Raw genomic sequence first — 57,671 nt, 5'->3', positions numbered from 1 at the left:
GTTCTGACCGATAGAACCATTCGAACGGTGTGCCAAAGAGTTACCATGTGTCATATCTTGAGTACGGAAGTTCCAACGCTTAACGCCGCCTTGGAAACCTTTACCTTTTGATTGACCAGTAACATCTACTTTCACTGTCTCAGCGAAAATATCAACATTAATTTCAGCACCAACTTCAATGCCTTCGCCTTCACCATCTGCTAAACGCATTTCCCACAAACCACGACCAGCTTCTACGCCGCCCTTGGCAAAGTGACCTGCTTCTGCTTTAGTGATGCGATTGGCTTTTTTGGTACCAGTAGTCACTTGAAGTGCACGATAACCGTCTGTTTCTAAAGTTTTCACTTGAGTAACGCGGTTGCCTGCAATCTCGATTACTGTTACAGGGATTGACGTACCATCTTCAGTGAAGATGCGAGTCATACCCACTTTACGACCAATAAGACCGATAGCCATCTCTCAAACCTCTTCTAAGGATCTCAATTAACCTAAGCTAATCTGAACGTCGACACCAGCCGCAAGATCTAAACGCATTAATGCGTCTACAGTCTTTTCTGTTGGCTCTACGATGTCAACTAAACGCTTGTGGGTACGAATTTCGTACTGATCACGAGCATCTTTATTAACGTGCGGAGAGATCAAAACGGTATAACGCTCTTTGCGAGTAGGTAGTGGAATTGGACCACGAACCTGCGCGCCTGTACGCTTAGCAGTTTCAACGATTTCCGCTGTAGACTGATCAATTAAACGATGATCAAAGCCTTTCAAGCGGATACGGATTCTTTGGTTCTGCATTGACCAGAGCTCCTAAAATGGACATATAAAAAATCACCCTCTAGCTTCTTCCTAATGGAAAAGCAGAGCGAGATGATTTAACCGTTCGACTCCCAATCGGAGTCGCTGTGAAAATGAGTAACCTACTTGGTTAAACATTATAATTTACGCTGCACTAGTCAGCGAGTGGGCAATTATACAGATCTTCTTTCTAAGATCAAGCCCATTGTGTAAATAGTCTTCTAAAAGTCTTCTTACAATCAACTGCCGCGCATTTTACACATTTTATGTGTTAATGCTACTAATGATTGTTACTTTTTGGAAATAAAAAAGGAAGCCTAAGCTTCCTTTTTTAGTGTTCACTAAACTCGCTATTACGCGATAATTTTAGCTACAACACCTGCACCAACTGTACGGCCACCTTCACGGATAGCGAAACGTAAACCGTCGTCCATCGCGATTGGGTAAATCAGAGTAACGACCATCTTGATGTTATCACCAGGCATAACCATTTCTACGCCTTCTGGTAACTCAATTGTGCCTGTTACGTCTGTTGTACGGAAGAAGAACTGTGGACGGTAGCCTTTGAAGAATGGAGTATGACGTCCGCCTTCTTCTTTTGACAACACGTAAACTTCTGATTCGAAAGTTGTGTGTGGGTTAATTGAACCAGGCTTAGCTAGTACTTGACCACGTTCTACGTCATCACGCTTAGTACCACGTAATAACACACCACAGTTTTCGCCAGCACGACCTTCGTCAAGTAGCTTGCGGAACATTTCTACACCAGTACACGTTGTTTTAGTTGTTGGACGAACACCAACAATTTCAACTTCGTCTGATACGCGAACGATACCACGTTCAACACGACCTGTTACCACTGTACCACGACCTGAAATCGAGAATACATCTTCGATTGGTAGTAGGAATGGCTTATCGATGTCACGAGCTGGTTCTGGAATATAAGTATCTAGTGCTTCTGCAAGCTCAAGAATTTTTGCTTCCCACTCTGGCTGGCCTTCTAGTGCCTTAAGAGCTGAACCTTGAATTACTGGTAAATCATCACCTGGGAAGTCGTATTCTGAAAGAAGCTCACGCACTTCCATTTCTACTAATTCTAGTAATTCTTCGTCATCTACCATGTCACATTTGTTCATGAATACGATGATGAAAGGTACGCCTACTTGACGTGAAAGCAAGATGTGCTCACGTGTCTGTGGCATTGGGCCGTCTGTAGCAGCAACTACTAAGATTGCGCCGTCCATCTGTGCAGCACCGGTAATCATGTTTTTAACATAATCCGCGTGACCTGGACAATCTACGTGTGCGTAGTGACGAATTGGTGTGTCATATTCGATGTGAGAAGTATTAATTGTAATACCGCGCTCACGCTCTTCTGGAGCGTTATCGATTTGAGCGAAGTTTTTAACTTCACCACCATAAGTTTTAGACAAAACGGCAGAGATTGCTGCTGTTAAAGTTGTTTTACCATGGTCAACGTGACCAATGGTGCCCACGTTTACGTGAGGCTTAATACGTTCAAATTTAGCTTTTGCCACGATATATTCCTTTCTTTTCAGAAGTGCTCGATTAATTCGAGCAATATAACATTGATGCCGTAACCAATATTAGTTACGAGATTCTATAATCGCTTTTGCAATGTTTTGCGGTGCATCTGCGTACTTCAAAAACTCCATAGAGTATGAGGCACGACCCTGAGATGCAGAGCGCAAATCAGTCGCATAACCAAACATTTCAGATAGAGGCACTACTGCATGGACAAGTTTAACACCTGCGATGCCATCGTCCATACCTTCAATTATGCCACGACGGCGGTTTAAATCACCCACAACATCGCCCATATAATCTTCAGGTGTAGTTACTTCTACTTTCATACAAGGTTCGAGCAACACAGGGGTCGCTTCTAGCGCACCCTTTTTGAAGCCCATAGAACCTGCAATTTTGAACGCCATTTCGTTCGAGTCCACATCATGATATGAACCATCAAACAAACTGACTCTCACATCAAGTACAGGATAGCCGGCTAATACGCCATTCTTCATCTGTTCTTGAATACCTTTGTCAACGGCAGGAATGAATTCACGAGGAACTACACCACCTACAATCTCGTTAACAAATTCGTAGCCCGCACCCTCTTCGAGTGGTTCAATTCTTAACCAAACATGACCAAATTGGCCACGTCCGCCAGATTGACGTACGAATTTACCTTCCACTTCTACTTTAGAACGAATTGTTTCACGGTAAGCAACCTGAGGTTTACCTACGTTACACTCTACACCAAATTCGCGACGCATACGGTCAACGATAATGTCTAGATGCAATTCGCCCATACCAGATATTAGTGTTTGTGCCGACTCTTCATCAGTCTCAACTTTGAATGATGGATCTTCTGCTGCTAATTTTTGCAGCGCAATTCCCATTTTATCTTGGTCTGCTTTTGAACGTGGCTCAACGGCTATGGTAATTACGGGTTCAGGGAAATCCATGCGCTCAAGAATCACTCTGTGATTATTATCGCAAAGAGTATCACCGGTTGTTACATCTTTAAGACCGATAGCAGCTGCAATATCGCCAGCACGTACTTCTTTCAGTTCTGTTCGGTCATTTGCGTGCATTTGCACAATTCGACCTACTCGTTCACGTTTCTGTTTAACAGAATTATAAACACCAGCACCTGATTCAAGTACACCTGAATACACGCGGATAAAGGTCAGTGTACCAACAAATGGATCAGTCGCAATTTTAAATGCTAAAGCCGCAAAAGGGGCATTGTCATCTGGTGGGCGTTTTACTTCATTTTCGCTTTCATCGATACCTGTAATTGCAGGAACATCAATAGGCGCGGGTAAGAAGTCAACTACCGCATCGAGTACCGCTTGCACACCTTTGTTCTTAAATGCAGAACCGCAAGTGGCTAACACGATCTCATTGTTAATTGTGCGCTGACGCAACGCTGTTTTGATCTCGACTTCTGACAACTCACCTTCTTCAAGGTATTTGTTCATCAGTTCATCTGAGGCTTCAGCTGCTGCTTCCACGAGATACTCATGCATTTCTGCAGCTTTTGCCGCTAGATTTGCAGGAATGTCTTCATAAGTGAAGGTCATACCCTGATCTGTTTCAGACCAGTTAATGGCTTTCATCTTAATTAAATCAATAACACCCTTGAAGTTTTCTTCTGTACCAATGTTCAATTGAATCGGCACACAAGTCGCGCCAAGGCGGTTACGAATTTGATTTATTACACGGTCAAAATCTGCACCTGCACGGTCCATCTTATTAACAAACACCAAACGCGGAACGTGGTATTTGTCAGCTTGACGCCATACTGTTTCAGATTGTGGTTCAACGCCTGACGAGCCGCAAAATACTACTACAGCGCCATCGAGTACGCGTAATGAACGCTCGACTTCAATAGTGAAGTCTACGTGACCTGGGGTATCGATGATATTAATTCGGTGTTCAGCGAATTGAGCCTCCATTCCGCGCCAAAATGTGGTTACAGCAGCTGAGGTGATAGTAATACCACGCTCTTGCTCTTGTACCATCCAATCTGTCGTGGCGGCGCCGTCATGCACCTCACCGATTTTATGAGACATACCGGTATAGAACAGAACACGTTCTGTTGTGGTAGTTTTACCTGCATCCACATGAGCTACAATACCGATATTACGATAACGCTCAATTGGGGTTGTACGAGCCACTATTTATACCCTCTCAGCTAAAGCTTTTGGCTTTAGCAATATCAACAATATGGAGCGGACCGAAGTCCGCTCCATCATATTACCAACGGTAATGGGCAAAGGCTTTGTTAGCTTCAGCCATGCGATGCACGTCTTCACGCTTCTTAACCGCAGTACCTTTGTTTTCAGACGCATCTAGCATTTCACCTGCTAGACGTAGAGCCATAGATTTTTCACCACGCTTGCGAGCAGCTTCAACTAACCAGCGCATCGCTAGTGCGTTACGACGCACTGGACGAACTTCACATGGTACTTGATAAGTAGAACCACCAACACGACGAGATTTAACTTCGACTGATGGGCGAACGTTATCAAGGGCTGCTTCAAGGATACTTAAATGATTTTCGCTTTTCTTTTCAGCGACAACATCTAGTGCCTTGTAGATAATTTTTTCTGCAGTCGACTTTTTGCCGTCCTGCATAATGACGTTGATGAACTTAGCCAACAACTCACTGTGAAACTTTGGATCTGGTAGGATTTTACGTTGTCCTACAACGCGACGTCTTGGCATATTAATTCTCCGTATGCTTCAGGTATTTCCAAAACTGGAATGTCAAATAAATACTAGCTTGGCCTTACTTAAACGGGATACGTTAAGACTTAGGACGCTTAGCACCGTACTTAGAACGGCCTTGGCGACGTGAAGTCACGCCAGCACAGTCTAATGCGCCACGAACAGTGTGGTAACGCACACCAGGTAAGTCTTTAACACGACCACCACGGATTAGGATTACACTGTGCTCTTGCAAGTTATGGCCTTCACCACCGATATACGAAGTTACTTCGAAACCGTTAGTTAGACGCACACGAGCTACTTTACGTAGTGCAGAGTTAGGTTTTTTAGGTGTTGTAGTGTACACACGAGTACAAACACCACGTTTTTGTGGACACGCATTCAACGCAGGCACATTAGTCTTTTCGACTTTTGGCGAGCGTGGCTTACGTACCAACTGGTTAACAGTTGCCATGTATAGCTCCGAAAGTTGATTTAAGCTCAACAATTAGGTGTGAAAAATCTATATCCCACAATGGTGGGACGCGGAATTTTAGAAAGGTAATGGCTGCCTGTCAAGAAATAGACAACTTTTCGTGCAAATTCCAATAAAAAAGGCGCCATTGGCGCCTTTTTTTAACAAAATACTAACTTAATCTTGGCTACCGGCCAGATTTAGTAGATCTGCTAGGTTCTTTTCAGCTTCGCTTGCGGTTACTGTAGTAGTTTCCACTTTGCCACGAGAGCTTAATACTTTAGCACGTTCTTCGTTACGGGTTTTGTGATAAGCATAACCTGTACCTGCTGGGATCAAACGACCTACGATTACGTTTTCTTTCAAACCACGTAGTGGATCGCTCTTACCGCCAACGGCCGCTTCAGTTAACACACGAGTGGTTTCCTGGAACGATGCAGCAGAGATGAATGATTCAGTTGCCAAAGAAGCTTTGGTAATACCGAGTAATTCACGTTCAAACGTTGCAGGTGTTTTACCTTGAGCGATTAGCTCACGGTTAGCAATCTTCACGCGTGATACTTCTGCTTGCTCACCTTCTAAGAACTCAGTGTCGCCTGTTGAAGTGATTAGACACTTACGTAACATTTGACGAATGATAACTTCGATGTGCTTATCGTTGATCTTAACGCCCTGTAGACGGTAAACGTCCTGTACTTCGTTCACAATGTAGTTTGCTACGTTGTGGATACCACGAAGACGCAAGATGTCATGAGCCGCTTCTGGACCGTCTGCAATAACTTCACCACGTTCGACTTTTTCACCTTCGAACACGTTCAAGTTACGCCACTTAGGGATCATCTCTTCATAATGTTCACTACCATCTGCAGGAGTGATCACTAGACGACGTTTACCCTTAGTTTCCTTACCGAACGAGATAGTACCAGAGATTTCTGCAAGAATTGCAGGCTCTTTTGGTTTACGCGCTTCGAATAAGTCAGCAACACGTGGTAGACCACCGGTGATGTCGCGAGTTTTAGACGATTCTTGTGGAATACGTGCTAATGGGTCACCAACGTTGATTTTTGCGTTATCATCTTTCGATACAATCGCGTTACCCGGTAAGAAGTATTGAGCTGGTACTTCAGTACCAGGGATCATTAAGTCATTACCATCGGCATCAACTAAGCGAATTGCTGGACGCAATTCTTTACCGGCTGAAGTACGCGCACCAACATCGAGCACAACGACAGAAGATAGACCCGTTAACTCATCTGTTTGACGCGTCATAGTGACACCATCAATCATGTCAACGAACTTCACACTACCTGCAACTTCAGAAATAATTGGGTGAGTATGTGGATCCCAGTTAGCGATGATTTCGCCAGCTGCAACTTCACTCTCTTCCAACTTCTCTAAAACTGTACCGTAAGGCACTTTATAACGCTCTTTCTCACGACCTAGCTCATCGATGATGGCTAACTCAGAAGAACGCGATACGATAACGAGCTTACCGTCGATGTTAGAGACATGCTTAGCATTGTGTAACTTCAGAGAACCGGCGTTCTTAACTTGAACGTTGTTTTCTGCAGAAGCTCGAGATGCCGCACCACCAATGTGGAAGGTACGCATGGTTAACTGTGTACCAGGCTCACCGATAGACTGTGCTGCAACAACACCAATAGCTTCACCGTGGTTAATAATATGACCACGCGCCAAGTCACGACCATAACACGCTGCACACACACCGAAGTCTGTGTCACAGGTAATTACAGAACGTACAATCACTTCATCAATACTGTGTTCTTCTAACGTATTACACCATGCTTCATCAAGAAGTGTGTTGCGTGGAGCAAGCACTTCATCAGTACCAGGCTTCATTACGTCAAGAGCAACCACACGACCTAGAACACGTTCACGTAATGGCTCAACAACATCACCACCTTCAATAAGCGGTTTCATTGTAAGACCATGCTCAACACCACAGTCATCTTCGATAACCACTAAGTCTTGTGCAACGTCTACTAAACGACGAGTTAGATAACCCGAGTTAGCTGTCTTCAATGCTGTATCGGCAAGACCTTTACGCGCACCGTGAGTAGAAATAAAGTACTGAAGTACGTTTAGACCTTCACGGAAGTTAGCCGTAATTGGGGTTTCGATGATTGAGCCATCTGGCTTAGCCATCAAACCACGCATACCCGCTAACTGACGGATCTGTGCAGCACTACCACGAGCGCCCGAGTCAGCCATCATATAGATGCTGTTAAACGAAGCTTGTTGCTCAGGTACGCCATCACGGTTAATCACTGTCTCAGTTGACAGGTTTTCCATCATCGCTTTTGAAACTTTTTCGTTCGCGCTTGCCCAGATATCGATAACTTTGTTGTAACGCTCACCGGCAGTAACAAGACCTGACTGGAACTGCTCTTGAATTTCAAGTACTTCAGCTTCAGCGTCTGCTACTAAGGTGTATTTCTCGTCTGGAATAACCATGTCATCGATACCAACAGAGGCACCAGAAATGGTTGCAAAACGGAAACCTGTATACATCAATTGGTCAGCAAAGATAACGGTATCTTTAAGACCTAGTTGACGATAACAAGTGTTCAACAGCTTAGAAATCTGTTTCTTACCCATGTTTTGGTTAACCAAATCATACGATAAGCCTTCAGGCAAAATTAATGATAAAAGAGCACGACCCACAGTCGTATCAATGATACGAGTTGCTTTCGTTCTTTCGCCATCTTCTGCGATGTTCGTTTCAGTAATACGCACTTTAACGCGAGCATGTAGTTCAGCAACACCAGTAGCGTAAGCTTTTTCTACTTCTGACACATCAGCGAATGCCATACCTTCACCGCGACCGTTAATACATTCACGGCTGGTGTAGTACAAGCCTAATACAACGTCCTGAGACGGAGTAATTACTGGCTCACCGTTAGCTGGTGACAAAATGTTGTTGGTAGACATCATTAGCGCACGAGCTTCTAACTGAGCTTCAAGCGTTAATGGTACGTGAACCGCCATTTGGTCACCGTCGAAGTCGGCGTTGTATGCCGCACAAACTAACGGATGCAATTGAATTGCTTTACCTTCAATCAGTACAGGTTCAAATGCTTGAATACCCAGTCTGTGAAGTGTTGGTGCACGGTTAAGCATGACTGGATGTTCACGAATTACTTCGTCTAACACATCCCATACTTCAGCCTGTTCGCGTTCAACCATTTTCTTAGCAGCTTTAATAGTAGTCGCTAAACCACGCGCTTCTAATTTGCCGTAAATGAATGGTTTGAATAGCTCAAGCGCCATCTTCTTAGGAAGACCACACTGATGCAGACGTAAAGTAGGACCTACGGTAATTACCGAACGGCCTGAATAGTCAACACGCTTACCAAGTAAGTTCTGACGGAAACGACCTTGCTTACCCTTGATCATATCAGCAAGAGATTTAAGCGGACGCTTGTTAGAACCGGTAATAGCACGACCGCGACGACCGTTGTCTAATAGCGCATCAACTGACTCTTGTAACATACGTTTTTCGTTACGTACGATAATGTCAGGCGCAGCTAAATCTAACAGACGCTTTAAGCGGTTGTTACGGTTAATCACACGACGATAAAGATCGTTAAGATCAGATGTCGCGAAACGACCACCATCTAACGGCACTAATGGACGTAGATCAGGTGGAAGAACCGGTAATACTTTTAAGATCATCCACTCTGGCTTGTTGCCAGATGTGAAGAATGCTTCCATCAGCTTAAGGCGCTTAGTGACCTTCTTGCGACGGGTTTCAGAGTTAATTGAAGGCAACTCTTCACGCATTTGCTCGATCTGTTCAGCTAAGTTGATAGCACGTAGCAATTCAAGAACGGCTTCAGCACCCATCTTAGCTTCAAACTCGTCACCGTATTCTTCTAACGCATCAAGATACGTTTCTTCGGTTAGCATTTGGCCGCGTTCAAGCGTGGTCATGCCAGGCTCGATCACAACAAATGATTCGAAATACAGTACGCGTTCAATATCACGTAACGTCATATCTAGCATTAAGCCGATACGTGACGGAAGTGATTTTAAGAACCAAATGTGGGCAACTGGGCTAGCCAGATCAATGTGACCCATGCGCTCACGACGCACTTTAGTCTGGGTAACTTCTACGCCACACTTTTCACAAATAACACCACGATGCTTCAAACGCTTGTATTTACCACACAAACATTCGTAATCTTTAACTGGACCAAAGATACGCGCACAGAACAAACCTTCACGTTCAGGCTTGAATGTACGGTAGTTAATGGTTTCTGGCTTCTTTACTTCACCAAAAGACCAAGAACGGATTAGGTCTGGCGAGGCCAAACCAATTTTTATACCGTTAAATTCTTCAGTCTTACTTTGCTGTTTAAGAAACTTTAATAAGTCTTTCACGTTTCTCTCCTGAAGGAGTTAAACCAGGTGCTTTGCTGCTGCAAAGCACCCTTGGTTACCAAACATTGCTTAAGTGCGATGCTTACTCTTGGTCCAACTCGATATTAATACCAAGTGAACGAATTTCCTTCAACAATACGTTGAAAGACTCAGGCATGCCTGGTTGCATCTGATGGTTACCGTCGACGATGTTTTTATACATCTGAGTACGACCGTTAACGTCATCTGACTTAACTGTTAGCATTTCTTGTAGAGTATAAGCAGCACCATATGCTTCAAGTGCCCACACTTCCATCTCACCGAAACGCTGACCACCGAATTGAGCTTTACCGCCCAATGGTTGTTGAGTCACTAAGCTGTATGAACCCGTAGAACGAGCATGCATCTTGTCATCAACTAAGTGGTTCAATTTAAGCATATACATGTAACCAACGGTTACTTTACGCTCAAATTCGTTACCGGTACGGCCGTCACATAATGTCAACTGACCAGACTCAGGTAAGCCTGCAAGAGCAAGCATTTGCTTGATCTCTTTCTCTTTAGCACCGTCGAATGCTGGTGTAGCAATTGGAATACCACCTTTAAGGTTGGTAGCCAAGCGCACAACTTCATCATCAGTAAACGAATCGATATCAACGCGCTGAAGCACGTCATCACCTAATTCGTACACTTGCTTGATGTAACCACGAAGTTCGGCAATTTCACGCTGCTCTTCAAGCATAGCAGTAATCTTATTACCGATACCCTTAGCTGCTGCGCCCATGTGGACTTCAAGTACCTGACCGATGTTCATACGCGATGGTACGCCCAATGGGTTAAGTACGATGTCTACAGGGTTACCTTCTTCATCGTATGGCATGTCTTCAACAGGACAAATCTTCGAGATAACACCTTTGTTACCATGACGACCTGCCATCTTGTCACCAGGCTGGATAGTACGTTTAACTGCAAGGTAAACCTTAACAATCTTCAATACACCAGGAGCCAAGTCATCACCTTGGGTGATCTTACGACGCTTGATTTCAAATGTCTTATCAAAGTCAGCTTTTAGCTCTTCGTGCTGTTCCGCTAACTGCTCTAATTCAGTTTGTTTGGTTTCATCGTCGATAACTTGAATCAATACGTCTTTACGTGGTATCTCAGCTAACTTAGCTTCAGAATAACCCACAGACAGTAACAAGTTACGTGCACGGCCCAATACGCCTTCTTCAAGGATCTTGAACTCTTCGCCTAAGTCTTTACGAGCTTGGCGAACATGCATGTCTTCAATTTCAAGCGCACGTTTGTCTTTCTCAACGCCGTCACGGGTAAATACCTGTACGTCGATGATGGTGCCTTTCACTGAGTTAGGAACACGTAATGAGCTGTCCTTAACGTCAGAAGCTTTTTCACCAAAAATAGCTCGGAGTAGTTTCTCTTCAGGGGTTAACTGTGTTTCACCCTTAGGTGTCACTTTACCCACTAGAATGTCGCCACCCTTCACTTCTGCACCAATGTAAACGATACCTGATTCATCTAGTTTAGATAAAGCAGACTCACCTACGTTTGGAATATCAGCAGTGATTTCTTCGCTACCCAATTTAGTATCACGAGCAATACAAGAAAGCTCTTGGATATGGATAGTAGTGAAACGGTCTTCTTGCGCTACGCGCTCAGAAATTAAGATCGAATCTTCGAAGTTATAACCGTTCCAAGGCATGAACGCGATACGCATGTTCTGACCAAGAGCCAAATCACCTAAATCGGTAGATGGACCATCTGCCAATACGTCACCACGAACCACAGGCTCACCAACAGAACAACAAGGACGTTGGTTAATACAAGTGTTTTGGTTTGAACGGGTATATTTAGTTAGGTTATAAATGTCGATACCGGCTTCACCTGCGTGTAGCTCATCTTCATTTACTTTAACTACGATACGGCTAGCATCAACATAATCAACCACACCGCCACGTTTAGCAGCTACAACCACACCAGAGTCAACAGCAAGAGTACGTTCAATACCCGTTCCGACTAACGGCTTATCAGCACGTAAAGTTGGTACTGCTTGACGTTGCATGTTTGCACCCATCAATGCGCGGTTAGCATCATCGTGTTCTAAGAACGGAATTAATGATGCTGCAACAGAAATAATCTGTTGTGGAGATACGTCCATATACTGAACATCAGCTGCACGCATAAAGGTAGATTCACCTTTGTGACGACAAGCAATTTGTTCTTCTGCCATACGGCCATCAGCATCAACTTCGATGTTAGCCTGAGCAATAACGTAACGACCTTCTTCGATTGCTGATAAATATTCAACATCATCAGTAATCACACCATCAACCACTTTGCGGTAAGGTGTTTCTAAGAAGCCGTAAGAGTTAGTACGCGCAAAACTTGCTAACGAGTTGATTAGACCAATGTTTGGACCTTCAGGGGTCTCAATTGGACATAAACGACCGTAGTGAGTTGGATGTACGTCACGAACTTCGAAACCAGCACGCTCACGAGTCAAACCACCAGGGCCAAGCGCAGAAATACGACGCTTATGCGTTACTTCTGATAGCGGGTTGTTTTGATCCATAAATTGTGACAACTGTGAAGAACCAAAGAATTCTTTCACTGCCGCAGAAATTGGCTTAGCGTTAATTAAGTCTTGTGGCATAAGCTCGTTTAAATCGCCTAAAGATAGACGTTCACGAACAGCACGCTCAACACGGACTAAACCAACACGGAACTGGTTTTCAGCCATTTCACCAACGCTACGAATACGACGGTTACCTAAGTGGTCAATATCGTCGACTTCATCATAACCGTTACGGATTTCGATGATTTTCTTCATAACAGATACGATGTCTTCTTTAGACAACACACCGTTACCTTCGTCTTCAGCAATCTCAAGACGACGGTTGAACTTCATACGACCTACTTTAGATAAGTCATAACGTTCTTCACTAAAGAATAGGTTTTGGAATAAACCTTCAGCTGCATCTTTGGTTGGTGGCTCACCAGGACGCATCATACGATAGATTTCAACTAGCGCTTCTAAGCGGTTAGTTGTTGAATCAATTCGTAATGTGTCAGCAATGTAAGCACCGTGATCAAGATCATTGATAAATAATGTATCAATATTCTTAATACCAGCAAGTGATAGCTTAGCTAAATCTTCTAAGGTAATCTCGCTGTTTGCAGTCACTAACACTTCACCGGTATCTTCATCGATGTAGTCTTGAGCAGCATACTTACCAACAATATAATCTACTGGCACTTCTAGTTCAGTAGTGTTGGTTTTCTCAAGTTGCTTAATGTGACGTGCAGTAATGCGACGACCAGCTTCAACCAATAAAGCGCCTTCAGCATCTTTAATGTCATAGCCAGCAGTTTCACCACGTAGGCGGTCAGGCACAAGTGCCATGACTAATGATTCTTTTTTAATCTTAAACTCAATACGCTCGAAGAATAAATCGAGGATATCTTGAGTAGAATATTCAAGCGCACGTAAAATGATCGTTGCCGGTAATTTACGACGACGGTCGATACGAACGAATAGAGCATCTTTAGGATCAAATTCAAAGTCAAGCCATGAACCACGGTAAGGAATAATACGTGCGTTATACAGCACCTTACCAGAAGAGTGGGTTTTACCACGGTCATGATCAAAGAACACACCTGGAGAACGGTGTAACTGAGACACGATTACACGCTCAGTACCGTTAATAACGAAAGTACCGTTATTCGTCATCATAGGAATATCACCCATGTAGACTTCTTGCTCTTTAATGTCTTTAACAGTGCCAGCAGCAGCTTCACGGTCAAACAACACCATGCGTAATTTAACGCGTAGTGGTGCCGAATAAGTTACACCGCGGATCTGACATTCTTTCACATCAAAAACTGGCTCACCTAGCTTGTAGCTGACATATTGCAGCTCAGAATAGCCAGAAAAGCTCTTGATAGGAAAAACGCTACGGAATGCGGCTTCTAAGCCACGCTCACCCGTAGGGTCATGATCGGTGAACTTCTTAAAAGAGTCTAACTGGATAGACAATAAATAAGGGATGTCCAAAACTTTTGGACGCTTACCAAAGTCTTTGCGAATACGCTTCTTTTCAGAATAGGAGTAAACCATGGGTTTCCTCTGCTTACGAGATGTGACCAAGACTGAAATTAATATTAATTAAATCAGCACGTTTGCCTATCACCCTTGTTGACAAGAACCTAACCAGTAATCTCTGCTAGGGACTGTTAAAACTGGCGACAAAAGGTGAAAAAAATCGCCTGCGCATAAAGCGCAAAAAAGGCCAACGGTTAAAAAACCGTCAGCCTTCACCCAATCACTTGGGTGATGCAAGCTAAATTATAGCTTACTTAACTTCAACAGAAGCACCAGCGGCTTCTAGATCAGCTTTAAGAGTTGCAGCTTCTTCTTTAGACACAGCTTCTTTAACTGCGATTGGAGAAGATTCAGCCATAGTCTTAGCTTCTTTCAGGCCTAAACCTGTAGCGCTACGAAGAGCTTTAATAACAGCTACTTTGTTTTCGCCGAATGAAGTAAGTACTACGTCAAATTCTGTTTGCTCTTCAGCAACAACAGCATCGCCGCCGCCTGAAACTACTGCAGCAGCAGCAGAAACGCCGAATTTCTCTTCCATAGCTTCGATTAGTTCAACTACTTCCATTACAGACATTGCTGCAAAAGCTTCTAACATTTGGTCTTTAGTGATAGACATTAGAAATATTTCCTATTGTTCTGAATTCAATTTTATTAAGCTGCCAGCCTAAAATTAAGCGGCGTCTTGTTTTTGATCGCGAAGGGCGGCCAATGTACGAACGAACTTGCCAGCAGATGCTTCTTTCATAGTCATCATCAACTGAGCTAGTGCTTCTTCGTATGTTGGTAGTTTCGCTAAACGATCAATATCAGCTGCAGGGATAAACATCCCTTCGAAAGCTGCACCTTTAACTTCAAATTTTGCTTGACCCTTAGCGAAGTCTTTTAAAAGACGCGCTGCAGCACCTGGATGCTCGTTAGAGAAAGCTATTAAAGTTGGGCCAGTGAACGTTTCTGCTAGGCACTCAAAAGCTGTACCTTGAACTGCACGACGAGCAAGGGTGTTACGTACTACACGTACAAACACACCATTTTCGCGAGCAGCTTTACGCAGACCGGTCATAGCACCTACAGTTACGCCACGTGAATCGGCAACAACTGCAGAAAGTGCACCTTTGGCAGCTTCGTTGACTTCAGCAACAATTGCCTGTTTGTCTTCGAGTCTTAATGCCATTGGCTTTACTCCTGGATTCTACCTAGGGAATTTTCCCTAGTATTTACCAAATTAAACACTTATGTGTTTAATTACTTACGGTGCAGATTTTCCAGTAAAAAAATTTAGCTGGGGCCTGACACCGTCTACGCTGGAAATTAAGTTAATCTTACGATTAACACCTGCGGTCTTGGACGGAAACCGACTCTAATATACAAAAATTTAAAACTAATGCATAAAAGCGGCTTCAACCCACAAAGTGCGCGCATTATAGACTAATACGCGCGCTTTGTATATTACTTCGCTTCTTCCAGAGAACTCTGGTCGATAGCAACACCTGCACCCATAGTGGTAGAGATGCTAATCTTTTTCACGTAAATGCCTTTAGCAACTGCAGGCTTAGCCTTTTTCAGTGCTGACACTAACGATTCTAAGTTTTCTCTCAACTGCTCAGTTGTAAAAGTTACTTTACCGATAGTTGTATGAATAATACCGTTTTTGTCGTTTCTGTAACGAACTTGACCCGCTTTGGCATTCTTAACTGCTTCAGCAACGTTTGGCGTTACTGTACCAGTTTTAGGGTTAGGCATTAAACCACGTGGGCCTAAGATTTGACCTAACATACCAACAACGCGCATTGCATCTGGAGATGCGATAACAACGTCAAAGTTCATTTCGCCAGCTTTAACTTTTTCAGCTAAATCTTCCATACCCACTAGTTCAGCGCCAGCAGCGATAGCAGCTTCAGCGTTTGCACCTTGTGTGAATACAGCAACACGAACATCACGACCAGTACCATGTGGAAGTACAGTAGCACCACGCACGTTTTGATCTGATTTACGAGGATCGATACCTAGATTAACAGCTACGTCAACACTCTCAACAAATTTAGCAGTCGCTAATTCTTGTAAAAGTACTACGGCTTCGTTGATGTCATACAATTTTGTTGCATCAACTTTTTCGCGGATAACGCGAGCACGCTTAGTTAGCTTTGCCATTATATTAATCCTCTACTACCAAACCCATTGAACGTGCAGTACCTTCAATTGAGCGAGTCATCGCTTCAATATCAGCACCAGTCATATCAGCAGCTTTAGTTTCAGCAATTTCCTGAACTGCGCTACGCTTGATAGTACCTACTTTTTGAGTATTAGGACGGCCAGAACCTGATTTCAGACCAACTGCTTTAAGCAGTAAGAAAGATGCAGGTGGAGTCTTAGTTTCAAAAGTGAAAGAACGGTCATTATATACAGTGATAACAACAGGAATTGGCATACCTTTTTCGAACTTTTCAGTACGAGCGTTGAATGCTTTACAGAATTCCATGATGTTCACACCTTTTTGACCTAAAGCAGGTCCAACTGGTGGAGACGGGTTTGCAGCGCCAGCTGCTACTTGTAGCTTAATATAAGCTTCAATTTTCTTTGCCATGTCGACATTTCCTCAATTTGGGTTCAAACGCATGTTGGCGACATGCCAATACGCTCCCCTGAAAACAACGGGTGCGAATTATATAAAAATACGCACCCGCAAACAATGTTTATTTTGTAGTTATTTTAATCAGCTTTTTTCAACTTGATTAAAATCTAATTCTACTGGTGTTGAACGACCGAAAATCATCACCGAAACTTTAATACGGTTCTTTTCATAATCGACTTCTTCAATAGTACCGTTAAAGTCAGCAAATGGACCGTCACAAACACGGACAACTTCACCTGGCTCGTACATAATACGATGAGTTGGTGATTCAACAGTGTCTTGAAGGCGTTGAAGAATAGCGTCAGCTTCCTTGTCAGAAATCGGTGCAGGGCGATCTGATGTACCACCAATAAAGCCCATTACACGTGGAATACTTTTGACTAAGTGCCAGCTATCGTCGTTCATTTCCATCTGGACTAATACATAACCAGGGAAAAACTTACGCTCACTCTTACGACGTTGACCTGCACGCATTTCAACAACTTCTTCGGTAGGAACTAAAATCTCACCGAAGTATTCTTCCATATTGTGCATTTTGATATGTTCAAGCAGTGTTTTAAGTACACGGCCTTCATAGCCCGAAAAGGCTTGGATCACATACCATCTTTTTTTCGCTTCTGTAACTTCAGTCATTTTCAGATGCCTATACGCCAGTAATTAAATTGACTACTCGTAACAATATAGCATCTAATCCCCAAAGGATTAATGCCATTACTGCAGTAGCTGCAAGTACTATAAAGGTAGTGTTTAGCGCCTCTTGGCGAGTTGGCCAAACGACTTTACGCACTTCAATATGGGCTTCTCTAGCAAAAGATTGTGCCTGCTTACCCTTGCTTGTCTGCAGTGCAATGATGCCTGCAATAGCGAAGGCAATAATTACCCCAGCAACACGAGCCACAACATTAGCGTCTGCATAAAATTGATTGCCTATAACAGCAGTAGCAATTAGCAATGCAGCTATGCCCCACTTAACGATATCCAAAGAAGTACTCTGGTTTTCAGTATTTGTTGTCATCGGTTAATTCCGTTACTCACTACGACCTGGGCTTAGCTTGGTAAACAACATATTTACCAAATCCGCATTTCCGAACTTTCCCAGAAAATGCATAAGCACAGGGTCAAAAATCGGCCATAGATTGTATTCTTATTCAGCTTTATTCGCAACAATACAGGCAAAGTAAGAGCAATAAATCAATCAAAAATCGATTTTTGTTACTAACCTCACCCTAAAAATAAAAAAGGAAGCCTAAGCTTCCTTTTTTAGTGTTCACTAAACTCGCTATTACGCGATAATTTTAGCTACAACACCTGCACCAACTGTACGGCCACCTTCACGGATAGCGAAACGTAAACCGTCGTCCATCGCGATTGGGTAAATCAGAGTAACGACCATCTTGATGTTATCACCAGGCATAACCATTTCTACGCCTTCTGGTAACTCAATTGTGCCTGTTACGTCTGTTGTACGGAAGAAGAATTGTGGACGGTAGCCTTTGAAGAATGGAGTATGACGTCCGCCTTCTTCTTTTGACAACACGTAAACTTCTGATTCGAAAGTTGTGTGTGGGTTAATTGAACCAGGCTTAGCTAGTACTTGACCACGTTCTACGTCATCACGCTTAGTACCACGTAATAACACACCACAGTTTTCGCCAGCACGACCTTCGTCAAGTAGCTTGCGGAACATTTCTACACCAGTACACGTTGTTTTAGTTGTTGGACGAACACCAACAATTTCAACTTCGTCTGATACGCGAACGATACCACGTTCAACACGACCTGTTACCACTGTACCACGACCTGAAATCGAGAATACGTCTTCGATTGGTAGTAGGAATGGCTTATCGATGTCACGAGCTGGTTCTGGAATATAAGTATCTAAAGCTTCTGCAAGCTCAAGAATTTTTGCTTCCCACTCTGGCTGGCCTTCTAGTGCCTTAAGAGCTGAACCTTGAATTACTGGTAAATCATCACCTGGGAAGTCGTATTCTGAAAGAAGCTCACGCACTTCCATTTCTACTAATTCTAGTAATTCTTCGTCATCTACCATGTCACATTTGTTCATGAATACGATGATGAAAGGTACGCCTACTTGACGAGAAAGCAGGATGTGCTCACGAGTCTGTGGCATTGGGCCGTCTGTAGCAGCAACTACTAAGATTGCGCCGTCCATCTGTGCAGCACCGGTAATCATGTTTTTAACATAATCCGCGTGACCTGGACAATCTACGTGTGCGTAGTGACGAATTGGTGTGTCATATTCGATGTGAGAAGTATTAATTGTAATACCGCGCTCACGCTCTTCTGGAGCGTTATCGATTTGAGCGAAGTTTTTAACTTCACCACCATAAGTTTTAGACAAAACGGCAGAGATTGCTGCTGTTAAAGTTGTTTTACCATGGTCAACGTGACCGATGGTGCCCACGTTTACATGGGGCTTTTTACGTTCAAATTTAGCTTTTGCCATGGTATTGCCTCAGTCCAATTATCTTGGTGATGAAAACACATATAGTAAAAATCCGATGCATAAAAATGACATCGAATCGATTATTTAGGGTTAGGAAGTTTATTCATGACATGGGATGTTGATAGGCAGATTCGTACTGCCGACCTCACCCTCATTAAGGGTGCGCTCTACCAACTGAGCCATATCAGCGAACAAATTTGGAGCGGATGGCGGGAATCGAACCCGCGTTATCAGCTTGGAAGGCTGGAGTAATACCATTATACGACATCCGCGCAACCTATTTTAGGCTACCTAACTACCTAGAAAGTGGTGGAGGGAGAAGGATTCGAACCTTCGAAGGCTGAGCCGTCAGATTTACAGTCTGATCCCTTTGGCCACTCGGGAACCCCTCCAGAAAAATGGTGCCGGCACCAAGAGTCGAACTCGGGACCTACTGATTACAAGTCAGTTGCTCTACCAACTGAGCTATGCCGGCGTGTCATTTCGGAGTCGGATATTAGGTAAATGTGCCTCGGAGTGCAATAGGAAAATGATAAAAAACCAAAAAAAAGTTTCAAATGACGTTTTTTTACACTCGTTTCACTTAGAAAGTGCGATTTATAGGCAAATGTAATGGGCGATGAAGACAAATGAGGAGCAAACTATTGTCGCCATTTATTCGATAGTGTAATGTGCCTGACCAACCTAGAGGAATGGTTATGAATCCAATTAACTCAATACAAGATGCACTCTACTTTGCTTTTCAGCGCGAGCATTGGGCTGAATTACGTAAATCAGTGCCGCTCACATTGAGTCAGGCTGAATTAGAAAACCTGCGTGGTATGAATGAAAAGCTGTCTTTAGACGAAGTCACTGACATTTACCTTCCTCTCAGCCGTTTACTGAATTTATTTGTCGGCTCAAAACAACAGCGTGGACTTGTTCTTGATAAGTTTCTGGAGCAAAAAGCTTCCCCTGGCCCTTATATCATTAGTATCGCAGGAAGTGTCGCCGTTGGTAAGAGTACCACAGCGCGTATATTACAAACGTTATTGCAACGTTGGCCCGAGCATCCTAAAGTTGATTTAGTCACCACAGATGGTTTTTTATATCCCTTGGCAGACCTAAAACGTAAAGGGTTACTCCAGCGCAAAGGTTTTCCTGAAAGTTACGACATGAAAATGTTGGTAGAATTCATTTCGGCAGTTAAAGCGGGACAGAAAGAGATTCTTGCACCGCTTTATTCACATGTTACATACGATAGATGTCACGACGAGCATCAAGCCATCCGTCAGCCTGATATTTTAATTTTAGAAGGGCTAAATGTGCTGCAAACGGGTTTAGATACCCCAATAGACACAAGAAGGCCATTTGTATCAGATTTTGTTGATTTTTCAATTTACGTCGATGCTGATGAGTCGTTGTTAAAAGATTGGTATAAGCAGCGGTTTTTGCAATTTAGAACTGGTGCATTTAGTGACCCAAACTCATTTTTTCATCACTATTCATCTTTAACCGATGATGAGGCGAATGTGATTGCTGCTAATATTTGGGATACCATTAATGGCCCAAATTTATCATTAAACATTCAACCAACACGAGAACGGGCCCACCTCATTCTGCAAAAAGGTCCCAACCATTTAATGGACCGAGTTTTACTTAGAAAATAATAACATATGAGCCTATTCCTAGGCTCATTTCTGGCATCTACATTACTGCTCTAAGGCTAATTTCACCGCCAAGATAACGTGTAAGCCCTTGCTCGTTTTCAAGCAATAAAGCCCCTTGCTCATCAATACCTCGACAAGTACCGTTAACTGAATTAGGTGCCATTAGCAGTGATACTTCACGGCCAATAAATAAATCAAATTCATTCCAACGTTCTAAGAATGCACCCAACCCTTTCAGCTCAAACAGCTGTAAATCACTCTTAAGGGTTTGATGTAATTTAATTAACAGCTCCGTTTTATCAGGTATATTCACCAAACTAGACAGATCGTTCCATGGCTGGTCTATTAGCTCCCCCTGCTCTACAGACATACTCATATTGATACCAAAACCAATGACTAATTCTGTTTTATTAGCGGATGAATTACAAACCTCAACTAAAATTCCAGCCAATTTTTTATGATCAAGGTAGATATCATTTGGCCATTTCAGCCCTAACCCCTCAACCCCAAAGTCAGCTAGAGATTTAACAATGGAACAACCAACAACTAAACTTAAACCACTGGCATGACTAATATCATTATTTAAACGCCAAAACATTGAAGCATAAATATGATGAGCATAAGGAGACAACCACTGACGCCCTCTTCGACCTCGACCAGCGGATTGATATTCAGCAATGCAAATATCTCCTGATTTTAATTCAGAGGCATGTCCAAGCATAAAAGCATTAGTACTGGTCGTTTCATCAAAATAAAAACAACGGCCATCAATTCCATTAACAAGATGAGACTCATTTACCAACGACACTGGATTTGCTAATTTGTAGCCTCTTCCTTTCACACTATAAATTTCGATACCATAATCTTTTAATGCATCTATATGCTGATTAATTGCCGCACGAGTAAGCGATAAAGATTGCGCAATTACCTCACCAGAAACAAAACGTTCATGATGTAAACACGCTAAAATTTGGCGTTTACGTGACCAATGCTCATTCATTTTATTTCAATCTCCCCAACAGAGCCAATAATCCTAGGCTCAGGTTGTAATTTAACCGCAAATTTATCAAAAACCATCTGAATAATGTGTTTCGCTAATTGGCATACTTCATTACCAGTTGCATAACCTAGGTTAACTAACACCAAAGCTTGATCTTGATGGACTGCTGCACCACCGATATTAACGCCCTTCAAGCCAGCATGTTCAATTAGCCAACCTGCAGCAAGTTTGTAATGGTTATCAACCTGTCGATAACCCACTAAGGATCCATAACGACTTTTAAGTGAGTCATAGTCATCTATTGATACAACTGGGTTCTTAAAGAAACTTCCTACATTACCCAATATTTTAGGATCAGGCAGCTTAGATTGACGAACCATACAAACACAATCAAATATTTGTTGCGCCGATACATCTATAGCGTCTAAGTGTTGAAGAGGTCCATAACTTATCACCGGCACCCACTTTTTAGCCAATTTTAGGGTCACCTCAGTAATAACGACTAAGTTCTTAAGTTGTTGTTTAAAAATGGATTCACGATAACCAAAGTGACATTGTTCGTTATTATAATGTACCAAGTTACCAGTATCGAGTTGTAAAAATTCAATCTTGTGACAATAACGATTAAACTCAACACCATAAGCACCGATATTTTGTATTGGCGCTGCGCCGACAGTTCCAGGGATCAGAGCCATATTTTCTAAACCATAAATATGTTTAGTTAAGCAATATTTAACTAATTGATGCCAATTTTCACCGGCTTGAACCGTGAGATAATAAAAATCATCATCTTCATTAATCGTAATGCCTTTGGTGCCAACTTTAACCACAGTGCCCTGAAAATTGTCAGTAAATACGACGTTACTGCCTCCTCCGAGAATAAGCATGTTCTTCTGTTGTTGATACAACTCAAAACTTATCTTTATTAACTCCTCTTTGCTAGTCACTTCAACTAAAGAGTCGCAATACTGATTAAGGCCAAATGTGTTTAATGAAGTAAGCAAAATAGGCATAGATAGAAAGGCATCGTATTCAGAAATATATTGTTATTGTAGCAGGGAATAGCTAACAAATTAGCATGATCACGCTAAAAACATCTCAATCTAAAAGCACTATGCATTAACTATAATGGATAACTTTAGTACTAATTGTAGCAGGGATGTAAGTTGAATATTAATTTTGGAAAAAAGCCCGCTAGATAATAATGTGCAGTTTCGCGACTCTCTCAAATCAATTAGGCGTCTGGAAATGACCTACTCTTTTATCCCCGAAGGGGACGCATAGGCATATTGGCCACACTGCTTAAGGCTTATTTCTGAGGACTTGTTTTGGCCAATAACAAACTCTACACTATAAATTGCAGACGTAAAAAAGCCCGTTACGTTAGTAACGGGCTTATCACTACTCTTTCGAGTCAATTAGGCGCCTGGAAATGACCTACTCTCGCATGGGGAGACCCCAAACTACCATCGGCGATACTGTGTTTCACTTCTGAGTTCGGAATGGGATCAGGTGGTGCCACAGCTCTATGGTTTCCAGACAAATTTTGTTTATCTAACGCACTATTCTTGATGCATTAAATAATAATTCGGAAAGCTGATTGCTTTTACTCTTATCAAGAGTCTTGAGTTCAACAAGTACACGGATGTACTTGATGTCATAAACGCATGGAGCATTTTATGACCACTGTTTAAGTGCCTCATTCTAATACTAAGTCGTATCAGTAAAACCCATCTGGGTTGTATGGTTAAGCCTCACGGGTCATTAGTACAAGTTAGCTCAACGCCTCACAACGCTTACACACCTTGCCTATCAACGTAGTAGTCTCCTACGGCCCTTTAGAGAGCTTAAAGCTCTAGGGATGACTCATCTTAGGGCTCGCTTCCCGCTTAGATGCTTTCAGCGGTTATCGATTCCGAACGTAGCTACCGGGCAATGCCATTGGCATGACAACCCGAACACCAGCGGTTCGTCCACTCCGGTCCTCTCGTACTAGGAGCAGCTCCCTTCAATCATCCAACGCCCACGGCAGATAGGGACCGAACTGTCTCACGACGTTCTGAACCCAGCTCGCGTACCACTTTAAATGGCGAACAGCCATACCCTTGGGACCGACTTCAGCCCCAGGATGTGATGAGCCGACATCGAGGTGCCAAACACCGCCGTCGATATGAACTCTTGGGCGGTATCAGCCTGTTATCCCCGGAGTACCTTTTATCCGTTGAGCGATGGCCCTTCCATTCAGAACCACCGGATCACTATGACCTACTTTCGTACCTGCTCGACGTGTATGTCTCGCAGTTAAGCTGGCTTATGCCATTGCACTAACCGTACGATGTCCGACCGTACTTAGCCAACCTTCGTGCTCCTCCGTTACTCTTTGGGAGGAGACCGCCCCAGTCAAACTACCCACCAGGCACTGTCCTCAACCCCGATAAGGGGCCAGAGTTAGAACATCAAAACTACAAGGGTGGTATTTCAAGATTGACTCCACTCAGACTAGCGTCCAAGCTTCAAAGTCTCCCACCTATCCTACACATGTAGGTTCAATGTTCAGTGCCAAGCTATAGTAAAGGTTCACGGGGTCTTTCCGTCTAGCCGCGGGTATACGGCATCTTCACCGCAATTTCAACTTCACTGAGTCTCGGCTGGAGACAGCGTGGCCATCATTACGCCATTCGTGCAGGTCGGAACTTACCCGACAAGGAATTTCGCTACCTTAGGACCGTTATAGTTACGGCCGCCGTTTACCGGGGCTTCGATCATGAGCTTCTCCGAAGATAACCCAATCAATTAACCTTCCGGCACCGGGCAGGCGTCACACCGTATACGTCATCTTGCGATTTTGCACAGTGCTGTGTTTTTGATAAACAGTTGCAGCCACCTGGTATCTGCGACTCCCGTCAGCTTAGAGAGCAAGTCTCATCACCAACAAGAGCGTACCTTCTCCCGAAGTTACGGTACCATTTTGCCTAGTTCCTTCAGCCGAGTTCTCTCAAGCGCCTTGGTATTCTCTACCCGACCACCTGTGTCGGTTTGGGGTACGATTCCCACTAACCTGAAGCTTAGAAGATTTTCCTGGAAGCATGGCATCAACTACTTCATCACCGTAGTGACTCGTCATCAGCTCTCAGCCTGTACATTAAAGTACGATTTCCCGGATTTGCCTAAGAAATCAACCTACCACCTTAAACGCGGACTACCAACGCCGCGCTAGCCTAGCCTTCTCCGTCTCTCCATCGCAGTTAGCGGAAGTACAGAAATATTAATCTGTTTCCCATCGATTACGCCTTTCGGCCTCACCTTAGGGGTCGACTCACCCTGCCCCGATTAACGTTGGACAGGAACCCTTGGTCTTCCGGCGAGGGAGTTTTTCACTCCCTTTATCGTTACTCATGTCAGCATTCGCACTTCTGATACGTCCAGTGTGGGTTACCCCTTCACCTTCAACCGCTTACAGAACGCTCCTCTACCGCGCATCTCTAATGAAATGCACCCGTAGCTTCGGTGGTATGTTTAGCCCCGTTAAATCTTCCGCGCAGGCCGACTCGACTAGTGAGCTATTACGCTTTCTTTAAATGATGGCTGCTTCTAAGCCAACATCCTAGCTGTCTAAGCCTTCCCACATCGTTTCCCACTTAACATACACTTTGGGACCTTAGCTGACGGTCTGGGTTGTTTCCCTTTTGACAACGGACGTTAGCACCCGCTGTCTGTCTCCCGAGTAGTACTCATTGGTATTCGGAGTTTGCAAAGGGTTGGTAAGTCGGGATGACCCCCTAGCCTTAACAGTGCTCTACCCCCAATGGTATTCGCTCGAGGCGCTACCTAAATAGCTTTCGAGGAGAACCAGATATCTCCGAGTTTGATTGGCCTTTCACCCCCAGCCACAAGTCATCCGCTCATTTTTCAACATAAGTCGGTTCGGTCCTCCAGTTGATGTTACTCAACCTTCAACCTGCCCATGGCTAGATCACTCGGTTTCGGGTCTACACCTTGCAACTAAACGCGCAGTTAACACTCGGTTTCCCTACGGCTCCGCTATTCGCTTAACCTCGCTACAAAATGTAAGTCGCTGACCCATTATACAAAAGGTACGCAGTCACGGTCTCTTGTCCCGAAGGACGGAACCGCTCCCACTGCTTGTACGTATACGGTTTCAGGTTCTATTTCACTCCCCTCACAGGGGTTCTTTTCGCCTTTCCCTCACGGTACTGGTTCACTATCGGTCAGTCAGGAGTATTTAGCCTTGGAGGATGGTCCCCCCATATTCAAACAGGATGTCACGTGTCCCGCCTTACTCGTTTTCATCTATGGTTAGTTTTCATGTACGGGGCTATCACCCTGTGCCGCTGTGCTTTCCAACACATTCCACTAACACCCCATAGACTTAAGGGCTAATCCCCGTTCGCTCGCCGCTACTAGGAGAATCTCGGTTGATTTCTTTTCCTCCGGGTACTTAGATGTTTCAGTTCCCCGGGTTTGCCTCACTACACTATGTATTCATGTAGTGATAACAGCTTATGCTGCTGGGTTTCCCCATTCGGATATCGTTAGCTCAAATGCTTATTACTAGCTCGCCAACGCTTTTCGCAAGTTATTACGTCCTTCATCGCCTCTGACTGCCAAGGCATCCACCGTATACGCTTGGTCACTTAACCATACAACCCAAATGAGTTTCACTTACGTGAACATCTGGGTCATATCATGACCAGCTGGTTTTTACTTGTCTCACCTCCGACCAGGAAGTGGACTCGCCTTAGTTTTTTAGAATATTCAAGACACTTAAACAGTGTTTTGAGAACTCAAGTGTTAATGCTTTCGCATTAACGTTTTTCGCACTAACATCATCACACCAATAACAACGAATCGTCATTCATGCGCCTTTAGTTAGTACTATCAGCTTTCCAAATTGTTAAAGAGCGGGCTTAAAAAAGCCAAAGATAAAATTTCGTTTATCTTTGGCATCTCTAACCTATGCATATGCTTATCGTCATGATAAGTGTAAATGGTGGAGCTATGCGGGATCGAACCGCAGACCTCCTGCGTGCAAGGCAGGCGCTCTCCCAGCTGAGCTATAGCCCCATTTACATGCAGTTGAGATTTTACGTTTACCTTCAATGAAGGTCTTACCAAAAAAATTGGCTTGCCAATCGTTTCTAATCAAGGCGGTTGATAGCGACGTTTAGTTGACTAAACGAGTTATCATCCAACGCAGAGTAGGAAAGATTGGTGGGTCAGAGTGGACTTGAACCACCGACCTCACCCTTATCAGGGGTGCGCTCTAACCAGCTGAGCTACAGACCCAACGTAATTTCTCTTTCTTCTATCAAGTAATCTGTGTGAACACTCACATGCATCGCTGCACTTTAGGTATTGAGTTAGTCGTATAGGTAAGGAGGTGATCCAGCCCCAGGTTCCCCTAGGGCTACCTTGTTACGACTTCACCCCAGTCATGAACCACAAAGTGGTGAGCGTTCTCCCGAAGGTTAAACTACCCACTTCTTTTGCAGCCCACTCCCATGGTGTGACGGGCGGTGTGTACAAGGCCCGGGAACGTATTCACCGTGGCATTCTGATCCACGATTACTAGCGATTCCGACTTCACGGAGTCGAGTTGCAGACTCCGATCCGGACTACGACGTACTTTGTGAGATTAGCTCCACCTCGCGGCTTTGCAACCCTCTGTATACGCCATTGTAGCACGTGTGTAGCCCTACTCGTAAGGGCCATGATGACTTGACGTCGTCCCCACCTTCCTCCGGTTTATCACCGGCAGTCTCCCTAGAGTTCCCACCATTACGTGCTGGCAAATAAGGATAGGGGTTGCGCTCGTTGCGGGACTTAACCCAACATTTCACAACACGAGCTGACGACAGCCATGCAGCACCTGTCTCACAGTTCCCGAAGGCACAAGTCCATCTCTGGTCTCTTCTGTGGATGTCAAGAGTAGGTAAGGTTCTTCGCGTTGCATCGAATTAAACCACATGCTCCACCGCTTGTGCGGGCCCCCGTCAATTCATTTGAGTTTTAACCTTGCGGCCGTACTCCCCAGGCGGTCTACTTAATGCGTTAGCTTGGGAGCCCAGTGACTAAGTCACCAAACTCCGAGTAGACATCGTTTACGGCGTGGACTACCAGGGTATCTAATCCTGTTTGCTCCCCACGCTTTCGTGCATGAGCGTCAGTCTTTGTCCAGGGGGCCGCCTTCGCCACCGGTATTCCTCCAGATATCTACGCATTTCACCGCTACACCTGGAATTCTACCCCCCTCTACAAGACTCTAGTTCGCCAGTTCCAAATGCAATTCCCAGGTTGAGCCCGGGGATTTCACATCTGGCTTAACAAACCGCCTGCGCACGCTTTACGCCCAGTAATTCCGATTAACGCTCGGACCCTCCGTATTACCGCGGCTGCTGGCACGGAGTTAGCCGGTCCTTCTTCTGTAGGTAACGTCACAGTAATAGTTTATTAAACTATTACCTTTCCTCCCTACTGAAAGTGCTTTACAACCCGAAGGCCTTCTTCACACACGCGGCATGGCTGCATCAGGGTTTCCCCCATTGTGCAATATTCCCCACTGCTGCCTCCCGTAGGAGTCTGGGCCGTGTCTCAGTCCCAGTGTGGCTGATCATCCTCTCAGAACAGCTAGGGATCGTCGCCTTGGTGAGCCATTACCTCACCAACTAGCTAATCCCACCTAGGTTCATCCAATCGCGGAAGGCCCGAAGGTCCCCTCCTTTCCCCCGTAGGGCGTATGCGGTATTAGCAGTCGTTTCCAACTGTTATCCCCCTCGACTGGGCAGATCCCTAGGCATTACTCACCCGTCCGCCGCTCGTCACCTCAGAAGCAAGCTCCCTTGTGTTACCGCTCGACTTGCATGTGTTAGGCCTGCCGCCAGCGTTCAATCTGAGCCATGATCAAACTCTTCAATTAAAGTTCTTTTGAAAACCTCATCCTTATAAATAAGAACAAAGCTTTCGGCTCAATGAATTCTGATTTCATTAATTAGACTCGGAAGAATCTAAATAATGTTTGTACATATTACTATGAACACTCATCGTTGCATTGAGTTGTAATTTTTTGATTGCCAACATTCCGAAGAACAGAAGACAATTTCGAATAACTCAATACCTGTGAATGTCCACACAGATTACTTGATAAATTGTTAAAGAGCTTGATGTCGATTTTTCAGACATCGCCGTCAGACGCTAGGTCGTTGGCTTGGGCTGCGTATTCTACGCATTCCCTTTATTGCGTCAAGTGTTTTTTCAAACTTCTTTTCGCCTGTTACTAACACCACTAAGTAGTTGTTAATAACGCTAACCGGTTTTCGCTTTCGCTGTATGCCGTGTCAGTGGATGCGCATTATAGGCAGCTTAAGATTTAGTGCAAGCGCTTTTATTCAAGATATGTTTCGAGCGTTGAACTTTTATGCAGATCGTTCTTTTTTTAGCTTTTTTGATTAAAGAACCACCTTTGGCTAATTAGTAAATTACTTGTTTTTGATATTTAAGTCGCTTTTGAGCTCAATTTTTCAACAGTGGTCTGGTTTATCTGGTAATTTTTAATTAGTATGTAATAGTATTTAACAGTTATTTATCATTTTTATATTCATTAGAGATTATTTTATGCAGAAATCATTCGTGATTGTTTTGATTGCGGCGCTTCTTGGCGCTTTTGTTTTTTCTCAGTTTGGCGGCACATCATCTTCGGTAGCGTTTATTGCTGGTGTAGTCGTTGCGACGTTAATTTTCACCTTTATACCAACAAGTGGTTCAAGCTCTTCTGACGAACCTTATGTTGGTCCTACAATGACACTATATGTTGGCAACTTGCCTTATCGTGTTCATGAGGGAGAAGTAAAGGCATTGTTTGGTGAGTACGGGCCTGTTAACTCAGTTCGTTTAGTACGAGACCGTAAAACTGGACGTCGCAAAGGATTTGGATTTGTTGAGATGTCTGAAGCGGGCGCACAAAAAGCAATGTCGAAATTAAACGACTATAGCTTTCAAGAGCGCACGTTAAAGGTAAGAGAAGCCAAATCACAAGAATCTGATTCGGAAAATAGCTAATCGTTATTGAACTAGGTTCTTAGCACTATAGTAAATTAATAGTGTTGTTAGTCGGTTATGGTTACCAGCGAAAAATCACTAAAACCATAATCGACTAATGTTGCTTTAAGCCCTTGGCTAATATCTTTGGTATAACATGCTTGTAATTGCTTATTGCCATTACTTTCTTTACTCAGTAAAAACCTTACCCGTTTTGCTACCGCCTCCCCTGAATCTAATAGTGTTACTCCTTCGCCAAGATAATGACTTATTTCTGTCGCTATCATTGGGAAATGAGTACAGCCCAGCACCAGTACATCAATATTAGTTGCCGCGATGGGTGCTAAGATATCGTTTAGCTTATCCATATCGATTGGCTGTTGAGCTACATACTGCTCCGCAAGTAACACTAAATCTGAAGTCCCAAATAATTCAACCTTACAGTTTCCGGCAAACTGATTGATTAATGCTTGAGTGTAATCTCGTTTCACTGTCCCAGGCGTAGCCAATAAACCAATGTGCTTTTTCTTCGATAACATGGCGGCAGGTTTAATAGCAGGAACAACTCCCACGATAGGATTGGTTAATTGCTGGCGTAATAGAGGCAATACCAAAGTACTGGCGGTATTACAGGCAACCACCACAATACTGGCGTTCAAACGTCGTGCATGATGAGTAATAAGTGCAACACATCCAGTTATTAACTCTTGCTCTGATAAGTTGCCATAAGGTAAGCGTGCATTGTCAAATAAGTAACAATAATCATGTTGTGGTAACTGTTTTCTAATTTGGTTCATTACCGACAATCCGCCGATACCAGAATCAAACACTAAAATAGGTCCAGACAATATGGGCTCCAAATATGTATATGTTCAGCATTAATCGTCGGGCCACTTTATACTTAGGTGCGTAATACTAGACATCAGCGTCATTTAGTATAATATTTGCGCCCTTTTTTACAGTATTAGGTGGACGATATGAATTTAGCTGCAATGGATCCTAAAAACTACGATGCACAATTACAACGAAAGCGCATCAAGCTAGAACAGGCCTTTGCCGATTTCAATCCACCGGCGCTTGAAGTCTTTGCTTCTGAGCCTATGCATTATCGTATGCGTGCTGAATTTAGAATGTGGCATCAAGATGATGACTTATATTACTACATGTTTGATAAAGCACTGAATGCAAAAGTGCGTTGCGATCAATATTTACCCGCTGGTTTGATTATTAATCAAATGATGGCCGCATTAATAGCAGAGTTAACACCTAATCCTGCATTGCGTTATCGATTGTTTCAAGTAGATTTCTTGTCGACATTAAGCGGCGAAATTTTAGTGTCTTTGTTGTACCACCGCCAGCTCGATGAAGAGTGGCGTGAACACGCGACTCTATTAAAAGCAAAGTTATCTGCTCAATTCAATGTCAACATTATAGGTCGTGCGCGTAAGCAAAAAATCGATTTAGACAAAGATTTCGTTGTTGAGACCTTAACGGTTAATGAACAGGTATTGCATTACAAGCAAATTGAAAACAGCTTTACTCAGCCTAATGCGAAAGTCTCTGTAAAAATGTTGGCGTGGGCAATTGATGCAACTAAAAACAGTCAGGGTGATTTACTAGAGTTGTACTGTGGTAATGGTAATTTTACGATTGCATTGGCACAAAATTTCAATCGTGTATTAGCAACAGAGCTGGCCAAGCCTTCAGTTGATGCTGCGCAATACAACATCGATATTAATCACGTTGATAATGTTCAAATTATTCGCATGTCTGCTGAAGACTTTAGTGATGCCATGGCGAAAAAGCGTCAATTTAGACGTTTAGAAGGCATCGACTTAGACAGTTACGATTGCAATACTATCTTTGTTGACCCGCCTCGTGCAGGCATTGATCCTGAAACATTAAAGCTTATCCAAGGTTACGAGCGGATTTTGTATATTTCATGTAATCCAGAAACACTGAATGACAATTTGTTAACCTTAGGTCAAACACATAAAATAACTCGCTTTGCGCTATTTGACCAATTCCCATATACCGATCATATGGAATCAGGAGTATTACTAGAACGTAAGTAATACAGCTTTACTAACAAACAGGGCGCTAATGATTAGCGCCCTGTTTGGTTATAATCGCGATAAATTAAGCACGGTTGTCAATTTTATGCTGTAACGCTTCAGCGCCTGTAGCCACCATACGCAGTTGTAGTACTAGCTGATCGGCTAATGACTTACGCTCACTACGCTTGGAATCCAACGCTGATGCTCCGGCATTAAAAACTAAAATAACCAATGCTTCAGCTTGAGCACGCGCTAACACAGGAGTGCGATTTGCCTGGGCCTCGGTGTAATGAGCAAGTTCAGAAATAAAATGTTCAATTTCGCGCTCAACTGCGGCTCTAAATGCCGCTGAGGTACCTGAACGTTCGTGAAGTAGTATTCGAAATACGTTCGGGTTTGACTCTAATACTTCCATAAACGTGTCAACAGAAATACGGATCACACTCCCACCAGCTTCTGCACGTTGACGACCTTTACGCATCATTTGACGTAAGGTTAATCCACCTTCATCGACCATGGTCAAGCCAAGTTCGTTCATGTCTTTAAAATGGCGATAGAATGATGTGGGTGCAATACCAGCTTCACGAGCAACTTCACGTAAGCTTAGACTGGAAAAACTGCGTTCAGCACTGAGTTGATTAAATGCAGCATCCACTAATGCACGGCGGGTTTTTTCCTTTTGTTGTGCTCTAACACCCATTTACTAATCCATTCAGTCAATATTAATTCACCGATAATACCGTTTTTAAAACAGAAACACAGCCCTGTTAAAGTTGACCATGACTAGTTCCCTAAGTAAAATTAGCGTACAATTGTACGCTCAACTTATTTAAACCTATTATTGGAACCCTACTAAATGAAAAAACCTCCAATCATTTGGCTTAATACCTTGTTATTTGCCATTACTTTTATCGGCGCGGTGGTATTAATCCCTTGGCGTGGTTTTACCCATGGCTTTGATGGCATTGAATGGATTGCATTTGTTGTTTTCGCTTACGCAAGTGGTCTATCGATTACTGCGGGTTACCACAGATTATGGTCACACAAAGCCTATAAAGCTCACTCTTCAGTTCGTTTTTTATACGCACTAGGCGGGGCATTGGCGCTACAGAATAGCGCATTGCATTGGTGTAGTGATCACCGCATTCATCACAAACATGTTGATAATAATGATAAAGACCCGTACTCAGCTCAAATGGGATTTTGGTACAGCCACATAGGTTGGATGCTACGTGAGTATCAAGCGAGTCGTTACAGCGACTACAACAACGTGCGCGACTTACAAAACGATCGTATCGTTATGTGGCAGCACAAGCACTACTTAGCCTTAGTGATCTTAATGAATATTGGTTTACCGGCATTTATAGGTTGGTTAAATGGCGATATTTTATCAATGGTTCTTATGGCCGGTTTACTACGCCTAGTGGTTGTACATCACTGTACTTTCTTTATTAACTCATTAGCCCATATTTGGGGTAAACAACCGTACACAGATAAAAACTCAGCCCGAGATAATGCATTTTTAGCGTTACTTACATACGGTGAGGGGTATCACAACTTCCATCATATTTTTGAAAACGATTATCGCAATGGCATCAAATGGTGGGACTACGATCCAACCAAATGGTTAATCAAGCTGATGAACTGGTTTGGTTTAACGAGTGACTTACGTAAAGTGCCACAAGAGCGTATTGAAAGTGCACGTTTGCAGATGCAACTTTTACAAGCTCAGAATCAGGTTGCTCACTTACCTAACTGCGATGAAATTATAGAAAAGTTTCAAGCAGAGTATGAGCTGATGAAGCAACACTTAGTTGACTATTATCAAGCCAAAAAAAGTTTGTTAGAGGCGAAACGCAAGCAACTTACAGATCACAATCTGAAACAACAAGTACAATTATTGCGTAACCAATTTCTTGAACAACAACGTAATTGGAAAAGCCTAACAGCTGCCTACGCACAGTAAAGCTAAAGCTTAACCATTTAAAGGTCACGCCCACGCGTGACCTTTTTTGTTTTGAGCAGCTTCACTAGTACATCATGTGCTAATTAAATTGCTGAGTCACCTGCTGCTGTAACGCTTTGCAATTGGTCGTAGCTCCGTCAACTGAAGGTGCAATACTTACCGATACTTTAGACCAGAAACGTTTAGGAAAAGTGGTCAGTGCATGCCCGCCTTTATGACTAAAGTAAGATCCCCACAACCCTGTTAACGCTAACGGTATTACTGTTACTGGATCCCGTTGTAAAATTTTATCAATACCAGGTCTAAACTCACCAATGTCACCGTCTGGAGTTAACTTCCCTTCCGGAAAAATACACACTAGCTCATCGTTAGCTAATGCTTGATGTATCTGTTCGAATGCATTTAGATATGTCGACTCACACTTTTTAGGTGAACAGATTGGGATAACACCAGCGTGCCGAAACAAATACTTTAATAATGGAATTTCGCTAATCGACTTATCCATTACAAACCGAATAGGTCGAGTTGACGCGCCCATAATGACTAACGCATCAACGTAACTCACATGATTACTGACAATAATTCCTGCCCCTTGTGCCGGAATATGTTCTCTACCACGTACATTCACCCGATACATAACATGGCTCAGCAAATAACTGATAAAGCGTTGGGTAAACTCTGGCACTTGTGAGTAGACATATAACAGCACAACCAAATTAAGCACGCCGACAAGCATGAATAATTCAGGGATACTCCACTGAAATACCCCAAGCAACACTATCGATAATACTGCAGAGCCCACCATAAAGAAGGCATTAATGATGTTATTCGCCGCAATAGCTTGAGCACATTCTTGTTTTTCTGCACGAGTTTGAATAAACGCATACAGAGGCACAATGAATATCCCGCCACTTAGGCCGACAAGAAACAAATCAATCATCACACGATAATGCTGCGCACTAGCGATAAATGACTCGAAGCTATACACAAAACCTGGTTCAACAAGCTCAAGCGGAATAGCCGCTATCATGTCAAAACTAAACACGCTCAAGCCCAATACCCCAAATGGTAATAAGCCTAACTCAACATGCCCAAACGAAAAACGTTCACACACGTATGACCCAACCGCAATACCGACAGAAAATAACGCCAGTAACAATGAAACAACAGTAGCATCTGCATGTAAATGCAACTTGGCAAAATTTGGAAATTGAGTCAAATAGGTGGCCCCTAAGAACCAAAACCAACTAATGGCGAGAATGGCCATCCAAATAGTCTTGGTTTGTCGCGCTTTATTGATACAACGCCAAGTGCCAGAAAATAACGAAAACTTGCTAGGGTTTAAATCACCTTGGGCAGGCAATGAAGGAATCGCACGGCTAGCAAGATAACCACAAATCGCCAACACACAGACAATGATTGCAGCCCACGTTAAACCATTTTCATTAGACACCACCAAACCGGCGCTTAGGGTACCAACAAGAATCGACAAAAAAGTGCCCATTTCAACTAGAGCATTCCCTTTCACTAACTCTGCTTCGCTTAGGGCTTGAGGTAATAATGAGTATTTTACTGGACCAAAGTATGCAGACTGGCTGCCGGTTAAAAATAGCAGCAGCAACATCACCATATAACTCTGACTGATAATCGCGATAGCCGCTGTCGACATGATAATCAGCTCTAACAACTTTAACCGTCGAATCAATTTTGCCTTATTCATATTGTCAGCCACGATACCAGCATGAGCAGAAAACAAGAAAAAAGGTAAAATGAATACGCCAGCAGCTAAATTAACAAACAAGTTAACATCAATCGGTAATGCATTTAATTGGCTGTACGTCACTAACAAGAGCAACACATTTTTATAAAAGTTGTCATTAAGCGCACCTAGGCATAAAGTCGCAAAATAGGGGAAAAATCGTTTAGTTAGCAGCATTTGAATTCCTTTTTATGCTCATTCCATCAATATAACTGCTTACATGACTCGTCAACATGTCTTGTAAACAGGATTGTGTCTCAAATAGTTTGCCATCCAATGACAAACACGTTAACCCATGTATCCCACCCCAAAGTACGCGGCTCATCGTTTCAACCTCTTGCTCACATGCAGAAGGAAAGTATTGACTTAGCTGAGACTCAACGTCAGAAAATAATGATTTAATCAGCCCGAGGTGAGCCACAGGTAAAGGCTGGTCACCCGCCATTGATAATTCAAATACCAATCGGAAACAGCGTCGATTCGCTAAAGCAAACTGACTATAAACTAATGCCATTTGCTCAATTGTTTGTTTTGGCGTGGTCGGTTTAATTAACTGTAACTGCGCAGCAAGCTGTAACAATGTTTGCTCAGATACCGCGAGTAATAAGTATTGGTAACTACCAAAAATATTAATTAACGTACTTGGCACGTAACCAATGGTGGTTGCTACTTTCCTTAAGCTTAAGTTATCAATACTGTCGTATTGCAGATGCTCAGCCACAGCACTAATAGCCATATGGCGGATCTGCTCATGCGTATGCTCTTTTCGTCTCGCCACAATACCAACCTAAAAATGATATGCACCTTATGTCAGTTGATAAATTAACAGCAAACAAAATAAAAAACAACGTTCATAATAATTATTTTTTTAATTAAAAATACACGACTAGGTTTGATAAACCGCGAATAACCAAGAAATAATCCTTGAGAAACATTATAATTGCTCATCAATAAGCCAGCGACAGAAACACAACCATGCCTCATACCAATATAAAACTTACCGAATATAGCCATGGCGCAGGCTGCGGCTGTAAGATCTCTCCTAAAGTCTTAAGCACTATTCTTGCGTCACAACTCCCCGTGTTTACTGACCCCAATTTATTAGTCGGTAATCAAACCCGTGACGATGCTGCAGTTTACAAACTCAATGAACAAACCGGCATTATCAGTACCACCGACTTCTTTATGCCCATTGTGGATGATCCATTTACCTTTGGTAGAATTGCCGCAACCAATGCAATCAGCGATATCTATGCCATGGGCGGCACGCCAATTATGGCTATTGCGATATTAGGCTGGCCGGTTAACTTATTACCACCTGAAGTAGCCCAACAAGTAGTTGATGGCGGACGCCAAGCTTGTGCCGATGCCGGTATTATGTTGGCTGGCGGTCACAGTATTGATGCGCCTGAACCTATTTTTGGTTTAGCGGTTACAGGCCAAATACCGCTTGAGCGAGTAAAACAGAACAACACTGCCAAAGCGAATGACCGTCTATACCTCACCAAACCGATTGGTATTGGCATTCTGACTACAGCACAAAAGCAGAAAAAGCTGCGTGATGAAGACAGCCAAATTGCCCCTAATGCCATGTGTCAGCTCAACACGATTGGTATTGATATCGCTAAAATTATTGGGGTTAATGCATTAACGGACGTCACAGGATTTGGACTGGCAGGTCACTTAATTGAAGTATGCCAAGGCGCACAACTTAAAGCTAATATCGTTTTATCCCAAGTCCCTTTACTCCCTAAAGTCAGTGATTACCTCGCTCAAGGTTGTATTCCAGGCGGTACCCATCGTAATTTTGACAGTTATAGCGAACATTTACCGCCACTAACGGATGACCAAAAAGCAATTATTTGCGACCCACAAACCAGTGGAGGACTATTAGTTGCCGTGAGTGCAGAGGCAGAACAGGAACTTAAAACATTATTAGAAGCCAATGGAATTGACGCTATTTGTATCGGTATGCTCAATACTTATGAGCCACGCGTTGACGGACACGATATCCTTGTGGAATTAAACTAATGAGCGAGGTCATCCCCAGCTCAGAATATGGCAGACTTCTATTAGAAAACCGTCCATTAATTGACGTAAGAGCGCCTATCGAATTCATTAAAGGTGCTTTTGGCCACTCGATTAATTTACCATTAATGCAAGATGGTGAACGCGAAAAAGTGGGTACATGCTATAAAAGACGTGGCCAAGAGGCTGCTATAGCATTAGGTCATGAGCTGGTGAAAGGTAAAATTAAACAGCAACGTATAGATGCTTGGCTTGCTCAATTGTCACAACATCCTGACAGCTATTTATATTGTTTTCGTGGCGGTTTGCGCTCAAAGCTATCACAGCAATGGATTAAAGAATCAGGCATGAACATCCCTTATATTGAAGGGGGTTATAAAGCCATACGTAGTTTTTTAATTAATACTATCGAGCAAGCGCCAAGCCAATCTAAAGTGCTGATTTTAAGTGGCATAACAGGTAGTGGTAAAACGGAAGTTATCCATCAACGGAATGAATCAGTCGACCTTGAAGGCCTTGCCAACCATAAAGGGTCGAGCTTTGGCAAAAATATCGATCCGCAACCCAGTCAAATCAACTTCGAAAATAATTTAGCCGTGGCATTGCTGCAGCATCAACAACAGCAACATAACCATTTGCTGTTAGAAGATGAAAGTATGCTAATTGGTCGTTCAGCCCTGCCAAAGCATTTTTACAGCGCCATGCAACAAGCTGATATTATCGTACTCGACGAGCCATTAGACGCGCGTTTACCGCGTTTATTAAATGACTATGTTGAGCAAAAACTGGCTGATTATGTATCTGGATTAGGTGAGCAAGCGGGTTTCGATGCATTTAAAGCATATTTGACTCAAAGTTTATTGGGCATTCGTAAACGCTTAGGCGGTAAGCAACATCAAGAATTGCAAGACTTGGTTGATAATGCGCTTAACGTACAACAAAGCCAAAATGATACCAGTAAGCATTTAGACTGGATAAGCCTGTTACTCGATATTTATTATGACCCGATGTATCTGTATCAACTTGAAAAGAAACAGGACAGAGTTATCTTTCAAGGCGACAGAAAAGCGATACATCAATGGTTAGATAGTCATAAGTCATAAGTCATTTAAGCAAAAATGCCCTCATGATGAGGGCATTTTTATGTGTGTCTCACCAAATTCAGTATTGAAATCAACATAAATCTAGTCACAGTAGTTCAAGACTCACTGTTATTAACGGATAAAACTGCACACTGCCATCGTTATTTAACCACGATGCACGATATAGTGTTGATGGTTTCTAGTGGCTACTGTTGCCATATCGTTACTCATGTCGTTGCCATCATATGATTAATAAATTAATCTCTGTTCGAAAAAGCAACACATCCAAAATATTAATTTATGTCCATTAAAATATAAACAAATTAATTAGTTAACAATATATCCCACGGGAGATTAGCACTACCTACCACAATAAAATTTGGGTTTTCGAGTGTTTCACGCTCATTGTAGGTCATAGGCTGTAAATTAATATCAATCAGTGCACCACCTGCTTCTTCAATAATAATCTGCGCAGCACCAGTATCCCATTCACCAGTGGGTCCTAAACGGACATAGCAATCAGCACGTCCTTCGGCCACCAAACAACTTTTTAATGCTGCACCACCCATCACCACTAACTCACAATGATTGGGTTTATTGAGTAACTTTAAAACAGATTGCGGATCTTGACGACGACTAACGGCTAAACGTAAATGCTCTGGTTCATCACCGGTTAATTGTTTACTGGTGATACGTATCTCGTTCTTACCATCACGCTTATAAGCACCTAGCCCGGCTATTGCGTAATAACACACCTTAGTCATCGGCACATAAACCACTCCCATGATAGGACGGTTATGTTCAACTAAAGCAATGATCACTGAAAAATCACCACTGCCAGCAATAAACTCACCCGTGCCATCTAATGGATCGACTAGCCAATAGCGTTTCCATGTTTCACGCACACTTAGTGGAATATCTGCAGCTTCCTCACTTAAAATAGGAATGTCGGGCGTGAGTTCAGCTAACTGACGGCAAATAATATCGTGCGCGGCTAAATCGGCAGACGTGACAGGGGTATTGTCGGACTTAATTTCGCGTTTGAAGTTACCTTTAAGGTAAATATCACGAATTTTTTGCCCAGCTTCCGTTGCGATGTCTATAACTTGCTCAATTACATCTTCTGGCTTCATTATTACTCCAATTGCTGGATTCGATAAGGATGACCTCACAAGGACATCAATAAATAAGGCTATTGCCTATTCGATGTTGCTGTTCAATGACTAACTCAATACTACTTGTGAATAACCTATTTTACGGCGTTGACTTCACGTGTAAGATTATCTGTTGGTGTATTGAGATATTGCTGAGTTAAAAAAAGTGCACTAACACTACGAGATTCTGAAAAATCAACATTCTCGAGTAATAACTGCCAATCAGATAATGGCCAAGGGATCACGTCTATTGGTTCAGGCTCATCCCCTTCTAAACGGCTAGGGTACAGTTTTTCAGCAACAAAAATATGCATTTTGCTGGAAAAGTAGCCTGGCGCAAGCGATAGCTCTTTTAGATAGGTCAATTGATAACTGCCAAAACCAATTTCTTCTTGGAGCTCTCGATTAGCGGCTTCAACTGCCGTTTCGCCTGGATCTATCAACCCTTTCGGAAAACCGAGTTCATAATTATCAGTGCCGGCGGCATATTCACTCGCTAATAATAAATTACCTTGATGAATAGGCACTATCATCACCGCCCCTCTGCTACCGCCCTTCATTCTTTCATATTGACGCTCTACGCCATTAGAAAACTTAAGGTGTACCTGCTCGATTTGAAACAGTCTGCTTTTGGCAACAATTTCGGTATGCAGGATTTCCGGCTTTTTATGCCGCTGTGTCATTGAAGCCTCGTGTGACGAATTAATATATACAGGGTACAATCTTACTATTATGGGTATATTCTACAACCGGAATTTACATGTTTCCTTGGTATAAAATAGATACAGTGCTGCTCGACATGGATGGTACCTTGCTTGATCTGCATTTTGACAACCACTTTTGGTTACATTTAGTGCCACAACAATTAAGCATGCAGCGTCAAATAAGTTTGGATGAAGCCAATACACTCGTTAAACAAGCTTACTATGATGTCGTTGGCACCTTAGATTGGTATTGTCTTGATTACTGGCAACGCTATTTACAACTCGATATTTTGGCATTACACCATGCATCGGCTGATAGAATTAAACTTCGCCAAGACAGCATGCCTTTTTTACAGGCATTAGCAGGGGCAAGTAAACAACGCATTTTGTTTACTAATGCTCACCCACAAAGCTTAGCGCTTAAGTTAACTCATACCAATTTAGGCCATGGTTTAGATGAAATGTTATCGAGCCATGAAAGCGGTTATCCCAAAGAACATCCGCAATTTTGGCAGTATGCACTGACTAAGTTCAACTTAGATCCGTCACGGTGTTTATTTATTGATGACAGCGAAGTGATATTAGCGGCATCGAAAAAGGCTGGCATAGGTTATCAACTCGGGATTAAAAACCCCGATAGCCAAAAGCCTCATATTGAATTTACCGACTTCCCAGCGATTACCGATTACCACCCACTATCATTGGCACTTCAATCGGTATAAGCAAATATCACTATATAAACGATTCAAGTAGTGATTGATCGTTAAATAGCGGTTGATGTCTGAACATAGTTAATAAAGTAGTTGATAAGGTTATTCGATAAATTATTGCCGATATAAAAATGCCTTGATAGTGATATCAAGGCATTAGTTATTCAAATATCAACCGATTTTACAAGCCAGGCACAACGCCTTGATAGTTAATAGGGTAATACCCTTGGCTGTCTTGTCGACCTAAAAAGGATAACGAATCACGTAAATCTTTAGGTTGGGCATCGGTCGGTTTAATTTTAGCACTCACTTTAACCAAGTTTGACTCGCCTAAAATAACAGTTCCCGTTAAGCCTAATACGTTTTGAGTTTCATCAGTGGCAATTTGTAATTGCCCATCAAGGCAACTGAGCCCCAATGAAATGTTACCTAAAGGGTACACGCCATATTGATTTTTAACGTTAGTATTATTTAAAAATAATTTACCGTTTAATTGTTCACACCATGGTTTACCTTGCTCTAGCACTGCAACCATTAAGCTCACATCGCCATCAATTTGGGTTTTAAAAGGTAAACGGGCTCCCGCTAGTAAAAAACTATCAGGTAAATCAAGGCGAATATTTTTGGCACTCAGCCCAGATAACGACCAACTCACACTACCTTTACCACTAACAGCCGTAGCTCGATTACCGATATTAAAATCGATATCGGCTTTACCAAGCAATAATCCCCATGGACTTAACTGCCAACTAACGTGTTCTATTTGGCGTTGATCAATGGTAATTAACGCCGCCTTTCCTTGCCAAAGTGTACCTTCAGCACCTGTGATAACCACATTATTAGGTAACGGAGCGATACTGACTAACCAGTTCGCCGGTAAATAAACCAATAAAAACGCGAGGTAAATAATGACGCCAATGACTATTTTTGAAAATAAGCTCACAAAAAATCCTTACTGAGAAAGCTGAATACGTCTTACTTTTACAAAGCCAGCAACGTCTGATTCGGTTAGATCTACGCTGTCTAACGTTAAGCCCTTTTGCTCTACTAAGTCATGCAAGTAACCTAGTAACGCATCAAATGGCACGTCATCCATCCATAGCTGAATTTTATCGTCTTGCGGCTGCATGCGAGTGATCTCTAACTTATATTGTCCAGCTGTTTGATTTACCAAAGAACTTAAACTGCCACGAACTTTAGCTTGCGCACCCGCTTGTTTCAGACCCGCTATTTTATTGGCGGTTTGTTTAACATAATTTAACGTTTGCTGCGCTGCGCTGTTATCACGTTGGGCAGTTTCTTGAGCATTCGATATCGGTGTCCAAATGCCCCAATAAATGATGCCTATCGCCAATACTGCAGCACAAAAACCAACAAGTTGTTGTTCTCTAATGGCTAAACCTTGCCACCAACTACGCATGTTTTCCATGTTATTTATTCCTTAACGTCAGCGTACTGGTAACGCTTTCTTCGCTACTGTTCATGGCACCACCTTCGAGAAGATAGTCTTTGCTAACAAGCTCTTTAAATGTATCTATTTGGCCGTACGTTTTTGCTGTCACTTGCATTCGTAGCTCATTACGATTGGCTTCGTAACGCAAAGTGTTCGGTTTAAGTTCTGGCACCTTACTAAACGCTGGCTTTAAACCATCTAGCATTTCAAAAAATACTGCACCGCCACCTTGGCCTTGCATGCTGCGTAATTCACTGCCCATTTGTGAGCGCATATTAACAATACGGTTTACACCCGGTACAGCTTGTTTAAAAATCATTTCGCTTTGAGCTTGCAGCTCTGCGGTCTGGTTATTCAGTTGATGAATGGCGATGCCTTTATTCGCTAAGGCTAAAACAATCGCAATCATCACCACAATCGCCGTATTTTTCCAGGTGAGTAATTGCTTACTGTATTCATGCTTAGGTTTATAAATGCCACTTAGCAAATTGATTGGGGCGTTCAAAATGCCTTTTGCTAATACCATCATCGGTAAATCGAGTGGCTTGTTATTAATTTCCACGCCTTCAAATACAATATCGTCACTGTAGCTTGCTACACTAATTGACTCATTATCATTAGGTTTTGCAGCTGTTAATAGGTGTGGAAGTGCAAATGCAGACCATGCTTTAGGCACGCTAACGCCTCCACCTTCAGACGTTCGGATTAAATACTCACTACCAACACTCATTGCCGCCCAGCGACATTGCTCTAACGGCAACGCTAAACAATCTGGCACGATACGTTTTACTTTTAAGCCTGCATGATGGAGCCATTCAAGCCATATTTGCATTTGCTCATGCGCCACCGCAGCCACATTAAGCTGCTCACCTTCACGAGGCCCAACAACAAAATGCATATTGTCTACATTCGTCGCTAATGATTCCTCTAACATGTATGGCAACGCCTTTAATGCTTGGCGTTGACCTTTTTCGGGCAACAAAATTTGTGTCAATGTCATGTTGGCCGCAGGCACAAGTACATCAACAGGACGATTACCCGCACGCTCAGCTAAAGTGCTGAGACTGGCGGCATCAGATAATTCACCAGAAGCGATGATCTCTTGCTCTTGTTCTGACCATACTAGCCACGAACATGGGTGTTCTGATGATTTTCCTAACCGGATAAATAGCCGTTCAGACACTGTTTATTCTCCACCGATCTCAATACGCATTGTTACGCAATGAATTTGTTATTATTGTTGACCACCATACTGACGGGTGAGCACATCTAAATCTTTACCATTACGCTTCAGGACACTATCCATTCGAAATATTGCAGTATCGACTTTGGCACCAGCCTTCAATAAAAAGTACTGACTATCAACCACAAAACTCGACTTTACATTTGCTTCAATCTTTATACCACTGAGTGATGAACCTTCCCAAAACTCTTCAATTTTTTCATATCCATCCGCTGGACGATTGTTAATAACATTTTCAGCTTCGCCGACTGATATTTTATTTTCTAACATTGCTGTCAGTAAAGCTGCTTGCTCAACCTTAATGGTATTTACATTTAATAGCTGACTGTCTTCACCAGGTATTGCACATACATAAGGTAAAAGATTCAGGTAAACATCTTGGTTGAACCCTAACACTGCACGTAACTCACTGCGATGCTGCATCAAGGTATTGGCCGCACGATATGGCACATTACGCGATTCATATTCGGCATCTTCAGCACCATATGGGCCTGATAACGTATCTTCGTCGATATAATCTTTAAGGGTTGACGTTAATTGCTCGGCGCCAAAATCATCAACGCCTAAACTGATCAACAGCGATTGAAACTGTATAGCTGCTACGGTCATTTTGGGCTGACCATTTTCAATTTCATTCGATGCTTGACCGACGGCATTAACATTAAAGCATGATCGCATATCTTGTATTTCACCGACAATTTCACCGTATTCAGCTGGAAACGCCACATTGGCCAAGGCCCAATACTGTTGTAAATGTACGGTTCCTTCTGAATCTTCAAAATCTTGCTTGAGCACTTTCATCGCCAGCTCTTCAGCAGAAAGGGCATACCAATAAGCCTGGTCGTATTGGGCTAAATTAAGCGTTCGACGCATTGAAAGCTGATTGCGACTACTAATGTTGGTGGCAATAATCACCACCATAGCAACAATTAGCATCACTACTATTAATGCAACCCCGCGTTGCTTTTGGCCGCCCATTATGAGGATTTCCCATCATCGGTTTCATTTTCATCTTTACTATTTGAACCGTTACGGTTGTTGCCACTGTCTTTGTCAGACTTAGTTGCTGGTGCACCTTTAGGCAGTAAAAAACGACGCTGAATTTTACCCAAACCTTCTAATTCTATTTCCATCGCAATCCCTTTTGGCATCACGGTTCCATCAACTTGCTTCTGCCATTTATCATCCATATAAAACGAATACTCAATTGACAGCACATGGTCAATAACCATGCTTTTTAATGGCTCAGCACCTGATACAGGTTCAGGATAAGGATAATACCAACGCTCAAGACGGCCATTTTGAACCACATAGGCAACCGATTGCAGGCTGCCTCTAGGTAACATGCCATCGGGGTTTAACCAGCCCAAACGGTAAAATACCAGTGCTTCGGTTTCAGAGTCGAGGATATTATCGCCAGCCTGAAAAAAACGGCTGCCACGATCACCTTCAAATAATCTAGGGCTACGCGCTACCATTTGGCCAAAATCACGTTCTAACGCACCAAAACCTTGCTGTAATGACTTAAGCCGAGTAGCAAACTCTTTGGTCACTTCATCATTTTTCATTACCGTCGACAATACTGAGTTTGCCGCGATACCCAACATGGCAAAAATCGCAATCGCGATAAGCATTTCGAGTAAGGTAAAGCCGCTGAAATACCTAGGCTTTGTTATGGACATAACTGCTTACCTGAGCCACTACGCGTTTAAATTTGTCGTCGTCACTGACGCTAATACGGATCATTCTAAATTTATCATCGGTGGTTTTAATCACTTCTTGGCGCCAATACCATTCGCGGCCCGCAAGTTCTGACTGACCCGTTTTTTGGCCTATATCAGGAAAGGTACCAGGTAATCGCACGTCGACCATTTGATTACTGGCTACCCATTGGGCTAACGTTCGTTCCTCTAAAATGGGCATGTTCGCCATTTGTTCACCCAAACTTTTAGTAACCGATACCGCTGCAATGGAAAACACAGCTAGAGCAACGATAACCTCAAGTAAGGTCATACCACAATTTTTACCGCGTAAGCTTTTAACGCCAGAGTGACTAACAAATGAGCGACTAATACCTAAGTTGTTAATACCTGAGCGGTTAACTTTCCCGTATTGAGGGCGTCGATGTGATGTGAGTTTATTCATCTACACGCCCTAATGTTAAACGGCCTAACGCGTCACCCACAACCAGCACATTGACTGGCTGACGGTCGTCATTAATCGTATTAAAACCCAACTCAAAGGGAGTCATTTCTCCGCTGGGAAACAATAAAATTTGCGGTTCAGGATGTTTCTTTTTTTCTTCTTCGCTCTCTTCGTCGATAAAAGGTTCATCAAACCAAGACTCATTTTGCTCGTCTTCTTGAACTAATGGCATGCCATCGATCACAATATCTAAGGTAATACCGGCATCCATTTTTTTGGCCGATAATAGCCGGTCTTGATCAACTGGCATCCATTTGCCTTCTTTATAAAACACAAACTGATATTGATCTTCGTCAATCACAATGCCAATAAACTGACCGCTTAAGACGCTTTCATCAAGCACCATCTCAGTGGCAGTCATAAAACGTTGCGCCTGTTTTTTGAGCATTTGTTCCGGCCCAGCAACACTAATAGACATGGTTACCGCAGAGGCAACCAAACCCATTAGCAATGCCACAATTAACACCTCTAATAAAGTGAAACCGGCTTGACGATGATGAATCATCTTATTGGAAATCTTGTAAATTCCAGCTTCCGATATCGTCTTCAGAACCTGGTTGTCCATCTGGTCCTGCGCTGAAAATGTCAATTTTGCCATTTTCACCAGGGCTTAATAGTAAATAGTCACTGCGCCATGGATCTTGTGGTAAACGCTTAACATACCCACCTTCACGGAAATTACGCGGCTCTGGTGACGAGTTAGGCTTTTGCACCAACGCATCGAGACCTTGTTCTGTGGTTGGGTAAATACTGTTATCTAACTTATACATATCCAATGCATTTTCTAACGCCACAATATCTGATACCGCTTTTTGTTGATCGGCTTTGTCCTTGTTACCCATCAAATTGGGCACAACCATTGACGCTAAAATACCTAAAATAACAATCACCACCATTACTTCGAGTAAGGTGAAACCACGTTGTTTATTATTATGTTGCATTAATTACTTCCTCTAAAAATTGTCTATATATTCATGCGTAAAATCAGCTATAAATCTTGGTTTACGCTTACCCTACAAAAATCCATAACTTCAAACCTAACCGCTGATCAAGTTATTTAACTCTAAAATAGGCTGTAAAATGGCCATTACAATAAATAATACAACCGATGCCATACTCACGACTAGCATTGGTTCAAATACTCCTAATGCAATATTAACGTTCGACTCAAACTCTCGGTCTTGGTTGTCTGCTGCGCGTTCTAGCATGTTTTCTAGCTGGCCACTTTTTTCACCCGATGCAATCATATACAACATCATTGCCGGGAATAACTTAGTATTAGTCAACGCCGTGCCTAAACTAGTTCCCTCACGGACTCGCGCCGTAGCCTCATCAACAGCAGCACGCACCTTAACATTTTGTAAAACTTCGCTGGCAATACGCATCCCATCAAGTAATGGTACCGAGCTGGCTGACAAAATACTTAATGTTCGCGCAAATCGGGCGGTATTCAGGCCTTTACTTACTTTGCCAATAACGGGCATTTTCAAAAGGGCTGTGTCATATTTCATCCGCATAATCGGATTAGTCAGCAGTCGCTGAAACATCACCATAGCAGCAAAGATAAGCAGTACGACCACAACCCCCCAATGTTGTACAAAATCAGAGGCGAGAATCAAGAACTGAGTTGTACCAGGTAATTCTTGGCCCATGTGTTCAAACTGCCCAACAACCTTTGGCACCACAGCTGCCAATAACACCGCAATAACACCAATAGCGACCACGGTTAATACAATAGGGTAAATCATTGCTTGAGTAAGCTTGGATTTGAGTTGCTGACGACGCTCGGTATAATCGGCAAGTCGATTAAGTACCACTTCTAAATGGCCTGATTTCTCACCCGAGGCTACCATTGCGCGGTATAAGTCATCAAACACATGCGGAAATTCGGCCATTGAGTCAGCTAAGCTGTAACCTTCAACCACCCGAGAACGCACCGCCATAATCATGCTACCTAAGCGATCTTTCTCAGACTGTTGCCCCACCGCTTTTAACGCTTCTTCAATGGGTAAGCCTGCGGCCACTAATGTCGCTATTTGGCGCGTAATCAATGCCAATTCGGCAACAGAAATACGCTTTTTAAATAGGGAGGCTAAATTAAAACCGCCACGCTGTGAACGGGCTTCTTTCTCACTGACAGGCTGAAGTTCTAGCGGCATAAGGCGCTGCTCACGCAGCTGGCTTCTTGCATGACGCGCAGTATCAGCTTCTATCACACCTTTTTGTTGCTTGCCTTTACTATCAAGGGCTTTGTATTCAAACGCCGCCATTGATTACTCCTCGCGCGTAACGCGCAATACTTCTTCTAGCGTTGTTACACCTGTGAGTACTTTACTCATGCCGTCATGACGAATACTTGGAATCGATTTACGTACATATTTTTCAATGGCTAATTCGCCCCTGCCTCCATGAATTAACTCACGGACATTGTCATCAACGGTAAGTAACTCATGAATACCTGTTCGACCACGATAACCATTTTGACCACAGGCCTTACAACCTTTAGCGCGATAAATAATACGTGTGTCGTTTGCGGTAATACCCAGCAACTCGCGTTCACGCTCATCAGGCTCATGTGCTTCTTTACACTGTGGGCATAATGTCCGAATTAAGCGTTGAGCAAGCACGCCAAGCAAACTTGATGACACTAAAAAGGGTTCTACGCCCATGTCTTGCAAGCGGGTTATTGCCCCTGATGCGGTATTGGTATGTAAGGTTGAAATCACTAAGTGACCGGTTAATGATGCTTGCACTGCAATTTGCGCCGTTTCCAAATCACGAATTTCACCAATCATGACCACATCGGGATCTTGACGTAAAATTGCGCGTAATCCACGGGCAAAAGTCATGTCGACCTTAGTGTTTACTTGAGTTTGACCAACGCCCTCTAACTCATATTCAATAGGATCTTCAACGGTTAAAATATTGGTATCTTTAGAATTGATTTCCGTTAACCCGGCATACAAGGTAGTACTTTTACCAGAACCTGTCGGCCCTGTTACAAGAATAATGCCGTGTGGCTTACGAATTAATTCATCGAATTTTTCACGAATGCCAGGTGTCATACCCAGTTGTTGTAAGTCTAAGTTGCCGGTATTTTTATCTAATAAACGCATTACCACACGCTCACCATGACTTGATGGCATAGTTGATACCCGCACATCGACAGCACGACCCGCAATACGTAACGAAATACGCCCATCTTGTGGTAGGCGTTTTTCGGCGATGTCCAAACGTGCCATCACTTTAATACGCGACACCAATAAAGACGATAATTTACGATTTGGCTTTAATACTTCTTTCAACACGCCATCAATACGGAAACGAACAATTAATTGTTTCTCGTAGGTTTCGACGTGAATATCTGAGGCTTCTTCTTTAATCGCTTCCGATAACAGCGCATTAATTAACTTAATAATCGGCGCGTCATCATCGCCTTCAAGCAAGTCTTCCGTTTGTGGCAGTTCTTCAGCTAGGGTAAACAAGTCCATTTCGTTACCAATATCTTCCATAAGCTGTTGGGCTTCTGAAGAATTAGCTTGATATGCTTGCGTCAGTTTAGCTTCAAACTTTGCCACTTCTAGCTTAATTAACGGTAACTCAACACCCGAGTAGCGCCGTACTTCTAACATGGCACTAAGCGGTGTGTTATCAGTGTAGAAGAGACAAAGCTGCTCGTTTTCTTTCGCTAACACCAATTGAAAGCGGTGCGAGAAGGCAAACGGCAAGCGCTCTTTACTCGTCGAATGAAAAACCTCATCACCTTCAACAACTTCCATGGCAACTTCACTAGATACTTGGGCTAATGGTTCTGTCATCACGCTATCAGTCATTGTTTTGAGCCTTGTCCTTTTGCATGTTTTCATCGATAGTGCGCAAGGCTGGATCTGAATCACGTATATCGGTGCTCAGCCCTTTGCCGCTTTTATAGCGATCAAGCATGTCATTCACGTCATCTGGCAAGTAAGCCTCTTGATCCCATTCTTCAAGAACCGGGACTTGAGTATTTGGCATTAAATTAATACCACGAGCTTGTTGTTCCAGCTGTAATGCTCTGAAATAATTATATTTACGACCGGCAATCCCTTCCATTGTCATACCGTCACGAATAATGGTGGGCTTAATGAAAATCATTAAATTCTTTTTCGTTTTCTTACTAGAAGAAGACTTGAATAAATGACCTATAAAAGGAATATCGCCAAGAATTGGGACTTTTTGAATACTTTCTTGTACTTCTTCGTTAATTAATCCACCCAGCACTACAATTTGGCCAGAATCTGCCATAACCGTGGTCGTTAAACGACGAGTAGAGAAACTGATGTCGACACCAGTGTTACCATTAACACCCGACACTTCTTGTTCGATAGTTAATTTAACTGACGAACCTTCGTTAATTTGCGGTACCACTTTGAGCTTAACTCCGACTTCCTTACGTTCTACCGTTTGGAATGGATTATCATTGTTAGAGCTTGAAGTTGAACCGGTAATAATCGGCACTTCATCACCAACAATAAACGACGCTTCTTGGTTATCTAGTGTGGTAATAGACGGTGTTGCTAGTACGTTTGAATTTGTATCACTCGACACAGCTTGGATTAACGCCGCAAAGTTACCTGTGGTCACGCCCCACGCCATACCATTCACTTTGCCTAATGCTTGGGCGATCAAGGTATAGTCACCGTCTGAAGTTGGATTAGTTGTCGTTACCGGATTACCATTACCATCAATAGTCGTCACGCTAGTGCCATCCTCTTCACGTGCAGACCAGACTCCAGCCCCGACTTCACCAATGGTTGGGCCAATGTTGTTAAACTGCGTTAAGCCACCCGCTTCGCTGCCCCATTGCACTCCAAAACCAACGTTATCACCTTCAGCGATTTCAACAATAATGGCTTCAACGAGCACTTGAGCACGGCGAATATCAAGCTGATTAATGACGCTTTCAATGGTACGCAGTTGATCTGGTTCGGCACTAATGACCAGTGAGTTAGTGTCGCTGTGGGCCATAATATTGATATCACTACGACGCTTACTTGAGTTGCCTTGCTGAGTACTGGCACCCTCTTTATTATCTTGTAAGTTTTGTGCAAATCCGGTTAATACTTCAACCAAGTCTTCAGCTTTGGCGTAACGTAAATAACGTACTTTGGTGTTACCCGTACTCGCCTGTTCAGCATCAAGTCGTTTAATGAGTTCGATTACACGTTGACGGCTTTTTTCATCGCCACTGACAATAACAGCATTCATGCGTTCATCAGCCACCACTTTAGGTGCTTGGCCAGGCAGCTGTGATTGGTTAGCACTTGAACGATATAAGGTATCGACTATGCGAACAATTTCTCCTGCAGAGGCATAATCTAAGGCCACGACTTGTACGTCGGTGTCGCCTTGCTTATCAACTCGGCGAACAATCTCTACCAACTTGTTCACTACCGCTGCACGACCAGAAATCATTAACACGTTTGATTGGTCATAGTTAACAACGTTACCGCCACCAGCATTATCATTTAACTGGCGAAGTAATGGAGCAAGTTGTTTCGCTTCAGAATTGTATAATGGAACAATTCGGGTGACCATTTCGTCACCAACACCAGGTGCTTTGTCATCGGCGACACGAATAGAAGCCATTTTGGCGTCTTTGTCTTTAATGACTTTAATGACGTGGTTTTCCATTTCAACCACTGCATAACCATACACTTGAAGTACGTTAAGGAAGAATTGGTAATATTGATCATCATTAAGTAAATCGTAACTACGGACATTAATTTTGCCACGTACTGTTGGATCTACAATAATGGTTTTATTGAGGTTTTTACCGACAATATTAATAAATTCTTGAATGTCAGTGCCTTTAAAATTGGCGGCATATTGTTCCGACCAAGCACTCGGTGCCGCTATCATTGCAGCGCCCATAAGCATTCCAGCAATAATGTTATGTCGGATCCCTTTATTATTCATTCTACTCAATCCTCTAACGCCAAATTATTCTGGCAAACTAAACATGATTTCGACCAACTGCCCTTCACGCTCAACCATGACAGCCATTTCGGTGAGCTCAGGCAGTTGTGCCATCACTTCTAATGCCTGACCCATATCGGTCAGATCAAATCCATTTATTGATTTTGCTAAATCATTAGCCTGAAAACCCGCTTGCTTAAACAACGCGACATCTTTACCAGGATTTAAACGGTAACCCGCTAATTCATCGCCATTACGTACCGGTGAAATAGCTAAAAAGTCTGTAATTTTACTTGGGTCTGCTAACAACTCATCACGAGAATTAGACAAATCTTCAGAAAAACGTTGATTATCACGACGATCAACTCGGGTTACCTGTTGATCGACCTTGGCTTGTTGTAGCTGTGAGTTTGCTGCACCTTGTGTGGTGTATTGAAGACCATCAAGCATTAAGGTTTCGTAACGACCACCATTACTGATAATAATCCGGTCAGCATAAACCTCTTTTAAAGAAGCAGAAGTCCCTTTGATTTTATCGCCTAAACCATAAGTTTCTTGTTGCCCACTTGATTCAATAACCGCTAAACCTTGAGCTTCCTCGGTGGATGCCACAACTCCGGTCAATTGAATAGACAAGTTTGTTTTAGGCGCATCGGTGATTTGCTCTACGACTTCAGCTTTGGGTTTATTGCTGTTGTTGTCTAAGCGACCAAAAAGCAATAGGTTACGTACACCGGCAAGCTCAATACGCTTTGCAGTGCCTGCTGAGATGGGGGATGGTTGCCACACCGCAGATTGCGACGATACTGGCATCAACTTCCATGTGATCTGTGCAGCGAGTAGCAACACGATGACCAGTCCAAGCCAAAATACAATCATACTCAATAGCTTATGTGGTATTTTTGCAGCGTTGGTGATCAGTTTATCTAATAAATCCATATGTTATTGGACCCTCTATACGACTTGGTACAGGTCTCTGTTCTAATTGTTAATAAAATGCGAAAATATATGTGTAGCCGTCATGCTAACCCACACAGGATAAAGCAACAACCCCAGAGCATATCGATTGGCGAATCTCCATCAAATATGCTAACTTTGCGCCCATAAAAAGAGCCATAATATTGCCCTTTATTACGATAATACACACATTGTATGGCAGTTAGGTTACTCAGTCTGTGAAATCATCCCTGTTTTGGAGGTCATGTGACTCAAAATCAGCCCGACAAAAGCTTTATTCGGCTCGACAAATGGTTATGGGCGGCACGTTTTTATAAAACTCGCGCTATCGCAAAAGACATGATCAATGGCGGTAAAGTACATTACAACGGTCAACGGACTAAATCCAGTAAGAATGCTGAAGCGGGTGCAAAAATCCGCCTTCGCCAAGGTAATGATGATAAAGAGATTATTGTCCTTCAATTATCTGGCCATAGACAAAGTGCTAATGTAGCGCAAACCCTATACGAAGAAACACCAGAGAGTATTAGCAAACGGATTATAAACGCTGAAGCCCGACGGCTAAATATTTTGAACAATCCGGCACCAGACCATAAACCGGATAAAAAACAACGACGACAGATTATGCGCTTAAAAGATTACTAGGCGCCCAAAAAGTAAGAGAATGCAAATGAACAACGATATTTTACATCGCTACATTTTTGATAATGCCGATGTGCGAGGCGAGATAGTCCAATTAGAAAGCAGTTACCAAGAAGTGCTTTCTGCACATATCTATCCGGTTGCCTTACAAGCCCTAATCGGCGAGTTAATGGCCGCAACATCATTACTCACGGCAACGATCAAGTTTAGCGGTGACATTAGCGTGCAGTTACAAGGCGATGGCCCGGTTTCTTTAGCGGTAATTAATGGTAACAATAAGCAAGTATTACGCGGTGTAGCACGTTGGAACGGTGATATTGCTGCCAATGCAAGCTTGCAACAAATGTTCGGTAAAGGTTACATGGTCATTACGTTAACGCCTGATGAAGGTGAACGTTATCAAGGTATTGTATCATTAGACCATGTCAATCTAGCAGCTTGCTTAGAAGAGTATTTTAATCAATCAGAGCAGCTACCTACCCAAATACAGTTATTTGCTAACGGCAAACAAGCGGCAGGAATGTTGTTGCAAGTATTACCAGCAAAATCGGGTAATACTGACGACTTTGAACATCTCTCAGCATTGACCTCGACCATTAAAGCAGAAGAGTTATTCACTCTTGATGCTGAACAGGTATTACATCGCTTGTATCATCAAGAAGAAGTACGCTTATTTGATCCTGTTGATGTTACGTTTAAATGTAGCTGTTCTCGTGATCGCAGTGCTGCAGCAATCAAAACGTTACCCCAAACTGAAGTTGAAGAGATTCTAGCTGAGGAAGGGAAAATCGAGATGGATTGTGAGTATTGCACAGCAAAGTACTCTTTTGATGCGATAGATATTGCAGCGTTATATTCTGGTAGTCATAGCAGCCAGTCACAGCAGTAATCAATGTCGTTACCCACAACGTAACCACTTACAGAAAAAGCGCGCAATGCGCTTTTTTTATGCCTTAACCGTCTAAAGAAAACATCAAACGCCAAAAACTTTCAAAAAAATTACCAAACTGTTCGTTACCGCGGCATTAACTTACGTTACAATCCCTACACTAGCTTATAGCCATCGCGCAAAAATAATAACAAGCTAAGTTTGAATACCTAACCCCCAATAGCTTTTCACTGCGAAACACGACCTAAAAGACATGGAGATCAACACTATGGCGGATGTATCTAACCGCGTTCACCTCAACCCTACGACAGCACAGTTAGTAGAAATCGCGCTTCTTCGTGGAGAAGGTCAGCTGACCGCAAATGGTGCCTTAGTGGCCAAGACAGGGGAAAGAACGGGTCGTTCACCTAATGACCGGTTTATCGTCAAAGAGGCAAACACTGAAGCCGATATTGAATGGGGCAAAGTAAACCGTCCGTTTGATGCTGGCAAATTTGATGCGTTATGGGGCCGGGTAGAAGCCTACCTTGCAGACAAAGAACTGTTTACGTCAGAACTCGAAGTTGGCGCTGATGATGAACATTACATTCCTGTACGTGTAACCACTGAGTTCGCGTGGCATCAATTGTTTGCTCGTAATTTATTTATCGCTCCAGAAACCTTTAATCGTGGTAATAAAGACACCTGGCAAATCATCAATGCGCCAGGTTTTGTCTGCGAACCTGAACGTGATGGTACAAACTCTGAAGCCGCTGTTATTCTGAACTTTGCCGAGCGAAAAGTACTGCTTGTAGGGTTGAAATATGCAGGTGAAATGAAGAAGTCGATGTTCTCGGTGCAAAACTTCTTATTACCCGCTAAAGGTGTGTTACCCATGCATTGTTCGGCCAACGTCGGCCACGATGGTGATACCACATTATTCTTCGGCTTATCGGGTACCGGTAAAACCACTCTTTCAGCTGATCCAAAACGTTTCCTGATCGGTGATGATGAGCACGGCTGGGCACCTGGTGGCGTATTTAATATCGAAGGTGGTTGCTATGCAAAATGTATCGACCTTAGCCAAAAAAATGAACCTGTGATTTGGGATGCGATTCGTTTCGGTACCGTACTCGAAAATGTGGTGCTTGATGAACATCGAGTGCCTGATTATAAAGATACTAGCCTGACTGAAAACAGCCGTGCCGCTTATCCTTTAGAGCATATCGCTCAACGTAAAGAAGATAACCGTGGTGCTGAACCTCATGCTGTGGTTTTTTTAACCTGCGATGTATCAGGTGTATTACCGCCTGTGTCGATATTAAGCAAAGAACAAGCTGCATATCATTTCTTATCGGGTTACACCGCGAAAGTTGGCTCGACAGAAATGGGCTCAACGTCTGCAATTCAGTCAACTTTCTCGACGTGTTTTGGTGCACCATTCTTCCCACGTCCAGCAGGAGTGTATGCTGAACTACTCATGAAACGTATTGAGTCGTTTGGCAGCCAAGTTTACCTTGTTAACACTGGCTGGACCGGTGGTCCACATGGTGTAGGTAAACGTTTTGATATCCCGACAACTCGCGCCATTGTGGATGCTATTGTCAGTGGTGAGCTAAAAGATGTTGAAACCGTTTATATCGATAAACTGAATTTAAACGTGCCTGTTAGTGTATCAGGTGTTGATACTGCTTTATTAAACCCAGTCAACACTTGGGCAGATAAAGCTGAGTATGACAAATATGCACAACAACTAGCACAAGAGTTCAGTGATAACTTTGCAAAATATAAAGTGTCTGAAGCCATCAAAAATGCTGGCCCTAACGTGTAAACACGTTACCCATTATTCGCATCGCTTTATTTAACGCGATGTAATTTAAAAATCCCAACTTCGGTTGGGATTTTTTATCGGCACTGTTCCAGTTCATTTATAAGGGTAAAAGCAACTGAAACTGTTGATAGGCAGTGTTATGATGCTATTACCGTATTTCGACACCATCACCATTCACAGGGATATTCATGCGCCGCTTTTTGCTTGCTAGCTTAATGGTTAGTCCGTTACTCATCTGTTCCACTTTCACTCATGCTAACAATGCTGTGTCTGCTGCTCCTCAAGTACCGGCAGAGCAAATAACGCATCTCGAAAATGACAGTATACTACCGCCAATTCATCCTTGGTCAGGCGCCAGTGAAAGCTTACTGTTAAGTGCAGATCAACCATGGGCAACCCCTTTTGAGCAACAAGGTTATGTTTCAAGCCCGAACTATCACGACACTATGGAATGGTTAGACAAACTCGTCGACAGCACCGACGTGTTGCAAAAAGTCAGCATTGGTAAAAGCCCCCAAGGACGAGATATATGGATGATTATCGCGTCACAAGATGGGGTATCAACGGCACAAGCATTAAGTGACAACGGTAAAGCAACGGTATTTGTGCAAGCAGGTATTCATTCTGGTGAGATTGACGGTAAAGATGCAGGTATGATGCTGCTGCGAGATATCAGTCATCGTAACAAACGCGATTTGCTTGAAAACGTTAATTTACTGTTTATTCCTATTTTCAGTGTCGATGCCCACGAGCGTAGCAGCAAATTCAATCGAGTAAATCAACGCGGGCCGGTGAATATGGGCTGGCGCACTACTGCTAACAATCTTAATTTAAACCGTGATTATGCTAAAGCTGACACTCTAGAAATGCAGCACCTCATTCAAGCGATTAATATATGGCAGCCAGACTTATATATTGATATCCATGTGACCGATGGTATTGACTACCAATACGATGTCACCTTTGGCTACAACGTTGCACAAGGCTATAGCCCAAGTATTTTTACATGGTTAGAGTCTATTTACCGCCCCGCGGTTGAACATGCATTAACAGAGCAAGGCCACATTCCGGGCCAGTTGGTATTTGCTAACGATAATACAGACATGACTAAAGGCTTGTCATTGTGGAATCCTAGCCCACGTTTTTCCAATGGTTACGGTGATGCTCGTCATTTGCCGACTATTCTAATAGAGAACCATAGCCTTAAACCTTATAAGCAACGCGTTCTTGGTACCTACGTTACAC

Annotated in this window: 46 protein-coding genes, 6 tRNA genes and 3 rRNA genes (2 of these 55 running past the window's edge); 11 read left to right on the top strand and 44 right to left on the bottom strand. The window is 43.0% G+C overall.

Features of this window, described 5'->3' with window-relative positions:
• The 19 genes from rplC to GUY17_RS00705 all read right to left on the bottom strand — a co-directional run.
• On the bottom strand, positions 1-456 hold the 5' portion of the coding sequence (gene rplC / locus GUY17_RS00795; RefSeq protein ID WP_101033710.1) for a 50S ribosomal protein L3. The gene continues 183 nt to the left of window position 1, outside the view; 456 of the gene's 639 nt are visible here — the first part of the coding sequence; the start codon lies at positions 454-456; its stop codon lies beyond the left edge, outside the window.
• A 27-nt stretch (positions 457-483) separates the two neighbouring features.
• Positions 484-795 carry a 30S ribosomal protein S10 gene (rpsJ, locus tag GUY17_RS00790; protein WP_011635639.1) on the bottom strand — a complete coding sequence of 104 codons (312 nt, stop codon included), beginning with the start codon at positions 793-795 and terminating at the stop codon, positions 484-486.
• Between the two features lie 353 nt (positions 796-1,148).
• Positions 1,149-2,333, bottom strand: coding sequence for an elongation factor Tu (tuf, locus tag GUY17_RS00785; RefSeq protein ID WP_011635638.1), 1,185 nt, complete (start codon positions 2,331-2,333; stop codon positions 1,149-1,151).
• Positions 2,334-2,402: 69 nt separating this feature from the next.
• Positions 2,403-4,499: an elongation factor G gene (fusA, locus tag GUY17_RS00780; protein ID WP_101084803.1), complete on the bottom strand. Its 2,097-nt coding sequence runs from the start codon at positions 4,497-4,499 to the stop codon at positions 2,403-2,405.
• Between the two features lie 79 nt (positions 4,500-4,578).
• Entirely contained in the window at positions 4,579-5,049 is a 471-nt protein-coding gene (gene rpsG / locus GUY17_RS00775) for a 30S ribosomal protein S7 (RefSeq protein ID WP_011635636.1), read from the bottom strand.
• A gap of 82 nt (positions 5,050-5,131) precedes the next feature.
• Positions 5,132-5,506, bottom strand: a complete 375-nt coding sequence (gene rpsL / locus GUY17_RS00770; protein ID WP_059746616.1) for a 30S ribosomal protein S12 — start codon at positions 5,504-5,506, stop codon at positions 5,132-5,134.
• Positions 5,507-5,683: 177 nt separating this feature from the next.
• The gene (rpoC, locus tag GUY17_RS00765; protein WP_101084802.1) at positions 5,684-9,910 is read right to left on the bottom strand and encodes a DNA-directed RNA polymerase subunit beta'; all 4,227 of its coding nucleotides are present in this window, start codon (positions 9,908-9,910) and stop codon (positions 5,684-5,686) included.
• An 82-nt stretch (positions 9,911-9,992) separates the two neighbouring features.
• The gene (rpoB, locus tag GUY17_RS00760; RefSeq protein WP_101084801.1) at positions 9,993-14,024 is read right to left on the bottom strand and encodes a DNA-directed RNA polymerase subunit beta; all 4,032 of its coding nucleotides are present in this window, start codon (positions 14,022-14,024) and stop codon (positions 9,993-9,995) included.
• Positions 14,025-14,259: 235 nt separating this feature from the next.
• Positions 14,260-14,625, bottom strand: coding sequence for a 50S ribosomal protein L7/L12 (gene rplL / locus GUY17_RS00755; protein WP_101084800.1), 366 nt, complete (start codon positions 14,623-14,625; stop codon positions 14,260-14,262).
• A gap of 54 nt (positions 14,626-14,679) precedes the next feature.
• Positions 14,680-15,180, bottom strand: a complete 501-nt coding sequence (gene rplJ, locus GUY17_RS00750; protein WP_011635631.1) for a 50S ribosomal protein L10 — start codon at positions 15,178-15,180, stop codon at positions 14,680-14,682.
• A gap of 275 nt (positions 15,181-15,455) precedes the next feature.
• Positions 15,456-16,157 carry a 50S ribosomal protein L1 gene (rplA, locus tag GUY17_RS00745; RefSeq protein ID WP_059746618.1) on the bottom strand — a complete coding sequence of 234 codons (702 nt, stop codon included), beginning with the start codon at positions 16,155-16,157 and terminating at the stop codon, positions 15,456-15,458.
• A gap of 4 nt (positions 16,158-16,161) precedes the next feature.
• Complete coding sequence (rplK, locus tag GUY17_RS00740) at positions 16,162-16,590, bottom strand: 50S ribosomal protein L11 (protein ID WP_011635629.1); 429 nt, start codon at positions 16,588-16,590, stop codon at positions 16,162-16,164.
• 129 nt (positions 16,591-16,719) lie between these two features.
• On the bottom strand, positions 16,720-17,271 hold the full coding sequence (nusG, locus tag GUY17_RS00735; protein ID WP_011635628.1) for a transcription termination/antitermination protein NusG: 552 nt from the start codon (positions 17,269-17,271) through the stop codon (positions 16,720-16,722).
• Positions 17,272-17,281: 10 nt separating this feature from the next.
• Positions 17,282-17,653: a preprotein translocase subunit SecE gene (gene secE, locus GUY17_RS00730; protein ID WP_162022028.1), complete on the bottom strand. Its 372-nt coding sequence runs from the start codon at positions 17,651-17,653 to the stop codon at positions 17,282-17,284.
• A 267-nt stretch (positions 17,654-17,920) separates the two neighbouring features.
• Positions 17,921-19,105, bottom strand: coding sequence for an elongation factor Tu (gene tuf / locus GUY17_RS00725; RefSeq protein ID WP_101084799.1), 1,185 nt, complete (start codon positions 19,103-19,105; stop codon positions 17,921-17,923).
• 116 nt (positions 19,106-19,221) lie between these two features.
• Positions 19,222-19,294, bottom strand: a tRNA-Ile gene (locus tag GUY17_RS00720).
• A gap of 9 nt (positions 19,295-19,303) precedes the next feature.
• A tRNA-Gly gene (locus GUY17_RS00715) sits at positions 19,304-19,377 on the bottom strand.
• Positions 19,378-19,412: 35 nt separating this feature from the next.
• Positions 19,413-19,497 (bottom strand) — tRNA-Tyr (locus GUY17_RS00710).
• Between the two features lie 7 nt (positions 19,498-19,504).
• Positions 19,505-19,580 (bottom strand) — tRNA-Thr (locus tag GUY17_RS00705).
• Positions 19,581-19,803: 223 nt separating this feature from the next.
• On the opposite strand from GUY17_RS00705, the gene coaA reads away from it, so the two are divergent.
• The gene (coaA, locus tag GUY17_RS00700; RefSeq protein WP_101084798.1) at positions 19,804-20,754 is read left to right on the top strand and encodes a type I pantothenate kinase; all 951 of its coding nucleotides are present in this window, start codon (positions 19,804-19,806) and stop codon (positions 20,752-20,754) included.
• A 37-nt stretch (positions 20,755-20,791) separates the two neighbouring features.
• On the opposite strand, the gene birA is transcribed toward coaA, so the two are convergent.
• The 7 genes from birA to GUY17_RS00665 form a co-directional block, all read right to left on the bottom strand.
• Positions 20,792-21,754: a bifunctional biotin--[acetyl-CoA-carboxylase] ligase/biotin operon repressor BirA gene (birA, locus tag GUY17_RS00695; RefSeq protein ID WP_162022027.1), complete on the bottom strand. Its 963-nt coding sequence runs from the start codon at positions 21,752-21,754 to the stop codon at positions 20,792-20,794.
• Positions 21,751-22,767 carry a UDP-N-acetylmuramate dehydrogenase gene (gene murB, locus GUY17_RS00690; RefSeq protein WP_162022026.1) on the bottom strand — a complete coding sequence of 339 codons (1,017 nt, stop codon included), beginning with the start codon at positions 22,765-22,767 and terminating at the stop codon, positions 21,751-21,753. Before murB ends, birA begins: the two co-directional genes overlap by 4 nt.
• Positions 22,768-23,178: 411 nt before the next feature.
• Positions 23,179-23,294: ribosomal RNA gene (gene rrf / locus GUY17_RS00685) — 5S ribosomal RNA — on the bottom strand.
• A 203-nt stretch (positions 23,295-23,497) separates the two neighbouring features.
• Positions 23,498-26,415: ribosomal RNA gene (locus tag GUY17_RS00680) — 23S ribosomal RNA — on the bottom strand.
• Between the two features lie 348 nt (positions 26,416-26,763).
• A tRNA-Ala gene (locus GUY17_RS00675) sits at positions 26,764-26,839 on the bottom strand.
• Positions 26,840-26,984: 145 nt separating this feature from the next.
• Positions 26,985-27,061, bottom strand: a tRNA-Ile gene (locus tag GUY17_RS00670).
• An 87-nt stretch (positions 27,062-27,148) separates the two neighbouring features.
• Positions 27,149-28,691: ribosomal RNA gene (locus GUY17_RS00665) — 16S ribosomal RNA — on the bottom strand.
• Together the 16S, 23S and 5S rRNA genes with 2 tRNA genes alongside form the textbook arrangement of a ribosomal RNA operon.
• Positions 28,692-29,386: 695 nt before the next feature.
• Between GUY17_RS00665 and GUY17_RS00660 the strand changes: the two genes are divergently transcribed.
• Positions 29,387-29,830 (top strand): RNA-binding protein, encoded by a 444-nt coding sequence (locus GUY17_RS00660; RefSeq protein ID WP_101087393.1) that lies wholly within the window; start codon positions 29,387-29,389, stop codon positions 29,828-29,830.
• A 47-nt stretch (positions 29,831-29,877) separates the two neighbouring features.
• Here the strand turns inward: GUY17_RS00660 and murI are convergent, their stop codons facing one another.
• Positions 29,878-30,657 (bottom strand): glutamate racemase, encoded by a 780-nt coding sequence (murI, locus tag GUY17_RS00655; protein ID WP_162022025.1) that lies wholly within the window; start codon positions 30,655-30,657, stop codon positions 29,878-29,880.
• A 129-nt stretch (positions 30,658-30,786) separates the two neighbouring features.
• Here murI and trmA point away from each other — a divergent pair, with 129 nt between their 5' ends.
• Positions 30,787-31,884 (top strand): tRNA (uridine(54)-C5)-methyltransferase TrmA, encoded by a 1,098-nt coding sequence (gene trmA, locus GUY17_RS00650; protein ID WP_162022024.1) that lies wholly within the window; start codon positions 30,787-30,789, stop codon positions 31,882-31,884.
• Positions 31,885-31,948: 64 nt separating this feature from the next.
• Here the strand turns inward: trmA and fabR are convergent, their stop codons facing one another.
• Positions 31,949-32,566, bottom strand: coding sequence for an HTH-type transcriptional repressor FabR (gene fabR / locus GUY17_RS00645; protein ID WP_011635616.1), 618 nt, complete (start codon positions 32,564-32,566; stop codon positions 31,949-31,951).
• 156 nt (positions 32,567-32,722) lie between these two features.
• On the opposite strand from fabR, the gene GUY17_RS00640 reads away from it, so the two are divergent.
• On the top strand, positions 32,723-33,832 hold the full coding sequence (locus GUY17_RS00640) for a fatty acid desaturase (protein ID WP_162022023.1): 1,110 nt from the start codon (positions 32,723-32,725) through the stop codon (positions 33,830-33,832).
• A 79-nt stretch (positions 33,833-33,911) separates the two neighbouring features.
• On the opposite strand, the gene GUY17_RS00635 is transcribed toward GUY17_RS00640, so the two are convergent.
• On the bottom strand, positions 33,912-35,768 hold the full coding sequence (locus GUY17_RS00635; RefSeq protein ID WP_162022022.1) for an MFS transporter: 1,857 nt from the start codon (positions 35,766-35,768) through the stop codon (positions 33,912-33,914).
• Complete coding sequence (locus GUY17_RS00630) at positions 35,755-36,369, bottom strand: TetR/AcrR family transcriptional regulator (RefSeq protein WP_162022021.1); 615 nt, start codon at positions 36,367-36,369, stop codon at positions 35,755-35,757. The genes GUY17_RS00635 and GUY17_RS00630 overlap by 14 nt, the downstream gene beginning before the upstream one ends.
• 197 nt (positions 36,370-36,566) lie before the next feature.
• Here GUY17_RS00630 and selD point away from each other — a divergent pair, with 197 nt between their 5' ends.
• Positions 36,567-37,622, top strand: coding sequence for a selenide, water dikinase SelD (gene selD, locus GUY17_RS00625; protein ID WP_162022020.1), 1,056 nt, complete (start codon positions 36,567-36,569; stop codon positions 37,620-37,622).
• A complete protein-coding gene (gene mnmH / locus GUY17_RS00620; RefSeq protein WP_162022019.1) occupies positions 37,622-38,722 on the top strand; it encodes a tRNA 2-selenouridine(34) synthase MnmH in 1,101 nt (366 codons plus the stop codon). Before selD ends, mnmH begins: the two co-directional genes overlap by 1 nt.
• Positions 38,723-39,024: 302 nt before the next feature.
• Here the strand turns inward: mnmH and cysQ are convergent, their stop codons facing one another.
• Together cysQ and nudE are read right to left on the bottom strand one after the other, a co-directional pair.
• Positions 39,025-39,834, bottom strand: coding sequence for a 3'(2'),5'-bisphosphate nucleotidase CysQ (gene cysQ / locus GUY17_RS00615; RefSeq protein WP_101087400.1), 810 nt, complete (start codon positions 39,832-39,834; stop codon positions 39,025-39,027).
• Positions 39,835-39,950: 116 nt separating this feature from the next.
• Positions 39,951-40,538 carry an ADP compounds hydrolase NudE gene (gene nudE / locus GUY17_RS00610; RefSeq protein ID WP_162022018.1) on the bottom strand — a complete coding sequence of 196 codons (588 nt, stop codon included), beginning with the start codon at positions 40,536-40,538 and terminating at the stop codon, positions 39,951-39,953.
• A 77-nt stretch (positions 40,539-40,615) separates the two neighbouring features.
• On the opposite strand from nudE, the gene yrfG reads away from it, so the two are divergent.
• Positions 40,616-41,281, top strand: a complete 666-nt coding sequence (gene yrfG / locus GUY17_RS00605; RefSeq protein ID WP_162022017.1) for a GMP/IMP nucleotidase — start codon at positions 40,616-40,618, stop codon at positions 41,279-41,281.
• Between the two features lie 169 nt (positions 41,282-41,450).
• On the opposite strand, the gene GUY17_RS00600 is transcribed toward yrfG, so the two are convergent.
• The 12 genes from GUY17_RS00600 to gspC all read right to left on the bottom strand — a co-directional run bounded on the left by GUY17_RS00600 (position 41,451) and on the right by gspC (position 53,067).
• Positions 41,451-42,212, bottom strand: coding sequence for a type II secretion system protein N (locus GUY17_RS00600; protein WP_162022016.1), 762 nt, complete (start codon positions 42,210-42,212; stop codon positions 41,451-41,453).
• Between the two features lie 9 nt (positions 42,213-42,221).
• Complete coding sequence (locus tag GUY17_RS00595; protein WP_101087404.1) at positions 42,222-42,698, bottom strand: type II secretion system protein M; 477 nt, start codon at positions 42,696-42,698, stop codon at positions 42,222-42,224.
• 1 nt (position 42,699) lies between these two features.
• Positions 42,700-43,905 carry a type II secretion system protein GspL gene (gspL, locus tag GUY17_RS00590; RefSeq protein ID WP_162022015.1) on the bottom strand — a complete coding sequence of 402 codons (1,206 nt, stop codon included), beginning with the start codon at positions 43,903-43,905 and terminating at the stop codon, positions 42,700-42,702.
• Positions 43,906-43,956: 51 nt separating this feature from the next.
• Positions 43,957-44,943 carry a type II secretion system minor pseudopilin GspK gene (gene gspK / locus GUY17_RS00585; protein ID WP_162022014.1) on the bottom strand — a complete coding sequence of 329 codons (987 nt, stop codon included), beginning with the start codon at positions 44,941-44,943 and terminating at the stop codon, positions 43,957-43,959.
• Positions 44,943-45,647 (bottom strand): type II secretion system minor pseudopilin GspJ, encoded by a 705-nt coding sequence (gene gspJ / locus GUY17_RS00580; protein WP_162022013.1) that lies wholly within the window; start codon positions 45,645-45,647, stop codon positions 44,943-44,945. Before gspJ ends, gspK begins: the two co-directional genes overlap by 1 nt.
• Positions 45,628-46,038 carry a type II secretion system minor pseudopilin GspI gene (gene gspI, locus GUY17_RS00575; protein ID WP_302476626.1) on the bottom strand — a complete coding sequence of 137 codons (411 nt, stop codon included), beginning with the start codon at positions 46,036-46,038 and terminating at the stop codon, positions 45,628-45,630. Before gspI ends, gspJ begins: the two co-directional genes overlap by 20 nt.
• A gap of 64 nt (positions 46,039-46,102) precedes the next feature.
• Complete coding sequence (gspH, locus tag GUY17_RS00570; RefSeq protein WP_101087408.1) at positions 46,103-46,675, bottom strand: type II secretion system minor pseudopilin GspH; 573 nt, start codon at positions 46,673-46,675, stop codon at positions 46,103-46,105.
• Position 46,676: 1 nt separating this feature from the next.
• Positions 46,677-47,111, bottom strand: coding sequence for a type II secretion system major pseudopilin GspG (gspG, locus tag GUY17_RS00565; RefSeq protein WP_059745209.1), 435 nt, complete (start codon positions 47,109-47,111; stop codon positions 46,677-46,679).
• Positions 47,112-47,207: 96 nt separating this feature from the next.
• Positions 47,208-48,440, bottom strand: coding sequence for a type II secretion system inner membrane protein GspF (gene gspF / locus GUY17_RS00560; RefSeq protein ID WP_101087409.1), 1,233 nt, complete (start codon positions 48,438-48,440; stop codon positions 47,208-47,210).
• A 3-nt stretch (positions 48,441-48,443) separates the two neighbouring features.
• Positions 48,444-50,003, bottom strand: coding sequence for a type II secretion system ATPase GspE (gene gspE / locus GUY17_RS00555; protein WP_101087410.1), 1,560 nt, complete (start codon positions 50,001-50,003; stop codon positions 48,444-48,446).
• Entirely contained in the window at positions 49,996-52,128 is a 2,133-nt protein-coding gene (gene gspD, locus GUY17_RS00550; protein WP_162022012.1) for a type II secretion system secretin GspD, read from the bottom strand. The genes gspE and gspD overlap by 8 nt, the downstream gene beginning before the upstream one ends.
• Positions 52,129-52,152: 24 nt before the next feature.
• Positions 52,153-53,067, bottom strand: a complete 915-nt coding sequence (gene gspC, locus GUY17_RS00545; protein WP_101087412.1) for a type II secretion system protein GspC — start codon at positions 53,065-53,067, stop codon at positions 52,153-52,155.
• Between the two features lie 264 nt (positions 53,068-53,331).
• Between gspC and hslR the strand changes: the two genes are divergently transcribed.
• From hslR to GUY17_RS00525, 4 genes are all read left to right on the top strand, one after another.
• The gene (gene hslR / locus GUY17_RS00540; protein WP_162022011.1) at positions 53,332-53,730 is read left to right on the top strand and encodes a ribosome-associated heat shock protein Hsp15; all 399 of its coding nucleotides are present in this window, start codon (positions 53,332-53,334) and stop codon (positions 53,728-53,730) included.
• A 25-nt stretch (positions 53,731-53,755) separates the two neighbouring features.
• Positions 53,756-54,616, top strand: coding sequence for an Hsp33 family molecular chaperone HslO (gene hslO / locus GUY17_RS00535; RefSeq protein WP_162022010.1), 861 nt, complete (start codon positions 53,756-53,758; stop codon positions 54,614-54,616).
• A 253-nt stretch (positions 54,617-54,869) separates the two neighbouring features.
• Positions 54,870-56,426: a phosphoenolpyruvate carboxykinase gene (locus tag GUY17_RS00530; RefSeq protein ID WP_162022009.1), complete on the top strand. Its 1,557-nt coding sequence runs from the start codon at positions 54,870-54,872 to the stop codon at positions 56,424-56,426.
• A 188-nt stretch (positions 56,427-56,614) separates the two neighbouring features.
• Positions 56,615-57,671, top strand: partial view of a M14 family metallopeptidase gene (locus GUY17_RS00525; protein ID WP_162022008.1) — the 5' portion only. The gene runs 803 nt beyond the window's last position; the window shows 1,057 of its 1,860 coding nt (coding positions 1-1,057); its start codon is at positions 56,615-56,617; its stop codon lies beyond the right edge, outside the window.

Origin of the sequence: Shewanella sp. Arc9-LZ (assembly GCF_010092445.1) — a bacterium.
GTDB lineage: Bacteria > Pseudomonadota > Gammaproteobacteria > Enterobacterales > Shewanellaceae > Shewanella.
Note: the sequence above shows the minus strand (reverse complement) of the source record. Positions and strands in the feature narration are given on the sequence as shown.

What these genes read in the sequence shown, in the direction of transcription:
- gspG (WP_059745209.1), bottom strand. Translation starts at nt 47,111, where the DNA reads ATGCAACATAATAATAAACAACGTGGTTTCACCTTACTCGAAGTAATG.
- murB (WP_162022026.1), bottom strand. Translation starts at nt 22,767, where the DNA reads ATGCCTATTTTGCTTACTTCATTAAACACATTTGGCCTTAATCAGTAT.
- rplK (WP_011635629.1), bottom strand. Translation starts at nt 16,590, where the DNA reads ATGGCAAAGAAAATTGAAGCTTATATTAAGCTACAAGTAGCAGCTGGC.
- rpsL (WP_059746616.1), bottom strand. Translation starts at nt 5,506, where the DNA reads ATGGCAACTGTTAACCAGTTGGTACGTAAGCCACGCTCGCCAAAAGTC.
- secE (WP_162022028.1), bottom strand. Translation starts at nt 17,653, where the DNA reads ATGACAACAAATACTGAAAACCAGAGTACTTCTTTGGATATCGTTAAG.
- birA (WP_162022027.1), bottom strand. Translation starts at nt 21,754, where the DNA reads ATGAATGAGCATTGGTCACGTAAACGCCAAATTTTAGCGTGTTTACAT.
- hslO (WP_162022010.1), top strand. Translation starts at nt 53,756, where the DNA reads ATGAACAACGATATTTTACATCGCTACATTTTTGATAATGCCGATGTG.
- gspJ (WP_162022013.1), bottom strand. Translation starts at nt 45,647, where the DNA reads ATGTCCATAACAAAGCCTAGGTATTTCAGCGGCTTTACCTTACTCGAA.
- rpoB (WP_101084801.1), bottom strand. Translation starts at nt 14,024, where the DNA reads ATGGTTTACTCCTATTCTGAAAAGAAGCGTATTCGCAAAGACTTTGGT.
- GUY17_RS00635 (WP_162022022.1), bottom strand. Translation starts at nt 35,768, where the DNA reads ATGCTGCTAACTAAACGATTTTTCCCCTATTTTGCGACTTTATGCCTA.
- gspH (WP_101087408.1), bottom strand. Translation starts at nt 46,675, where the DNA reads ATGATTCATCATCGTCAAGCCGGTTTCACTTTATTAGAGGTGTTAATT.
- rplL (WP_101084800.1), bottom strand. Translation starts at nt 14,625, where the DNA reads ATGTCTATCACTAAAGACCAAATGTTAGAAGCTTTTGCAGCAATGTCT.
- gspK (WP_162022014.1), bottom strand. Translation starts at nt 44,943, where the DNA reads ATGGGCGGCCAAAAGCAACGCGGGGTTGCATTAATAGTAGTGATGCTA.
- gspC (WP_101087412.1), bottom strand. Translation starts at nt 53,067, where the DNA reads ATGGATTTATTAGATAAACTGATCACCAACGCTGCAAAAATACCACAT.
- cysQ (WP_101087400.1), bottom strand. Translation starts at nt 39,834, where the DNA reads ATGAAGCCAGAAGATGTAATTGAGCAAGTTATAGACATCGCAACGGAA.
- gspD (WP_162022012.1), bottom strand. Translation starts at nt 52,128, where the DNA reads ATGAATAATAAAGGGATCCGACATAACATTATTGCTGGAATGCTTATG.
- gspE (WP_101087410.1), bottom strand. Translation starts at nt 50,003, where the DNA reads ATGACTGATAGCGTGATGACAGAACCATTAGCCCAAGTATCTAGTGAA.
- GUY17_RS00640 (WP_162022023.1), top strand. Translation starts at nt 32,723, where the DNA reads ATGAAAAAACCTCCAATCATTTGGCTTAATACCTTGTTATTTGCCATT.
- GUY17_RS00595 (WP_101087404.1), bottom strand. Translation starts at nt 42,698, where the DNA reads ATGGAAAACATGCGTAGTTGGTGGCAAGGTTTAGCCATTAGAGAACAA.
- fabR (WP_011635616.1), bottom strand. Translation starts at nt 32,566, where the DNA reads ATGGGTGTTAGAGCACAACAAAAGGAAAAAACCCGCCGTGCATTAGTG.
- rpsG (WP_011635636.1), bottom strand. Translation starts at nt 5,049, where the DNA reads ATGCCAAGACGTCGCGTTGTAGGACAACGTAAAATCCTACCAGATCCA.
- mnmH (WP_162022019.1), top strand. Translation starts at nt 37,622, where the DNA reads ATGAGCGAGGTCATCCCCAGCTCAGAATATGGCAGACTTCTATTAGAA.
- rplJ (WP_011635631.1), bottom strand. Translation starts at nt 15,180, where the DNA reads ATGGCATTAAGACTCGAAGACAAACAGGCAATTGTTGCTGAAGTCAAC.
- rplA (WP_059746618.1), bottom strand. Translation starts at nt 16,157, where the DNA reads ATGGCAAAGCTAACTAAGCGTGCTCGCGTTATCCGCGAAAAAGTTGAT.
- trmA (WP_162022024.1), top strand. Translation starts at nt 30,787, where the DNA reads ATGAATTTAGCTGCAATGGATCCTAAAAACTACGATGCACAATTACAA.
- nusG (WP_011635628.1), bottom strand. Translation starts at nt 17,271, where the DNA reads ATGACTGAAGTTACAGAAGCGAAAAAAAGATGGTATGTGATCCAAGCC.
- tuf (WP_101084799.1), bottom strand. Translation starts at nt 19,105, where the DNA reads ATGGCAAAAGCTAAATTTGAACGTAAAAAGCCCCATGTAAACGTGGGC.
- yrfG (WP_162022017.1), top strand. Translation starts at nt 40,616, where the DNA reads ATGTTTCCTTGGTATAAAATAGATACAGTGCTGCTCGACATGGATGGT.
- GUY17_RS00530 (WP_162022009.1), top strand. Translation starts at nt 54,870, where the DNA reads ATGGAGATCAACACTATGGCGGATGTATCTAACCGCGTTCACCTCAAC.
- selD (WP_162022020.1), top strand. Translation starts at nt 36,567, where the DNA reads ATGCCTCATACCAATATAAAACTTACCGAATATAGCCATGGCGCAGGC.
- coaA (WP_101084798.1), top strand. Translation starts at nt 19,804, where the DNA reads ATGAATCCAATTAACTCAATACAAGATGCACTCTACTTTGCTTTTCAG.
- rpsJ (WP_011635639.1), bottom strand. Translation starts at nt 795, where the DNA reads ATGCAGAACCAAAGAATCCGTATCCGCTTGAAAGGCTTTGATCATCGT.
- GUY17_RS00660 (WP_101087393.1), top strand. Translation starts at nt 29,387, where the DNA reads ATGCAGAAATCATTCGTGATTGTTTTGATTGCGGCGCTTCTTGGCGCT.
- gspF (WP_101087409.1), bottom strand. Translation starts at nt 48,440, where the DNA reads ATGGCGGCGTTTGAATACAAAGCCCTTGATAGTAAAGGCAAGCAACAA.
- nudE (WP_162022018.1), bottom strand. Translation starts at nt 40,538, where the DNA reads ATGACACAGCGGCATAAAAAGCCGGAAATCCTGCATACCGAAATTGTT.